Source organism: Amycolatopsis sp. NPDC005232 (assembly GCF_040607795.1).
Classification (GTDB): Bacteria; Actinomycetota; Actinomycetes; order Mycobacteriales; family Pseudonocardiaceae; genus Amycolatopsis.
Map to the genome: position 1 here is coordinate 1 of NZ_JBEXHL010000002.1, position 56,156 is coordinate 56,156.

Genomic DNA, 56,156 nt, shown 5'->3' on the forward strand with positions numbered 1-56,156 from the left:
AGAACGCGGCGCCCGAACAAAAGACGCCCCGGACACCGATCCCGACCGCCATCGGGAGGTGACGCCGGCGTCGTCGTTTTTTGCGCGACCGGTCCACTCGGGCCGCGGATCTGACCCGACGGTTCCACTCGCGCCGCTGGCTTGGCCCCAACCGGTCCCCTCACCCCGCCGACCGGGCGCGACCGGTCCACTCGCGAGCCCGACGTGACAGGCCGCCGTGCGGCAAGCTCGGCATCAGAAGTCCGCTCGCACCACCGAAGCGGCACGACGGGTCCCATCGCGGGCCCCCGGCTCAGCACCAGCCGTCCCGTCGCGACCCGCCAGCACACGACGGCCGGTCCAGCCGCGTCACCGACCTGACCCGCCCGGTCCACTCACCATGAACCCGGCGCGACCGGTCCCTTCGCACGGCAAAGTCCGGCTCGACGGGTCCAGTGGCGCGGCAGGTCCGGCACGACGGGTCCAGTGGCGCGACCGGTCCCTTCGCACGGCAAAGTCCGGCTCGACGGGTCCAGTGGCACGGCAGGTCCGGCACGACGGGTCCAGTGGCGCGGCAGGTCCGGCACGACGGGTCCAGTGGAGCGGTAATCCCGGCATGATCAGTCCTCTCCGCACCATCGAGCCGGCAGGACCGTTCACTGGCGCGGCAGCCCGGCGTGGAGAGCCCACTCGCGCCTCGGAACCGGCGTGACCGGTCCACTCGCGCCCGTCAGACAGCACTATCGGTCCACTCGCACAGCAAATTCGGCGCGACTGGTCCCACCGGCCGAGATGCACGACCGGTCCACTCGCGAAATCAGCCCGGCCCCAGCGGTCCACTCGCGCAGCCCAATCCGGCCCGAGCGGTCCACTCGCGCTGCCATCCCGGCTCCACCGGTCCACTCGCGCAGCCAACCCGAGCACGACTGGTCCCACCACTCAGCCAACCCGGCCCCACCGGTCCCCTCGCGCAGCCACCCCCTCAACCACCCCCGCACCACCAAACGCGCACCCCCTCCCCAAACCACACCAAAACCCCGCCACCGATGCGTAAGTTGGCCGAGTGCGCGACATCAACGGGTCACTGGCACGGCAATCCCTGCTGGTGGCCCTCGTCTGCCTGGTCTGCGACGTCTCCCTCTTCACCCTCCGCGGCCCCCTGCCCGAAGCCGGCTGGCGGGGCTGGGTGGTCCTCGCCGGCGCGGTCATCGTGGACGCAGCCCTGGCCGGAGCGGCCAGATACTCCGGCTGGGTAGCAGCCGGTCACGCCGCACTGTTCGTCGCCGCCCGCTGCTCCTCTGCACCTGCACCGGATTCGTGGTCGGCAACAACGCGGGCATCCTCGTCGCCGGGTATCGGGCCGGGGCGTGGTTGCGGGTGGGGCCCGCGGTGGTGGCGCTGGCGGCGATGCTGGCGGGCGTCGGCGCGGGGGAGCTGCTCGGCGGTGGCCGGGGCTCGAACCCGGCGCTCATCGCGATCAGCATGGCCGTCTCGGCGGTGCTGCCGTGGCTCGTCGGGCGGTACACGACCGCCCGCGGCGCGTACATAGCCGACCTCGAGCGCGAAGCCGAAGAGCGCCGAAGGCACGAAGCCGAAGCCGTCCGCAGGGCCGTCCTTGAGGAGCGCGAGACCATCGCCCGCGATCTGCACGACGTGATCTCCCACCACGTCAGCGCGATCGGCGTCCACGCCGGCGCCGCGCGGCTCGGGCTGGCCGAAGGAGACAGCCCGGTCCGGACCTCGCTCGGAGCCGTCGAGTCCGCGAGCCGCTCCGCGATGGCCGACCTGCGCCGCCTGCTGGATCTGCTGCACGCGCGCGGCGACGAAGCCGCGCAGCCCGGGCTGGACAACCTCGACGAGCTGCTCGACACCGTCCGCGCCGCGGGTCTGCCTGTGCGCCTCACAGTGCATGGCGACGTGCGAGAAGTCCCCGGCTCGCTCGACGTCGCCCTCTACCGCATCGCGCAGGAAGCGCTCACGAACGCGTTGCGCCACGGCACCGGGCCCGTCGAGCTGGAGCTGGACCACCGGCGCACGGAGATCGTCCTCACCGTCACCAACGAAACCGGCAGGCCCGCAACACCACGAGACGGCGCCCACCGCGGCCTCGCCGGCATCCGCCAGCGCGTGACGCTCTTCGGCGGCGAAGTCACGTACGGACAAAAAGACACCACTTGGCAGGTCAAGGCCGGCTTCCCCCTGGAGGTGGCGTGAGCACACAGCGCCGGCCTGCTCAAGCCGACCGGATGCGGGTGTCCCGCAAGACACAGGAGGTCGCATGATCCGCGTGTTGCTCGCCGACGACCACGCCATGTTCCGCTCCGGCATGCGCGCCCTCCTCGACACGCAGCCCGACTTCGAGTGCGTCGGCGAAGCGGCCGACGGACGTGAAGCCGTGGCGGAAACCCAGCGCCTCAAACCGGACGTCGCGGTCCTCGACGTCCGCATGCCCCGCCTCGACGGCCTCGCCGCCACCGAGGCCATCCTCGCCACCCCCGGCAACGACACCCGCGTTCTGGTCCTGACCACCTACGACGCCGACGAGTACGTCTACCGCGCCCTGCGCGCCGGCGCCAGCGGCTTCCTGCTCAAGAGCCTGGCCCCCGAAGAGCTCGTGGCCGCCATGCGCGTCGCGGCTAGGGGTGACGCGTTGATCGACCCGTCCGTCACGCGCCGGCTCGTGGCCGGCTTCGCCGCCAGCCTGGAGCCCCGCGCCGCCGAGCCGCCGGAGCTGGCTCGGCTCACATCCCGCGAACGCGAGGTGCTCCTTCTCATAGCCGACGCGCGCAGCAACGCGGAGATCGCACGCCAGCTTCACGTCGGCGAGGAGACTGTGAAGACGCACGTCTCGCGCGTGCTCGCGAAGCTCGGCCTGCGCGATCGCGTGCACGCCGTCGTCTACGCCTACCGCAACGACCTGGTCGCGAAAGAGGCCACCTAGGAGGAACCGTCGTGAAACGCTGGATCACGTTGGCCATCGGCGCGGTGCTGGTGCTGGTGGGGGCCGTCTGGGTCCTGCAGGGCGCCGGCGTCATCACCGGCAGCTTCATGACCGGTCAGAAGATGTGGTTCCTGATCGGACTGGTCGCGATCCTCGTCGGGGTCGTGGTCGTCGCCGCCACAGCTCGGCGGACCACGAAGAAGTAACTCAGGCGGGCATCAGCTCGAAGATGGGATAGCCCGGCGCGATCTCGCGCAGCTTCTCCTCCGGCGCCTTGGCGTCCACACCGTCGAAGAACACGCCGACCTCGAACTTCCAGCGCTTGAGGTACGCGCGCAGCAGCACGGGCTTCTCGTCGTCGGTCAGCTCGCGGTAGGTGAAGCCCTCCACGCGCTTGCCGACGCGCAGCTGCCCCTCGCCGGCCACGCGCAGGTTGCGCACCCACTGCGTCTCGCCGCGCGGCGCGACCAGGTAGCGGCCGCCCTCGAACGGCAGCAGGTTCACCGGCACCTCGCGGATCTCGCCGGTCTTGCGGCCACGCACCATCAGCACGCGGCTGCCCACCACGCTCACACCCCGCTTGGTCAGCCACTGCACGAAGTTGTTGAACGAGTTGGTGGCCTTGGCGGGCTTGATGTAGCGCTTCTCGGTGTTCATCTCACGACCTCCAGTTTTTCGAGAGCACTGCTCTCCGTTGAGATCAGTGAACACCACATCGCGCTCAGCGTCAAGAGCAGTGCTCTCCATTTTGTGCAACGCTCTCGAAGTGGCACACTGGTCCCCATGACCGCCACCAAGACCGCCCGCGAACGCGCCCGCGCCGAGCTGACGCGGGAGATCAAGGACGAAGCCCGCCGCCAGCTGGCCGAGGTCGGCGCGCACGGGTTGTCACTGCGCGCGGTCGCGCGTGAGCTGGGCATGGTGTCCTCGGCGCTCTACCGCTACTTCCCCAGCCGCGACCGGCTGCTCACCGAGCTGATCATCGACGCCTACGACGCCGTCGGCGAGGCCGCGGAGAAGGCCGACCCGGGCACCGGCGGCCCGCGCGAGCGCTGGCGCGCCGTCTGGCAGGCGACCCGCGCGTGGGCCAAGGCGCACCCGCACGAGTACGCGCTGATCTACGGCTCACCGATCCCCGGCTACCAGGCGCCGCAGGACACGATCGTGCCCGCCGCGCGCGTGGCGCAGGCGATGGCGAAGGTGCTGCTCGAGGCTGATCCGCACGAGCCGGCCGTCACGGCGCCGATGTCCGCCGAGCTGCGCGCGCAGGCCGAGGGGCTCGCCCGGGACCTGGGCACGAACGCGCCGGCCGAGGTCGTGACGCGGCTGATCGGCGCGTGGACGCAGCTGTTCGGCGCGATCAGTTTCGAGCTGTTCGGGCAGTACGTGGGCAGCGTCGACCCGTCCGACGCCTACTTCGAGCACCTCACCGGACAGATGGCCGACTTCGTGGGGCTGTGCAGCCGTGACGCTGTGAACTAGCCCTCCCAGGACGGTTCATCGACGGCGGAGAGACGGTACGTTCGCGCGTAACGACTTCGCGGGGAAGGTGGTTCGACGTGGCGGGATGGGCCGAGCGGGTCAGCAGGGTCCGAGTGGTCGGGACCGGCGTGATGGGGCGCGGCATCGCCCAGCTCGCCGCGACCGGCGGGGTCACGGTCGAGCTGGCCGACCTCGACCTCGACGCGGTGCGCTCGGCGCTCGACCACGTGCACAGCATGCTCGACAAGCTGGTCTCCAAAGGCCGCCTGTCCGAGGACGAGGGGCGCGCCGCCAAGGAGCGCCTGGTGATGGTGGACGCGCCGTCCGCGCCGGCCCAGAACGTCGACCTCGTGATCGAGGCCGTGCGCGAGGACCTCGAGGCCAAGCGCGTGCTGTTCGGCAAGCTCGAGCAGGTCTGCCGGCCCGACACGGTGTTCGCCACCAACACGAGCTCGCTGTCGGTCACGGAGATCGCCGCGGGCCTGAGTGATCCGACGCGCGTCGTCGGCCTGCACTTCTTCAACCCCGTGCCGCTGATGCGGCTGGTCGAGGTCGTCCCCGGCGTCCGCACGGTCGAGTGGCTGCCCGAAGAGGCGCTGAAACTGGTCCGCCGCTGGGGCCACGAACCCGTGCTCGCGAAGGACGCGCCGGGTTTCCTGGTCAACCACGCCGGGCGCGGCCTGAACACCGAGGCGCTGCAGATCCTGTCCGAGTCGGTCGCCGAGCCGGTGGACGTCGACCGCATCGCGCGCGACGTGCTGGGGCTCAAGCTCGGGCCGTTCGAGCTGCTCGATCTCACCGGCCTCGACGTCTCCCACGCCGTACTCGAAAGCATCTGGAGCGGCTTCCACTCCGAGCCGCGGCTGCGCCCGTCGTGGCTGACGCGCCCGCGCGTGGCGGCGGGGCTGTTCGGGCGCAAGAACGGCGAGGGCTTCTACCGCTACGTCGACGGCAAGCAGGAGGTCGCGCCTGAACCGGCTGCGCCGCCGGCCCCGGACAAGCCCGTGTTCACCGCCGAGGAACGCCTCGGCCGCCTGCTCAACGGAGCCGGCGTGCAGGTCGTCGCCGACGCGTACCCCGACGCCGTGCTGCTGGTGGCCTTGCGCGGCGAGTCCACTTTGGACGCCGCTGCCCGAGCCGGCCTGCCCGCATCGCGCGTCTGCGGCGTGGACGCCTTGAGCGGCTACCAAGGCCGCCTCACCCTGTCCGTCCACCCGGGACTCGACCCCGCCGCGGGCCGCGCCGCCTGGGGCGCTTTGGCCGCCACGGGCCAACCGGTGACCATCGTCCAGGACGGCCCCGCACCCGTCGCGCAACGCTTGCTGGCCTCGATCGTCAACACGGCGTGCTACATCGCAGCCCAGAACCTCGCCGACCCGGCCGACATCGACACCGCCGTCCGCCTCGGCCTCGGCTACCCGCGCGGCCCTCTGGAATGGGGCGACCTCGTCGGTGCGGACAAGGTGCTGCGCGTCCTCACCGGTCTGCACCAGTCCACAGGGGACCCGCGCTACCGGCCGAGCAGCTGGCTGATCGAACGCGTCGCGCTCGGCCTGCCGCTCACCTCGAAGGGCACGCGGCCCGCCGACCTGCTCTGAACCACAGGAACCACAGGAACCGCGGGAACCGGGGGTGCCGCCCCGACCGCGGCACCCCCGGTTCCGGCGCGGGTCAGTCGAAGCTGCAGCCCGGGTTCGGCGCGTCGTCCGAGAGCGGCGCGCCGTGGGGCAGGACGTAGAGGACTTCCAGCACCATCGGCGTGGTGCCTTCGTTGCGTCCTTCGTGGACGTGGTCGGCGCCGGCGGGTTCCATGATGCTGTCGCCCTTGTTGTAGACCCCGTCGACGGAACAGTCGGACTTGTAGTGGGTCAGCGTCCCGGAGAGGACCTTGCCGTAGAGGTTGCCTTCGTGGCTGTGCCAGCCGGTGGTGCCGGGGCTGGCGGGGCTGCCCGGGGCGATCGTGATCTTGCGGAGCACGTAGTCGGTGTTGCCGACCGTCCACTGTGCGATGACGGTCGCGCTGACGCCCCGGCCAGGGGTGGCGGACGCGACGGCGGGCGTGAACAACGCGGTGAGGGCGGCAACGCCGGCGACGGCGGCCAGGGCGAACTTGCGCATGGAAGACCTCTCTCGTGATCTTCCGCGAAGCTACCTCACGAACCCTTGTCTGAAAGTTCCTTACTTCCCGGCTTTGCGGGCAATTCCCACCCTTCGGAACGCCACAATGGACAGATCACCCACGCCGCTGCTCCCGGCGTGGGTGACCTCGACCACTCACCAGCGCCGGTCCACCGGGCCGCCAGTCGGCGTCCATACGATGTACCCGCCCTGGAAGTCGCTGCGATAGCCCGTGCCGTAGCGGTACTCGTCCGATGTCGGCAGTCCCAGGTACGACTTCTCCCACCCGAGCGCGGCCCAGCGCTTGCGGATCTCGCCCTTCACGTTGTGCGCGCCCGTCGCCGCGCTCCAGTAGATCGACGCGTTGCCGGTGAAGTGGTTGTAGCGCGCAGCTCCGTTCGGCGTCGCGGTTTCGTCCGTGGTCGGGTAGCCGAAGCCGCGCTCCCAGCCGTACGCCGCCCACTTCTGCTTGATCGCGCCACCGATCTCGTGCGCGCCGGTCGACGGCGTCCAATAGATCGAAGCACCACCGGTGAAGTGGTTGTACCGGCCGACGCCGTCCGGGGTCACCGATTCGTCGGTGGTCGGATAACCGAGGACGCGTTCCCAGCCGTACGCGGCCCACTTCTGCTTGATCGCCCCGTTGATCCAGTGCGCACCCGTGGCCACGGTGTAGTAGATCGAGCCGCCGCCGCTGAAGTGGTTGTAGCGGCCCACTCCGTCGGGCGTGCCGGCCTCGTCGTTGATCGGGTAGCCCATGGTCTTTTCCCAGCCCCGCGCCGCCCACTTCGCGCGGATCAGGCCCTGGATCGAATGCGCCCCCGTCGAAGGCGTCCAGTAGATCGACGCCGCCTGCGTACCCGGCGTGCCCTGCAGGTGGTTGAAGTGGCCGACGCCGTCAGGGGTCAGCGTCTCGTCGGTCACCGGCGGCCCGTAGGCCTGGTGCCCGCCGATCGCGAGGTACTCGGCGAGGATCTGACCACCGATCTCGCGCACGCCGGTGGCCGCTGTCCAGTACAGGCGCGCGTTGGCGTACGAGCGGTAGTGCACCGGGCCGTCGATCACCTCGGGACCGGTCGCCGCGCCGACGAGCGTGCGCAGCGCGGGTTCCGCGGCGTAGCGCTGGTCGATCGCGGTGGCGTAGTTCGCGGTCAGCGTGGTGTCGCTCACGCCGACGGTGATCGACCACGAAGCGGTGGCCGGCCCGTCCTGCCAGCCGGTGAACTTCGACGCGCCGTCGCTGCCCAGCGGTGCCGCCGTCACGTCGAAGGTCGCGCCCTCGGTGACCAGCGCACTGCTCACGCCGCCCTCGCTGGGGATGCTGAGCGCGGCCGGCTGCGTGCTCACGAGCGTGAGCCGGTGCTGGCGCGGCATGGCGACGTACGTCTTGCTCGCCTTCACGCCGGCGCTGTCGGTGACCGTCGCGGTGAACTCCATACGCGAGTCGGTGTGGTCGGTGAACGGCACGGAGAGCGACGGTCCGGTGGCACCGTCGTCGGGGTGCACGTGACACGCGCCGAGGTCGGGACAGTGCCGGATCAGCGACGTCCACGTGACGGGCAGGGTGCCGTCCTCTTCGTCGGTGGCCGTGGCCGTCAGCGAAACCGGCTCGCCGACGGCGAACGTCTTGTCCGGAGTGGACAGTTCCAGGTCCGGTGAATGGTTGCCCGGCGCGACCGCGACCGTCGTGGTCCCCTTGGCGCCCAAGGGGTCCTGGGCGGTGAGCGTGGCCGTGAACGACGCTCCCGCGCCGTACTGGTGGCTCGCCTTGACACCCGTCGCCGTGGTGCCGTCGCCGAAGTTCCAGGTGTAGGTGATCGCGTCGCCGTCGAAGTCGTAGGAACCACTGGCGTCGAAGGAAACCGTCCGCGTGTCGGGATCGGTCGACGACGTCGCCACCGCGACCGGCGCCGCGTTGTTCGTCGAGTAGCTCAGGCGGCGCAGGCGGCTGCCGTTGAGGTCGGCGAACACGATGTCACCGTTGGGTGCCGCGGAGATCCGTGTGACGCCGCCGATGTTCGCGAACGGCGGCGGGTTCACCGGCGCCTGCGTGAGGGCGCCCTGCGCGTTGTACTTGAGCGTCCACAGCTTCTGGCCCGCGTAGTCACCGAAGAAGTACGCGCCCTGGTACGCGGCCGGGTACGTCGTTCCATTGTAGACAACGCCACCGGTGATACTGTTGCCGTTCGTCGGCCCGGTGCCGTGCTGGTGTTCCCACAGCGGCGGCGTGTTCACGACGTGGGCGCAGCGCGCGTCGGTGCTGTAGCCGGGCGTCGGGTGGTTGCCCTCCCAGCACGGCCACGCGAGGTTCGCGCCGGGCTGCACCACGTCGATCTCTTCCCACAGGAACCAACCGACGTCGCCCACCACGGGCAGGCCGCTCTTCGGGTCGAGCGTGAAGCGGAACGGGTTGCGGAAGCCGCTCGCGAACACCTTGCTGCGCGTGGAATCCGGGGCCGAAGCCGCGTAGTACGGGTTGCTCGGCACACCCTTGCCGTCCGACGTGATGTGCAGGATCTTGCCGGACGGCGAGTCGAGGTCCAGCGCCGCGAAAGCGACCTCGTTGGTCTTGCCCGCGTCGCCGTTGTCGCCCACGGAGTACCAGAGCGTGCCGTCGGGTGCGGGGATCACGGTGTCGAGGCCGTGGATGTAGTACTGGCTGCCGGGCAGCTCGAAGATCACGTTCTCGCCGGCGAGCCCGGCGGGGTGACCCGAACCGTCAAGGGTCACGGTGAAGCGCGCAGCGCGCAGCACGTACTGGCCGCCGCCCGTGCTCACGGCGCGGTTGAGGTAGATCTGGTGCGAGGTCGCGTAGTCCGGGGCGAGCGCGACGCTCGTGAGCCCCATGTCGCCCTGCGTCTCGACCGGGAAGTTCGCGATCCGCACGGGGGCGCCCGAGCCGTCGGCCGGGACCCAGTTGACGGCACCGCTCTTGCCCAGCGCCAGCACGCTGTCGTCGGGCAGCCACGCGAAGTCGGTGAAGTCGTAGGGCGAGAGTCCGGTGGGCGTGTCCCGCAGCACGAAGCCGGCGGGCAAGGTCGGCGCGACGTCGTCGGCCACTGCTACCGACGCGGTGATCGGGACCAGCACCACGGCCAGCACGGCGGCCGTCAGCAGCGAGCGGAGCTTGTTCCAGGCCATTCGATGCCCCTTCGTGAGTGATCGGTTATCGCTCACGAAGAGGACGTTGTTACCACATCCGGGTGAATCGCGTTAAGTACCCGCACCGGACGACGGATATCACCCGGACCTGCGAACGCTGTGAAGATTCGAACACCTGAGCCCGCCCCGGATGGTTGATATTTGTCTACAAATAACCATCAAAGCGTTAGTTGAGTATAGAAAATTCACGCCTGCTCCACCACGACCCCACAACGAGGTGATGATCGTGAGGCGTTCCCGGTTCAAACTCGCGCACGCGGCACTGGCCGCCCTGACCGTCCTCGGTCTCGGCACCGGCCTGGCCCCGAGCGCGTCGGCCGAAACGTTCCCCGTCTCCAACTCCCAGCTCCCGCTCTCGCCCGGCTGCAGCTTCGTCGACACGACGGTGCCGAGTGAAGTGCTCAACCACCAGGTGGTTCCGCTGCCCGTCGGCTCGATCACGGCGCCGCCCGAGCTGACCATCCACGGCCGGCTGTGCCTGCCGGCGTCCGGCTCCGCGAAGACGGTGATGCTGGCACTGCACGGCATCACCTACACCAACCAGTACTGGGACTCCGGCTACCAGCCCGAGACCTACTCGTTCGTCCGGCAGATGACCGCGGCCGGCTACGGCGTGTTCGCCATCGACCGCCTCGGCTACGGCAAGAGCGCCCACCCGTCGGGCGCGCTGGTCACGCTCGACGTGCAGGCCGAGGTCGCGCACCAGGTGCTGCAACAGCTGCGTGCGGGCAAGATCGGCGGCTCGCCGTTCCAGCACGTGATCCTGGTCGGGCACTCCTACGGCACGGCGACGTCGTGGCTGGAGTCCTCGATCTACAACGACGCCGACGCCGTGATCGGCACCGGCTGGGGCTCGAGCATCCAGCTCGACCCGCTGGTCCGGTTCTTCAGCGGCTTCGCGCGCAACCCGGCGATGATCGACGCCAAGACGGCGTCCGCCGTCGGCCTCGACCCGACGGACTTCACGCCGCCGGCGGGCGGACGTAATCAGGACTTCCTCTACGTGTTGTCCAATGTCGATCAAGGAATGATCGATTACGACCAGAACGTGTTGCGCGACACCGTGACGCTCGGCGAGGGCTCGACGTTCATCAACCGCTACAACAAGCTCTCCCTCGGCGCCATCCCCAGCACCGGGCAGGAGCTGTCGCTGCCGCTGTCCACGTACACCGAGCAGATCCGGATCCCCATGTTCCTCGTGGACGGTGAGAAGGACCTGTTCTTCTGCGGCCCCGGCGCCGCGCGCTGCGCCTCGAGCCAGGCGCTGCAGAAGGAGGAGGCGCAGTACTTCGCGCCGGCCGCGTGCATCCGGGCCGCGGTGACGCCGGCCGCCGGGCACGATCTCAACCTGCAGCGCAACGCGCCGGACACGTACCGGACGATCCGGACGTGGGCGGACCAGGCCGTCGGGACGGACGGTTCGCAATCGGCCGCGTATCGCTCGAGCTGCCAGGCGTACTCCGGGACGAACGGCACGAGCGGTCCCGCCGTATTCGGGCCCTTGGCTGCGTGAGAACAAAAAGAAGTGGGGGCGCCGGTTCGACCGGCGCCCCCACTTCGCGTTTCACCCACCCGTCAGGGCACGACCTGCACGACGTCGCCGACGTGGAGGGTGTTGAAGAACTTGAGCGACGACGTCGCCGAGAGGTGCACGCAGCCGTGGGAGTACGTCTTCAGGCTGCCGGTGTGGAAGGCGTCGCCGGGGTAGAAGAAGACCGAGTTCGGCATGGGCGCGTTGTCGAACTCGCGGCTGTAGTGCATCTTCTCCTTCGACAGCACGCGGAACGAGCCCGTCGGCGTCGCGTAGCCCTTGCGGCCCGGCAGCATCGAGACGGGGCCGTAGATCACCTTGCCGTCCTGCAGCAGCCACGCCTTGTGCGCCGAGATGTCCACGCACGCGGCTGTGCCCGACGCGGCGGCGGCCTTGGCGCACGGCACGTTGGCCGTGGTCGTCGCCGGCTTCGGCTTGGTCGTGGTGGGCTTCGGTTTGGTGCTGGTCGGCTTGGTGCTCGTCGGCTTGGGCTTCGACGTGCTCGTGGCCGGCGAGCTGGTGGTGGCCGGGGCACTGCTCGTGGTCGCGGGCGCGCTGCTCGACGTGGCCACCGAGGTCGTCGGCGCGCCACCGCCGGCACCGGCCTCCACCGCGCCGCCTCCGGTCACGTTGGCGGGCGACGCACCGCCGCCGGAACACGCGGCGAGCACGAACGCACTGGCCACGGCCGCGATCCCCACCAGAAGCCTCTTCACGATCCGGTACCCCCAGGGTCGAACTCGTCAGTCGAACTTGTCACGGGGATAGACGACCGTCCCCCGGTGGTGGTTGCGGTCCCAAGGTCACGATTTCGCGCGGCTCCACCCCCGGGTGGACGCGAGGATCCACCCGGAACCCGCCCGTGAGCCGACGAAACGGCAGGTCGGAAGGACGAATCTGGGTGTCACCACCGACCAAGGAGCCCCCGATGAACCCGCTGACCATCCTCGCCTACCTCGCCATCGCGGCCCTCGTCCTCTACCGCGTGGTCTACAAGCAGCTGCGCGGCACGCTGCTGAGCCGGAAGTCGCTGGTCACGATGCCGCTCGTGCTCACCGCCATCGGCGTGTTCACCACGGCCCAGGCGCTGCCGAAGGCGAGCACCGGCGAACTCGCGCTGCTCGGCGCGGACATCGCGGTGCTGGTCGTGCTCGGCCTGGCCCGCAGCGCCAGCACCACGCTCACGGCGCGCGGCACCACGACGTTCCAGAAGGGTTCGGCGCTGACCCTCGTGCTGTGGCTCGCGACCATCGGCGCTCGCGTCGGCTTCGGCTTCCTCGGCGGCTACCTGGGCTTCGGCAGCGGCCTCACCTCGGCGTCGATCCTGCTGACGCTGGGCCTGAGCATCGGCGTCCAGAACGCGCTGACCTACTACCGCATCCAGCAGCGCGGCCTGCCGCTGGCCGAGCAGAGCCGGCCGGCGGTGCGGGCCTGACGCCTACACCGCGAAATCCTCCCGACCGCACCCGGGCCGGGAGGTTTCGTCATCCCCGGACCTGCGCCACCACGCGGGCGTACATCCTCGCGGGACTCGGCAACGCGTGCAGGAAACCCGGCAACGGCGGCAGATCACGGACGAACGGGCCCAGGCGCGCGTACAACGCGTCGGCGCCGGACGGGCGGTCCGCCGGGTCCTTCGCGAGGGTCGCCGCGAGCAGTGCGTTGAGCGCGGCGGGGACCCCCGGCACGGCGGCGGGCGCGTCCTTCACCTGCTTCTCGAACACGGCGTACGCGGTGGGACCGGTGAAGAGCTGGCGACCGGTGAGCATCTCGTGCAACGCGCAGCCCAGCGCGTACAGGTCGCTCCTCGGCTCCGCGAGGCCGCGCTGGATCTGCTCCGGCGCCATGTACGACGGCGTACCCAGCAGCTGTCCGGCGCGGGTGAAGCGGGCGACGTCGGCTTCACGCAGCACGGCGAGGCCGAAGTCCATCACCTTCACGCTGCCATCGGGGCACAGCATGAGGTTGGCGGGCTTGAGGTCGCGGTGGCAGACGGACCGGGCGTGGGCTGCCGCCAGCACGGCGGCCGTCTGCGCCGCGATCGCCGCGGCCCACGGCACCGGCAACGGGCCGTGCTCGGCGAGGAGATCGGCGACCGTGACGCCGTCGACGAACTGCATGACCTGGAACAACCGGTCGTCGTGGGTGCCGAAGTCGTACAACGTGGGGACGCCGGCGTGGTCGAGCGTCGCGAGGATGCGGGCTTCGCGGGCGAAGCGTTCTTCGAGCTCTTCATCGCGGCCAGGCAGGCGCAGCAGCTTGATGGCGACGCGCCGGTCGAGCCGCCGGTCGTGCCCGCGGTGCACCGCGCCCATCCCACCGCGGCCCAGCGGCAGCTCGTCGACCTCGTAGCGATCGGCGATGAGCATGGGTTCCCTTCAGGCGCCGGGCCGCAGCCGTCCTTCGGCGAGCGCCGCAAAGCCTAGCCGGACCAGGTCACGGCCGATTTCCGCCGTCTCCCGCAACGCCCGGTCGAACTCGGCGAGGGCGCGGAAGGCGGCGCCGTACGAGCGTTGCTCGGCGAGCGGGTAGCGCGGCACTCTGAGGCGCCTCGCGTCGATGCGGGTCGAGGCGCTGTGCACGGGGAAATCGGCCGCGCGCAGGCAGCCGGCGAGGAACTCGGCGTCGAGGCGGGCGGGATCGACGCGGTAGAGCGAAAGCGCGGGGCCGAGCCGCACGGGTGGTCCACTGTGGACTTTGACAGCGCCGGTGACGGACGCGATCACGTCGCCTTCGTGCGCGATCACGGCCGCGTCGTCTGGGGCCGCGTAGCCGGTGGGGGCGCGGCCGGCCAGGACGTCGTCGGGGGTCAGGACGGGTTCGTCGCCGTCGCCGGTCCGCGCGGGTGCGTGGTGGATCTCCAGCGCGCCTGCCTTCACCAGCTCACCGACGGTGGTGTGCGGCGGTTCCTCGCCCGTCGGCTGCAGCGACGGGAGCTCGAGGCCGACGCGGCCGAAAAGCCGTTGTGCGGCAAGGAAAGCCTCGCCGAGGTCTTCGCGGGCGGTGCGGCGCTGGGCGGGAGTGAGGTCGACGTCGTCGTCGAGGAGGTCGATGATGCGCTCGCCGGTGCCGTTGTCGAGGTGGTCGCGCCACAGGGCTTCGGCGTGCTCGACGGTCGTCTCGGCGATCAGCGCGGTGGCGGGCGCGCGGCTGCCGGGCTCGGGTCTCGTCAGGAGCCAGAGGTCGGCGCCGGGGGCGAGCGTGAGCACTGCGCGCAGGGCGCCGGCACGCAGGAGGTTGGCGCGGATGCGTTTGCCGCTGCGCCGGCCGGCGGCGGCGCCGGGCATGAGGATGGCGACGGTGCCGCCGGGTTTCACGCGCGCGAGGCAGTGCTGCACCCACGCGAGCTCCGACTCCCCGCGCGGCGGCAGCCCGTACTCCCAGCGCGGGTCGCCGACGAGCTCTTCGTGGCCCCACGCGCGTTCGTTGAACGGCGGGTCGCAGAGGACCACGTCGGCCTGCTGACCGGTGAAGGCGTCTTCACGGAGGGAGTCGCCGGCGTGGACTTCGGTGTCGGCGCCGTGGAGACGCAGGCGCAGGGCGGCGATGCGGGCAGTGGTGGGGTCGCTGTCCTGGCCCTGGGCGCGGGTGGCCTCGGCGGCGTCGGCGGCGATCAGCAGGGACCCGAAGCCGCACGCCGGGTCGAGCACGGTGGTCCCCTTCGCGCCGGCGAGGCGGACCATCAGGCTCGCGTACGAGGGGGGCGTCGGCGAGACGCGGCGGGCGTGGGCGTCGAAGTAGCGTTCGCAGAGCTGCTCGAACGTCCAGCTCGCGCCGTTCGTCGTGGCCACCTCGGTGAGGAGGGCGAGCAGCTCCGGGTCGTCCGTGGGACGTTCGGTGGCGTGGGCGAGGTACTCACCGGCGTCGGCGACGCGGGTGTCCAGCTCGAGGTCGTCGCCGAGGGCGCGCAGCCGTTGCCACGCCAGGTCGATCGGCGCGAGCTCCACAGGCCGGCCGCGGCTGGTCAACCAGGCCTGCACCTCGGGCAGCGAGAACAGCGGGCTGGACGCGGTGCCGCCGACCGGGCGCGGGAAGTCGTCGTGGCGCCGCCGCCAGTTGCTCACCGCGGCGCGGCGCACCCCCGCGAGCCGGGCGATGTCGGCGGCGCTGACCGTCGCGGTGTCGTCCATGACCAGCACGATAGCTGATGACCGGAGTTTCCAGCGTTTTGCTTGTTAACTCAGTCAACCAATGGTTTCATGGTGACATGGCCACCAACCAGACCCGGTTCACCCTGCGCTACGCCGCGGGCTCCGACACCGGGCGACGACGCTCGATCAACGAGGACTCCGTCTACGCCAGCGGACGCCTGCTCGCTGTGGCCGACGGTATCGGTGGTCAGCCGCACGGGGAAGTGGCCAGTGCCACCGCGGTCGGCGTGCTCGCGAGCCTGGACTCCGAGCTGCGCTCGCTCGACCTCACCTCGCTCGACCTCCAGAGCACCCTCGCCGACGGCGTCCGGCGCGTCGGCGAGCGCCTCGCCGAGGTCGCCGAGCAGGACCCCGCCACCCACGGCATGGGCACCACACTCACCACCCTGCTCTTCGACGGCGTCCACTTCGCCGCCGCCCACATCGGCGACTCCCGCGGCTACCTCCTGCGCGACGGCGAACTGCACCGCATCACGCGCGACCACACCCTCGTCCAGGCCCTCGTCGAAGACGGTCGTATCTCCCAGGCCGAAGCCATCGACCACCCGCGCCGCTCGCTGCTCATGAAGGCGCTGCAGAGCACCGGCTCGGGCGACCCGGACGTCTGGGAGTTCACCCCCCTCGCCGACGACCGCCTCCTGCTCTGCTCCGACGGCCTCACCGCCGGCGCCGGCGAACCCGCCATCGCCGAGACCCTGGCCGCCGGCACCCCCGGCGAAGCCGTCCCCGCCCTCATCACCCTCGCCAACGACGGCGGCGGCCCCGACAACATCACCATCGTCGTCGCCGACGTCGTCCCCGCCTGATCGCCACCCCCGGCCCACCTGCGGGACCGCACCACCCCATCCGGTACGCTTCTCCACGGAGGATTGGCCGAGCGGCCTAAGGCGCACGCTTGGAAAGCGTGTTGGGTTCACGCCCTCGCAGGTTCGAATCCTGTATCCTCCGCCGCGATAACAGGCGAAACGCCGGGCAGCTTTCACGAGCTCCCCGGCGTTTTGTCGTTCGCGGGCTCCGGCCGAAGCGCCACTCTTGTTGCGTAGCCACGATTCCTCACCGCGTGTGATCGGCCCGCGAAGAGGACCAAGCGGCACACCACTTCCGAAAACGCGAATTTCCTTTCATATACCCGTTTTCTCCCATGCCCGTCCGCCTGGAGGCCGTTGCCGAAGCGTTGCTGATCGACGCCCGCGCAGGCCGGGGGCTAGCCGAGGACCTCCGAAACCCACCTCGACCGCACCCGCTAGTCTCCTCCGCAGACTCGATCGTAGAAGTTCGGAGAGGTTCATCGGTGTCACGAATACCGGCCTGACCTGGGCGCGGCCACACGCGCGCGAGCCTCGAAAACCGCAGGTCACCATGGCTGGAACACGGTTCGGGGGTCCCGTCACCAACCGCTGCCCGCGAGGCCCCGGACGTCACCCACGTCCGGGGCCTTGTCGATTCTCCCCCAGTTCCTCACTTACCGAAGACACCTGATCACGCTAAGTTTGTACGTGGTCGTTCCAGCCCCGACGCACCGAGGAGTCCGCCCCCATGCCCGGAGTGGAAGAGATCCGCGCTGGCATCGCGCTCGCGAACGAGAAGGCGTCCGCGAGCATCGCCGCCCTGCAGCAGGCAGCGCAATCTCTCGAAGAAGCCCAGTTGTCGCTTTCCCAGGCGACGCAGGGCAGCAGTCAGCACGAGGTCAACCAGGCCCACGGTCTGCTGGCCGAAGCGCTGAACGGAATCACCGGGATGCAAAGCACCATCCAGGCCAGTATTTCGTCGGCCGACTCCTACTCGGCCCGGTTGTAGCTCCATGTCGGGACTCGCCGAGATCCACCAGTTGCTCACCGCCGCGATGGCGGGCCTCACCGACGGGCGCGCCCACGCCGAGCGGGCCAAGTCCCTGCTCGGGGACGCCCGCAGAGCGCTCGTCGACGCACAGGCGAAAGCCGATCCTTGGCTGCCGACGCAACTGGACCAGGCCGACGAGGGACTCGACCATCTCCTCACCCGCCTAGCCGCCGCCGACGATCTGGTGAGCGGATACCAGTCACGCCTGTAGGGACGACCTCGGTACTAATCCGGCCAAAAGTAGGCCGCCCCCTCTGAAAGAGGTGACCATTGCTACACAAGCCATGCGGCCGTGACTGTGGCCGGATTAGTACCGAACGGCACAGTATGAGCGACACCGATGGCCAGTAAATCCGCCGAGCAGCGCAACCGCGTTCAGACGGCGCTGGACCGGGTCCGGCACCAGATCGGGCTCGTGCTCGGTGCCGCCGCCGGCGCCCGCGAAGCCGCGGAGGCCGACGTGGCGCGGCTCGCTCTCGAACAGGAAATCGTGCGGGTCGGCATGAACCACGCCGACGCCGAGCAGCAGACGGAATGGGCGCGGCACCCGGCCGCGCACGAGGTTTTCGCTTCGCTCGGCGGCGTGCGCAACGCGTTCTACACCGACTGGAGTTCGGGCCCGGGCGCCCTGCGGGACCTGGTGACGGCCAACGCACCGGGTCCCGCGGGGCGGCCGCCGAGCGAATGGCTCGGCCGGGTGGGGACCAACCCCGGCATCACCGCGCCGGGGCTGTGGCGCGTGGGCTCGGCGACGGCGGCCGGCCGCGACATCTCGCGGACGTTCGACGTCGCCGTGCCCCTGCTCGACGAATCGCACCTGCAGATCACCTCGGCGCCCAAAACGCGTCCGGTGATCGACGGGATCGTGCAGAACCTGCTGATGCGGGTGCTCTCGACGTTCGAGCCCGGCGCCGTGAAGATCCACCTCTGGGACATCGGGCAGCTCACCGCGATCCTGCCCGACCTCTACCCGATCAGCCGCACCAGCGCGCTGTCGCTCTACGACCCGACGCGGCTGGAAGACCTCCTCGACGAGCTGGCCGGCCACATCCGCCGCATCCACGCCACCGGCATGCAGGCCGGGCACACGTCGTTGCGGGAGCTGCGGCGCGCCAGCAACCAGCGCGTGGAGCCGTACCGGATCGCGGTGCTCTACGGCAACGGCGAGACGCTGGAACCCGAGCTCGCGCGCGACCTCAAGCGCGTGGCCAGCGGCGCGTTGGCCGCCGGAATCTGCCTCATCCTCATCGACGTACCCACGGCCGTGAGCGCGTCGATCGAATCGCTGAGCCTGCTCGACGAGCGGCGCGCGATCAGCAGCATGACCGGCACCGACCTCGTCGTGGACCTCGATCCGCCGTTGCCTTCCGGACAGGTGATCCGGGCGGCCGGGCGGATCGCGGAAGCGTTGATCGCCAAGCAAGGCGGGCCGCGCTCGTTCGCCGACCTGCTGCCCACGGAGTTCGGCCAGGAGAGCTCGGCGCGGGAGCTGCGGGCGCCCGTCGGGTTCTACGAGGGCGAGGCCGTCGAGGTCGTGATCGGCGACGCGAGCCCGCACGTCCTGATCGGCGGGCCGAGCGGTTCCGGTAAGACGAACTTCCTGTATTCGCTGCTCGGCAGCCTCGCCGCGCGCTACACGCCGGACGAGCTGGCGCTGTACCTGCTGGACTTCAAGGAAGGCGTGTCGTTCGCGGGCCTCGCGCCCGGCCGCAAGGACGCGAGCTGGCTGCCGCACGCGAAGCTCGTGGGTGTCAACGTGAACACCGACCGCGAGTTCGGCCTGGCGCTGCTGCGCTTCCTCGCCGACGAGCTGCGCCGGCGTTCGGCCGCCGCCAAGGAACACGAGGTCACGAACCTGGCCGACCTGCGCGAGCAGGACCCGGGCGGGCACTGGCCGCGGATCGTCGCCGTGATCGACGAGTTCCAGTACCTGTTCGCCGGTCGCGACCAGGTCACGGCCACGGCCACGCAGCTGCTGGAGGACATCGCGCGGCGCGGGCGTTCGCAGGGAATCCACCTGGTGCTCGCGAGCCAGGACGTCGCGGGCATCGAGGCATTCTGGGGCAAGCCGGCGGTGTTCGAGCAGTGCACGCTGCGCATCGCGATGCCGAAGGCGCGGCGCGTGCTGGCGGAGACGAACAACGCGGCGGTGTCGGCGCCGAAGTGGCACGCCGTGATCAACCACGATTCCGGCGTGGCGCACGGCAACCTGCTGGCGCACATCCCGGACGCGAGCAGCCGCAACGTGTTCGTGGAGCTGCAGCACAAGCTGTGGGAGCTCTACTCAGGACGCTTCGCGCGCCCCCGCCTGTTCGACGGCGCGCACTCCCCAGTGCTGGAACAGTTCCCGGCGTACACGGAGCTCAAGCCGACCTCGCGCCCGCGCGCGCTGCTGGGCCAGTCGATCGATGTGACGGAGGCCGCGCAGGGCGTGGAGCTGCCCCGCGCGCCCGGCCGCAATATCGCGGTACTGGGCGGCGCGTCGGCGGAGGCACTGTCCATCATGGACTCCGCCGCGCGGTCGCTGGCGCGGCAGTACGAGATCGGCGAGGTCGAATTCGTGCTGTACTGCCCGATCGAGGCGTGCGCGCCGGCCGTCCTGGAGCTGACGGAACGACTGCGCGCCGAGGGCCACGTGACAGATCTGATCGACGACCTGACGGCTTTGCTGGCCTCCATTGTGGACGGAGAACTCGGCGGCCCGTCGCGGATCCTGCTGCTGTACGGAGTGGACGCCGCGTTGCCCACACTGGAGACCAAGGCCCCCGGCCAGCTCAAGAGCGGCCTCGACCACCTGCGCACGGTGCTCAAGACCGGCCCGGGCCACGGCGTGCACACCATCGGCTGGTGGCGCAGCATCGCGCGCCTCAAGGACACGCTCGGCTTCGGCGGCACCGACGACATCGGCACCTGGGCGGCGCTCGACGTGCAGGGCAACGAGCTCTCCCCGTTCGCCGCCGGCCAGGTCGTGCACTGGTCGCCACGCCAGGGCCGCGCGTTGTTCTTCGACCGCACCACGCACGGCGCCCCCGAAGTCATCATCCCCTTCCAGCGCCCCGAGCAGACGGGAGACCCAGCATGACGGATGACGCCAGCGCGGCCATGCGCTACAAGGAAATCGTCGGCCTGGCCCGCGGCTCCGCCGACAACCTGCGCGCCTGGGAGCTCGCCCGCGCCGACGAGATCGACCACCAGCTCGCCGACGCGCACGCCGCCGTCTCCGCCGCGAAGGAACGCGAGGAGAAGGCGGCCGAACGCGCTTCCCGCTGGTGGAAGATGGCCCTGCACAACGTCGCCCGGCTCGCCTTCCTCGAGCCGGCCGATGACCCGCAGCCGGTGTCGACGGCGCGGCCGCAGTACCTGGACCGGTATCTCGAGGAAGTGAAGCCGTCGTACCAAGAGCTGGTGCAGGCGGTGCTGGCGCTGGGGTGGCGAGCGAAACGCTGAGCTGTCAGATGACGTCGGTGTAGAGCACGACGGTGCCGCCCGCGGTACTGGCCGTGACGCCGCAGTCCAGCTTGTGGGCTGCGAGGTCCGGGGTGACTGCGAGCTGGGGGTTCGTGGCGCCGTCGATCGGGATGTAGAACTCGAAGCCGTTGGAGGGGTCGACCTTGTTGGAGTACCAGGCGTAGTCCACCTTGGCCGGTGTGCCGTTGGTCCATTTCGGAGCGTCACAGGTGAGCGTGTTGCCTGCGGCTTTGGTGCCGGCGATCGTGGGGTCCGCCTGAGTCATCGGCGCCAGCGGCGGCCTCGGCTGCGTCAGGAAGGAACGCAACGCGGCCGCGTCGGCGAACCCGTTGGCGGTCGGCTCGCCGCACTGCTTACCGGCGACCTCACCGGCGAAGCTGACGACGCCGACGAGCCGGCCGTCCTGAACCAGCGGACCACCGCTGTCGCCGGAACAGACCGTGGCCGCGGCCTGCGTACACAGCACCGACGGCCCGTCGATCACGTCCTGGCTCCCGAACGACTGCCCGCACGCCTGGTCGTCGATCACCTTGAGCTGCGCGTGCGCGAGCTGGTCACCGAGCGCGGGCAGCGGGTCCTTCGGGTCCGGTGTTTTGGTGAGCCCGTGCCCGTAGACGTCCACAGTGGTGCCCGGCTTCGGCGCCCTGTCGGCCACCGGCAACGTCGGAATGTCGAACACCGGACGCGCCAGCTTGATCAGCGCGACATCGTCGGCGGCACTGGCCTTCGAGTAGTCCTCCGGCGCCTTCGGCGACGGGATCAGCCGAAACCCCGGGTCGACCGACCACCCCTCGATCGGCACGATCCGCCCGGGATCCGTCGACAGCGTCCCACCCCCGAGGTGCACCTCGAAGTGCGTGGGGTCCACGTGGTCGAGGCAGTGCGCCGCCGTCACCACCCGGTCCGGCGCGATCAACGCGCCGCCGCAACTTTCCCGCTGCACCAAGGGCTCGTCACCCTTGAACACGACCGTCGCCATCCACGGCGCCGCGCCGTCGGCCGCGGGCTCCCCACCGGACACCGCCATGGCGGGCGCCGCCACCACCGTGCCGGCCACCAGAACAGCCGCGCCCACGGTCAAAATCCTGCGCATTCGGACCTCCTCATCGGTTGGTCCGAACGTACGAACCGCGCCGCTGCCGGGACAACATGCGGCGGGCTGATCACCGCGTACTCCTTTCGGCTACGGGTTGCTCGCCGATCGGCTACGCGTTCCAGACCACCGCGTCGGTCACCAGGTCCGAGGCCGCCGACACCCTCACGGTCAGCCGGAACGGGCGGCCCTTGGCGGTGATCCCGCAGACGATGCTGCCGGCGTGCAGCGAGTCGAGCTGGTTCGTGCCGTCGGCCGCGGCCAGCCGGCTGCAATCGTCGCGACCGGGCACGCCGTCGTCGATCCAGACGCGCATCCTGCTCTCGCCGGCGGTGAAGAGGTCGGAGCCGAAGTGGTCCGCGATGTCGTTCTCGTCGCCTTCCGCGGGCGGGTTGAGGTCGAGGTTGATGCTGCCGAACGTGACCGGGCCCGTGAAGTACGCGTCCGGTGTGTTGCTCGGCGAGGAACGCGGCGGCGCGTGGCCGTTCGAAACCGGCGCACCGCCGGCCGCACCGGCCGTCACCGTGACGGTCGCGGTTACCGGCGCCGGCTGCGCGGGCGTGCTCGGCGCACTGGCCCGCCCGACGAAGAACCCGGCCCCGGTCAACGCCGTGACCAGCGCGGCGATCGCGGTGATCCACTGGTGCCCGAGCGTGCCCCAGCCGGTTTTCTTGGCCTCGCCCTCGTCTGCCACCGCGCCCCCGTTCGCTTGCAAGGAGCCAATTCTAGCCACCCCGAACACACCGAAGGCCACCATTCGCGGAGAATGGTGGCCTTCGGTGCCGATCAAGAACTACTTACGCGGAGCGGTCCGCCCCAACAACTGGTCCAGATAGTCCAGCAGGTCGTAAGCCAGGTCCTCCAGCTTGTTCCCCGTCGACGGCCGGAACCGCACGATCTGCGGGTCGTGGTCGCTGGCCTGGTCGGCGAACTCGGCGTTGATGTGAACCACGTCGTAGTCCACGCCGCGAAGGGCCGGCGCGGCCAGGATGTGGTCCAGCACCTGCGACTGGCCCTCGAACACGTAGCTGTACCGCTCGGCGGCGGGCAACGTCGCGATGAGGTCCTTCAGGCCACCGGACGTCAGCTGGGCCAGCGCCGGCGAGAACTGGTAGTCGTTCAGGTCACCGGCGACCACCACGTTGGCGTTGCGGTCAGCCGAAAGCAGCTGCGAGACGAAACCCTTCAGCACGGTCGCCTGCTTCTGACGCTGCACCTCGGAGCTGCGCACCGGCGGCTGGAACCGGCCGTGCGTCGGCTGGTCGCCGCCCTTGGAGTTGAAGTGGTTGGCGATCACGAACACCGTGCGGCCCTGGAAGACGAACTCGCCGGCCAGCGGCTTGCGGCTGTCGGTCCACGCGTCGTTCGTCGGGTCGACGCGGCCCGGGGACTGCGTCAGGTGCACCTTGCCGTGGTCCTTCACGACACCCACCGAGGACAGCGCGCTGCCGCCCGGACGGTCCACGAAGGACACTCGCGCCGGGTTGAACAGGAAGCCCACGCGGATGTTGCCGCCCGGCTCGCCGCCGTCCTCGTCGTTGGTCGGGTCGATCTCGCGCCACTGGTAGTGCGGGCCACCCGCCGCGATGATCGCGTCGGTGAACTTCTTGAGCGTCACGTCGGCGGCGACCACACCGTCGTTGGTGGCGCCGTCGTTGTCCTGGATCTCCTCCAGGGTCACGACGTCCGGCGCGGCCAGGTTGTCGACGATGCCGTGCGCGAGCTGCGCGAACTTCGTGTCCGGGTCGGACGGCGCGAGGTTCTCGACGTTGTACGTCGCCACCGCGAGCTGGCCGGGACGCTGGCGCGCAGTGACCTCCTTCTGCAGGTGGTTGTCCTTCGCCGGACCCATCTGCGACGCGAAGAGCGTGTAGCCGCCGAAGCTGCTGTACTCCACCGGGCCCGATGTCGTCCCGGTGAGCACGTCACCGGTGTTGACCTTCGGGAACGGCTGCTGGTCGAACGGGATGATCGACTGGACCTTCAGCACACCGGTGTTGATCTTGTCGTAGCCCAAGTAGACCGTGCCGCCGCGCGGCGTCGGGTTCTGCTGCAGCTTCGTGGTCACGTAGAGCTCGTCGAAGTCGTTGCTCGGGCCGACCACGCGTGCGTCGGAGATGCTGACGATCTCGCTCTCGTGCGACTCCCAGAAGTCCAGCGCGTACTTCGCCGGCTCCAGCGGCAGCGCCTCGATGTTGCCGCCGGCGTTGGGCGCGAGCACGTCCGGGATCTGGTCGGGCGTGATCTTCGTGGGCGCGGGCAACGGGTTCCCGTGCGTGCCGACCGTCCACTGTGCACTGGAGAGCTCGGTGAGCGACTGGTAGTTCGACGTCGCCGGGGCGTCCGGGTAGAACTCCTTCACCGTGCCGGCCGCGGTCACCGCGTCGCCGACGGCGACGGCGGGCGTGGTCGAGCCGGTGAACACGAACAGGCCCTCGCTGGTGCGCGGGTCGCTGTCGGGGTTCGGGTCGGTCAGCCAGAAGCCGCGCGACGAACCGAAGGTGCGCACGGCCGTCACGATGCCCGTGACGTCGCTGACCTTCTTGTCCTTGAGCGGCGAGATCCGCGTGGTGCCCTGGATGTCGTGGATCTTCGCCGGGGTGCCCGGGTCGACGGGGCCGGTGTCGCCGCCGCCGGCCGTCTCGCCCTTGGAGTTGGTGGGGGTCGGGTCGCCGACGGTGAAGTCGGCGCTGTTGTTGTCCGTGTCGGCGAGCGACGCGGCGCGCGCGGCCGAGGTCGTGTTCGACAGGGCGGCGGTCGGCGTGCCCTCGCGGACCACGGCGTCACCGAAGCCGACGAGGTCCTTGACCTGCGGGTCGGCGGCGCAGTCGGCGGCGGTCTTGCAGGTCAGCGCGGTGGAGCCGTTGACAAGCGCGATCGTGCCGGCGGTCCCGGACATCGCGATGGTCCCGGTCGCGTCCGGGGCGGGCAGCGCGACGGTGCCGCCGGTGCCCTTCGACTCCTGGACGAGGTAACGGCCGCCCGCGGCGACCGAGCCGGCGAGCTTCGTGACCTGCCACGTGCTCGACGCACTGGCCGTGGCCGGCAGGTACTGCACGCTGTAGCCGTCGAGCGCGAGCGGCGCGCCACCGTGGTTCGCGAGCTCCACGAAGTCGTTGGTGAGCGTGGCGCCGGCGTTGCCACCGCCGCCGTAGACCTCGGCGACGACCGCGTCCGCGCTGGGTGTGGCGAGTGCGGCGGGAGCGCCGCTCACCACCAAGCCCGCGACGGCAGCGGCGGTCAGCACGCTCTTTCTTCGACCGGATATGGTCACCCTGAGTCCCCTTTGCATGAACGGTCGACGCATCGTCCCCCGAACAAGCGAAGGGTAGGAAGACTAAGAGGCAACGATTCGTAACGAGTTCGCGGAATTACCTCCGAGGGACGGGTTGACACAGTGATCTCTCTCGTACTCGGCGGAGACGTCAACGTGCAGGGCCGAAGCGAGCCGAAAACGGCATTCCGGGCGTTGGCTCCGTTGCTGAGCGGGGCCGACGTGCGGTTTGTCAACCTCGAGGGTCCGCTGTCGGGATCGATGGGTGACCACGGCGGTCTGGACATCCCGCACAAGTCGAATTGGCGCCATTCCGCGCCGGAAATGGTCGAGGCGCTCACCGCGGTCGGCATCGACGTGGTGTCGGTGGCCAACAACGTGACGTACCCGCCGCCGGCCATGCTCGCCAGCCTGTCGGTTCTGGAGAAGGCCGGCATCGCCTACTGCGGCGGTGGTGCGAACCTCACCGCCGCGCACACGCCGGCCGTGATCGAACGGGCCGATCGCCGCGTCGCCTTCCTCGCGTTCACGTCGTTGTGCTGGCCGGTCGGCCAGGAGGCGAAGGCCGATTCGGCAGGCGTCGCGGTGGCCGGCGCGTACACCTCTTACCAGCCGGATCCGCGGGTGCTCGACGTGCCGGGCCGGCCACCGATCGTCCACACCACCCCGGTGCCGGCGGACCTGGAACGCCTGGTCGCCGACGTCCACCGCGCCCGCGCGGCGGCCGACCACGTGGTCGTGTCGATGCACTGGGGACTGCCGGGCGACGAGCTCACCGAGTACCAGATCGTCTACGCCCACGCGATCATCGACGCGGGCGCCGACCTCGTGGTGGGCCACGGGCCGCACAGCATCCAGGCCGTCGAGGTCTACCGCGGCCGCCCGATCCTCTACAGCCTCGGCAACCTCGTGTTCGACTGGCCCGCGATGCGCGGCCGCCACGTCGACGGGCTGCTCGCCGGGTGCCTGCTCGGCGACCGGCCGCGGCTCGAGCTGATCCCCGTGCGCCGCGGCGAGGACAACGAGTGCGTGCCGCTGGCCGGCGAAGCGGCGGCGCAGGTGCTGCGGCACGTGGCCGAACTGTCGGCGCGCCGGTCCACAAAGGTGGCCGTGGGAACCGGGATCGGCACCGTTGAAGGGTTTCTCGCGCCGAAGCGCTGAGGGCGCCTCCCCAGGGTCGTCACCCGGACGGCCTATCTGCCTTAAATGCAGGTCAAGCTTTGGCGCGGTCGGTTTGCGACGGAGGTACCTTTACTCGCGAGCCCACGAGAATGTGGCCCAGACCACTTCCCGGGAGCTCACGGGTCGCACACCGCGGGGGGAGGCGACACGATCACATGGGGGTTGATCGTGTTCGGCTCGCGCGGTTTCGCGCCCCGCTGGGGTACGCCGCGGACGCGGGATCTTCAGTTTCTCCCGCGACCGCGGCGTCCGCGAAAAGTTTGCCCCGGGGGTTCGTGGGCGGTGCGGTTCGGCGGCTTGGCGGCCGCACCGCTCACGAACGGGCCTTGCCGATGAGCGTCTTCGCTCCGGCCACCGCCGCGCGTCCGGCGCCCTTCGCGCTGGCCGCGAGGAACGTCGTCCAGTCGAAGTAGTCGCGCCACAGCACGATCCGGCCGTTCTCGACCTCGAAGGTGCCGCACACCCAGAACTCCACCGCGAACGAGCCGCGGCGCAGCACATCGGTGCGTTCGGTGAGCACGACGTTGCCGTCGGCGGCGATGTGGTGCGTGCGCGCTTCGAACCCGGTACCGAACCGGGTCAGCATGCGCAGCTGCTTCTCCATTGCCGCGAGGCCGTGGGCGGCCGGGAGCGGCACGTTCTGGTAGGTGATGTCGACTGCGACGTGGTTCAGCGCCCGCTCGACGTCCATGTCCTCGAGAGCCTGCAGGAACGCGGTGACCACGGCCTTGGGTTCGCTCATACCACCAGGTTAAGCCCCGAACGGCCGGTCGCCCACAATGGCGACGCGTTCGGCCACCCGGTTGTGGGGGTGGTAGTCATTCACGGCGTAGTGCTGGGTGGCGCGGTTGTCCCAGAACGCCACGGCGCCACGGGTCCAGCGGAAGCGCACCTGGTACTCGGGCGTGTGGGCCTGGAGGAAGAGGTAACGGAGCAGGCGGTCGCTCTCCGGTTTGCCGAGGCCGACGACGTGGGTGGTGAAGGCCTGGTTCACGAACAGCGTCCGGCGGCCCGTCTCGGGGTGGACGCGGACGATCGGGTGCTCGACGGGCGGGAAGCGGTTCCGGTGGGCGGCCAGCAGGTCCGGGTCGGTGAAGCGTTCGAAGCCGGGCACGAAGTCGTGGACGGCGGTGAGTCCGTCGACGCGTTCGCGCACGTCGGCGGGCAGGTTGTCGTAGGCAGCGGCCATGTCGGCCCACATCGTGTCGCCGCCGACCGGCGGGACCTCCACCAGCCGGAGGACGGAGCCGAGCGCGGGTGCGGGACGCCAGGTGACGTCGGCGTGCCAGATGTTCTCGTAGCCCGGCATGCCCGCGGTGCGGGTGAAGCGGACGACTTCGTTGTTGTCGCCTTGCGGGATGAAGGGGTTGGTTTCCAACGCTCCCCAGTGGGAAGCGAACACGCGCTGTTGTTCCGACGTCATTTTCTGTTCGCGGAAGAACAGCACCTTCCACTCCAGCAACGCCCGGTTCAGCTCTTCGCGAACCCGGGGGGTCAATGACGCTCCGAGGCCGACACCCTCGATTTCGGCCCCGATCACCCGGCCGAGAGGACGGAGGGTGAACAGTTCGTAGGGGCGTTCTTCGACGCCTTCGGGCAGCCGACGCAGCACGCGCGGGCCTTCGAGGATGCCGTCGGCGGGGGTGGCCGACGAGCGCAGGAAGTCGATCGACATCAAGCCCTCTGGGTGGGCGAATCGGCTTGGTTGAGCGAAGTTCGGCCGATCGGAGTGCCTTGCCGCGTCGACCGGAGCGCGGCTGCGCCTGCGCCGGGCAGGCGACCGGGTCGGCTGCGCGGGCGGGTGGCTGGCATGGGCGCGATGGTCGTCAGCGCTGCCGAGCGGGGTCAAGGCTCTTCACGACGTGGAACTGTCCTACGCCCGGCCGAGTGACCACACAGGACGTGATGAGGTTAGATCTCCCCCTACAGGGTGACGAGGTGGGGGCCTGGCCACCTTGAACTGGTTTGTTCCGGGAAGGGGAGGTCGCCATGGCGAGCTCGACGAGTGAGCGGCTGCGCGCCGCGGCCGACGCGCTGGACAAGGCCGCGGCCGACGCCGACCAGGCAGCAGGCCGTTTCGCCGAGGCGCGCCTGGAGTCCACGCCGTTCGGCATCTCCGCGCCGGCGCGCGAGCTGGCCTCGCGCTGGGAGGCCGCGCTGGCCGCCCGCGACGTCGACGCCCGCGTGCTGGGCGACGCGACGTCCGACCTCGCCGGCCGGCTGCGCATGGCGGCGGGCGGGCACGCGGAGAAGATCCGCCCCGCGGTGGCGACGGCGCTGTTCACCTGATGCCCTTCCTGCACCCGGCCCTGGAGAAAGCCGCCGCAACCCTCGAGCCGCTGCGGAAGGCGGGCGCGCGCCTCGGCACCCCGGACCCCGTGGCCGCGCTGCAGCAGATCGACTGCTCACCTCCCGCCATCCGCGAGTCGGCCCGCACCCTGTCGACCGGCCGCGACGTCCTGGTCACCGCCCGCCTCGCCTTCGAAAGCGGCGCCCACCGCGCGGAACGGCGCTGGGGCGGCGAGCCCGCCGCCCTGTTCCGGACTCGCGCCGACGAGCTCGACGTGCACTACCGGCAGGCCGCCGAAGCCGCCGCCCGCACGGCCGCCGTCGGGCTGGACTTGGCCGATCTGCTCGACCGGCTCGCGGCTGAGACGGCCGCTCAGGTCACTTGCGTCGCGGGGTCAGCCGCGGCGTCCGCGGTGGCGGTACTGGCGGGGGACCGCTCGACCGAAGCGGTGCAACCGGTGATCGAGGCGTGCGCGGCGGTCGTGCGGGCCGTGGAAACCGGGGTGTCGACGATCATGGAGACGATCTCGTTCCTGGAGCCGTTCGGCACACCCGTTCTGCCGTTCGACTGAGTCCCCGGCTTCCTGCGCGCCGGCTCGCAAATCGGTACCCCGCAACCGAACGCCCGCCGACCGGCTGCGCCGACGACAGCTCGACCTGAGCACAACTACCGGATTTGTCTTTCAACGACGGCCATCCGCCACAGTGACCAACCCGCGGCAGGTGACCACCACCGGGGGTCCGGGGGCAACGCCCTCCGGGCGGGGCCTGGGGGTTGCACCCCCAGAAACACAGCGAGCGAGCTACCTCGACGCTTTCCGTCGACATAGCTCGCCCACTCGCGAGCGGTGGCGGTGGGATTTGAACCCACGGACGGGATTAACCGTCACACGATTTCGAGTCGTGCTCCTTCGGCCGCTCGGACACGCCACCGCCGAGAACAATACCGGAGGCCAAGGGCCCGGTGTCGGCGGGGTGGCGGCGGGTGGCGAAGTACGTCTCGAGCAGCTCAGCGCACTCCGCGGCCAGCACACCACCGTGGACTTCGGGGCGGTGGTTGAGCCGGCGGTCGCGCACGACGTCCCACAGGGAGGCCACGGCGCCGGTCTTGGGCTCCCACGCGCCGAACACCAGGCGGGCCACGCGGGCGAGCACGAGGGCACCCGCGCACATCGTGCATGGTTCCAACGTCACGGCGAGCGTGCAGCCCTCCAGGCGCCACCCGTCGCCGTGGACGCGGGCGGCCGCGCGCAGGGCGAGGATCTCCGCGTGGGCGGTGGGGTCGCCGAGCTCGACGCGGGCGTTGCGGGCCGCGGCGAGAGGCCTTCCGTCAGGGCCGAACACCACGGCGCCGATGGGCACATCGGCGCCTGGACCGCGCGCGGCTTCGAGCGCCGCCTGCACGGCTTCGGTGTCGGCCGGGCGTCTCAGAGCTCGTCCAGAAGTTTCGAGAACTCGGCCGCGAAGCCGCAGCGCTGGGCGATCATCTGGAGCTGCTCGTCGGGGTAGAGATCCACCTCTCCGACGATAACTTCAAGCTCGCCGCCCGGCAGTCCGAGATCGGCGAGGATGTCGAGGTCGCCTTCGGGCCAGACGGCGTCGTCGTCCTCGTCGGGAGGGTCGACGCGCAGGACGTCGAGCACGTCCGCGGCGATGTCGTAGTCGAGCGCCGCCGCGGCGTCCGACAGCAACAGCGACGGCCCCCGCGGGCTCGGCCGCACGATCACGAAGAACTCGTCGTCCACCGCCAGGAGCCCGAACGCCGCGCCGGTCGAGCGGAGTTTCCCCAGCTCGGTGATCGCCGCGTCGAGCTCCGTGAGCGCCGCGGGATCGAGCGCACTGCACCGCCACCGACCGTCTTCTCGGACCACTGCCATCGCGAAGCCCGTGACCGGCTCTTGCACCGCCATGCGCACACCGTATTCCGCCGCCGATGCGAGCGCACGCACGGTGCACCCGAAGCGTCCGTGGTGCCACTATCGAGCCATGACCGGACCCACCGACCTGCCGACTCTCCCGGACACCCGCCTCGACGGGCTGCTCGACGCCGCACGGGAGCTGCAGGACCGCACCGTCGCGTTGCGCCGCGCTCTGCACCGCCGGCCGGAGCAGGGGCTCCAGCTGCCGCAGACGCAGGAAGCTATCCGTTCGGCCCTGGCCGACCTGCCGCTTTCCGTGACCGAAGGCCGCTCCACGACGTCGCTCACCGCCGTGCTGCGCGGCGCGCGCCCGGGCCCGGCCGTGCTGCTGCGCGGGGACATGGACGCGTTGCCGCTGCACGAGGACACCGGCCTCGAGTTCTCGTCCGAGGTCGACGACTCCATGCACGCCTGCGGGCACGACACCCACGTCGCCATGCTCGCCTCCGCCGCCCGCCTGCTGGCCTCGCGCGTCGACTCGCTGGCCGGCTCCGTGGTCTTCATGTTCCAGCCCGGCGAGGAAGGCCACCACGGCGCGCGCTTCATGATCCACGAGGGTGTGCTCGACGCCGCCGGCCCGCGCGTCTCGCAGGCCTTCGGTCTCCACATGATGGCCAACACGCCCACCGGCGTCCTCCAGGTCCGCGGCGGCGCGATGATGGCGTCCGCCGACACCTTCCGCGTCGACGTCACCGGCCGCGGTGGCCACGGGTCCGCCCCGCAGGAAGCCATCGACCCCGTCCCCGCGGCGGCCGCGATGGTCGGCGCCCTGCAGACGATGGTCACCCGCCGCATCGGCGTCTTCGACCCCGCCGTGATCTCCGTGACCCGCATCGAGGCCGGCACGACCACGAACATCATCCCCGAGACGGCCGTGCTCGAAGGGACCATCCGCACCCTGTCGGAAGCCACGCGCGCCGTGGTCCGGACCGAGCTGCCCCGCGTCTGCGAGTCCATCGGGGCGGCCCACGGCTGCCGCGTCCTGGCCGACATCGAGCCGGGCTACCCACCGACCGTGAATGACGCCGGGGTGGCCGCCGACGTGCTGGCCCTTGGCGCGACGGTGCTCGGCGAGGAGAACGTCCAGGAGATCCCGCACCCGATCATGGGTGCGGAGGACTTTTCGTATGTGCTGCAGCGGGTTCCGGGCGCGTTCGCGTTCCTCGGGGCCTGCCCGCCGGGGCTTTCGCCTTCGGACGCGCCCGCGAACCACTCGAACCGGGTGATCTTCGACGAGGCCGCGATGCCGGCTGGGGTGGCGATGTATGCGGCGTTCGCGTTGAACGCTTTGCGGGGCTGAGGGGTCACGAGGGGACCATTCGCTGGGCGAACGGTCCCCTCGTGCCGGTTCATGTGCGCGAACGGTCCAGTCGCGTCTTCACGGCGGCGCGGGGGGACCACTCGCGGCCTCGAGACTGGCACGAAGCGACCATTCGCTCGGCTGCTGTGGCACGACAGGTCCCCTCGCCCGCGCTCGGTGCGCCGCGACCGGACCGCTCGCACTCAATCGACGGCACGAACGGTCCAGTCGCGCCTCAGCCAGCGCACGAGTGGCCCAGTCGCACCCGCCAGTTGGGCGCGAAAGGTCCCCTCGCGGCGCAACCCGCGCGCGAAAGGTCCAGTCGCACGGCCAGGCACTGCGAGAGGTCCAGTCACGCCGCCGAGCGCGCGAGAGGTCCAGTCATGCGCGAGCGCCGCACGAGAGGACCCTTCGCCCAGCGAACGGTCCCCCCGCACAGCCAGATCAAGCCGTCCTGCTCGGCTGCCCGTTCTCCAGGTGCCCGGCGAACCGCCGATGCCACTCCGCGTGCCCGACGAGCGACAGCCGCACCTCGTACCAGCCGGAATGGTCGGCCAGCGCATCAACGGAAAGCGTGTGCGAACCGTGCGCACCCACCACAAAGCCGGGGCGCCCCTTCACCGTCAACGTCGCCGGCCGAGACGTGGAATTCGTCACCTTCACCTGGAAAACCGGGTGCGCGGCCGAACCTGAAATGGAAGCCGCGACCTCCACGCCCGAAGTCGACGAATCCCCGGACGCCTCCACCACAAATCCATTAGGCCCATGAACCGCGATGTCATAAGAACCGGAAAACGCAATCTTCCCAACAGCAGAACCGCCACCGGAAACGTCGAACCGCTGCGAAACCCCACCGGCGTGATAAGCGTAAGAAGCCAACTGCAAACCAGCCGCCCCGTGGTTCGAGGCCTGCAAAGCCAGCGACCCCGCACCCACCGAAACAAAAGCCACCGGCTGGTAAGGCAACGCCCGCGCCGGAGCCGTTCCGCGCTCCTGTTCCGGCGTGGCCTGCTGCCCTGTCAGCGGGGGCGCCGGCTTGGGCAGCTTCGTCTGCGTCCGGTCCGCTTCGGCGCGCAACGCCGTCGTGTCCGGCAGCGTGGGGATGGAAACATCCCGACGCGAAAAGTCGAAGCAGCTCGTCAGGTCACCGCAGATCTCGCGGCGCCACGCCGAGATGTTGGGCTCGCGCACACCCGTCCACGTCTCCAGGAACCGCAGCACGGACGTGTGGTCGAAGACCTGCGAGTTCACGAACCCGCCGCGGCTCCACGGCGAGATCACCGTCATCGGCACGCGCGGCCCGAGGCCGATCGGCGCCAGTGCGCCCGTCCCGACGCCGCCGGGACCCGAGGGCTGGTTCACCGGCAGCAGCTCGCCCGGCGTTCCGGCCGGAGCGCACGGCGGCACCACGTGGTCGAAGAACCCGTCGTTCTCGTCGTAGTTGATCAAGACCACAGTGGACTCCCACAGCTTCGGGTTGTCCCACAACGCCTTCAGCACGCGCTGCGTGTATGCCGCGCCGTCGACCGGCCGCGCGGCCGGGTGTTCGCAGTACGCGTACGGCGCCACCACCCACGAAACCGCCGGCAACGTGCCCGCCTTGCAGTCCGCCACGAACTGCTGCAGCACATGGTCGACATTCTTGCCCTGCCCCGAATCCGCCTTCCACTGCGCGCGCAGGCTGGCCCGCTCGGCGAGCTGGCGCTTCTTCGGGTCCGCCGACGCCAGCGCGTCGTGGTACTGCTGGAACAGCCACAGTGGATTGTCGCCGTAGTCGCCGACGTACCCGTCCGCGCCGTCGCCAACCTCGTCGTTCGCGTAGACCTGCCAGGAGATCCCGGCGGCCTGCAGTCGCTCCGGGTAGGTCGTCCAGCGGTAGACCGGATTGTAGTCGTCCGGGTTCCAGGTCGCGGGGCCGCCGAGCTCGCCGTCCGGGTCGATCATGCCCGTCCAGTGGTAGAGGCGGTTGGGCGTGGTCGGGCCCTGCAACGAGCAGAAGTAGTTGTCGCACAGGGTGAACGCGCTCGCGAGCGCCCGGTGGAACGGTAGGTCGTCGCGGTTGAAGTAGCTCATGGTCATCTCGGTCTTCGCCGGGACCCACGCGTCGTAGGCGCCGTTGGCCCACGCCTGGTGCGTGGTGGCCCAGTCGTGCGCGAGGTCGCCGAGGTCCTGGCCGTCCACGAGAGCGGTGTCGACGTGGAACGGCAGCAGGTGGCCGCCGTCGGTGCGCTTCGCGTCAGGCTGGCGGAACACGTCACGCACCGCCGCGGTGTCGCCGAAGCCGCGGACGCCGGCCGCCGTGCCGTAGTAGTGGTCGAACGACCGGTTCTCCTGCATGAGCACCACCACGTGCTCGACGTCGTCGAGGCTGCCGCGCCGCCGGGGACCCGCGGCCGCCTCTGCGAACGCGCCGCCGAGACCCGCCGCCGCGCCTGCCATGCCGGCCGCCGCCGCGCCGCCGAGCACCGAGCGACGGCTCAGCCGCCCTTCCGCCTGCCCCATCCGTGCCTCCTCGTCCGGAATGTGCGTGACGGAGATCCACATCACGCGCGGCAAGCAGCCTTCCCCAGGGCACGGCGCACGACAAGCAGCCGAATGTGAACCGCGACTGAACACGGTGGCAATTACACAACAGTGTTGATTTAATAGCGGACATGACGACCGAAACCGAGCTCATGCAGGAGCTCCTCGAGCAGGAGAGCCGGCTGGTGTTCCCCCGGTTCGACAACGAGACCGCCCTCGCGCTCGGCCAGCACCTGCTCGCCGCGGCGCGCGAACGCGCCCTGCCCGTCACGATCTCCGTGCGCAGAAACGGACAGCGGTTGTTCCACGCCGCACTCCCGGGAACATCGGCCGACAACGACGCGTGGATCGACCGCAAGAGCCGCGTCGTCGACCGCTACGGGCACAGCTCGTTCCTCGTGGGCACCCAGTTCCGCGCGAAGGGCAGCAGCTTCGAGGCCGACTCGCGCCTCGACCCCGACCTGTACGCGGCCCACGGCGGCGTGTTCCCGGTGCTGGTCAAGGACGTCGGGCCGGTCGGCACGGTCGGCGTCTCGGGCCTGCCACAGGCCGACGACCACGCGTTCGTGGTCGAGCAGCTCGCCGCGTTCCTCGCCGGCTGAAAAACCCGGCACAAAAACTGGTAGCCCGCGCACAAGAAGTTGTCGATTCGGCGCCTCCCTCGTTCGACGGTTCACCACAGATCCGACGAACGAGGGAGGCGACCGATGGGCAAGCTGACCGTCACGGCGTTCCTGACTCTGGACGGCGTGGTGCGCGGACCGGGTCACGTCGACGCGCAGATGGGCGCGGCCCTGGCCCGCTGGCAGCGCCGCGCGTCGGCGTTCCTGCAGGTCAGGAACGTCGCCGACTACTGCCCGAGCGCCGGTGATCTGCCGAGGCACGTCGTCACCGGCAACCTCGCCGCCGAGATCCGCCGGTTGAAGGCCCACTACGACGGCGAACTGCAGCTCCACGCCAGCGGCAGCCTCGTGGCCGAGCTCGACGACCTCGTCGACGAGTACCGGCTGCTCGTCTTCCCCGTCGTCCTCGGCGAAGGCCACCCGCTCTTCCCCGCCGGTGCGCACCCGCTCGCACTGCGCCCGCTGTCGACGAGCGCGACGAGCACCGGCGTCGTGATCCAGGAGTACGCGGCCGCGGGCGCGCCGACGTTCGGGTCGATGGCATGACCACGCTCACCGCCACCACGTTCGTCTCCCTCGACGGAGTGGTGCAGGGCCCGGGCACGCCCACCGAAGACCCGCGCGGCGGTTTCGACCTCGGCGGCTGGCTCACGCCGTACTACGACGCGGTGATGGCCGAGTACACCGCCGACTGGTTCTCGCGTGCCGACGCGTTCCTGCTCGGGCGCCGCACGTACGAGATCTTCGCGGGCTACTGGCCCTCCGTCGGCGGCTCCGACCCGGTGGCGGGACCGCTCAATACGTTGCCGAAGTACGTCGCCTCGCGCACGCTCACACGTTCGTCGTGGCAGGGCACGGCGTTCCTGCGCGACGACGTCGTGCGGGCCGTGACCGAGCTCAAGGCCGAGCCCGGGCGGGAGCTGCAGGTGCACGGCAGCGGCGATCTGCTCCAGACGCTGATGGCCGCCGGCCTGGTCGACGAGCACCGCGTGTGGGTGTTCCCCGTGGTGTTGGGAAAGGGACAACGGCTGTTCCCGCCGGGAACACCGCGCCGCGCACTCGAGCTCGTCGAACACCGCACGACCGGCAAGGGTGTCTCCGTGCAGGTCTACCGGACCGCACGACCCGAAGATCAGGACGCTTGACCCACCACCCCATGCTACCCTCTGCGCCGTCACATCATATATCAGATCGGACACACCAGTGACGTTCGAAGTGCAGAAACGGCGGTTGGCGGGCGTCGTCGCGATCCCCGTGACGCCGTTCAACGGGAGCGGCGGGGTCGAGGCGGAGACGTACGGCCGGCTCGTCGAGCGGCTGGTGACCAGTGGCATCGAGGTGGTCACGCCCAACGGAAACACCGGCGAGTTCTACGCGCTCGACGAGCACGAGACGCGGCTGTGCCTCGAGGTCACCGTGAAGGCGGCGCGCGAGGCGAGTGTGCTGGCGGGCGTCGGGCACGACGTGCGCACGGCCGTGAAGGCGGCGCGGCACGCGCGCGACACCGGTGCGGACCTGGTGATGATCCACCAGCCGGTGCACCCGTACGTCTCGCGCGAGGGCTGGGTCGAGTACCACCGCGCGATCGCGTCGGCCGTGCCGGAGGTCGGCGTGGTGCTGTACGTGCGCAACCCCGAGATCGGCGGCGAAGAGCTTGCGTGCCTGGCCGACGCGGCGCCGAATGTGATCGGTGTGAAGTACGCGGTGTCAGATCCTGTGCGTTTTGCAACAGTTTCGCGTGACGCCGGTCTCGAACGGTTCGTCTGGATCGCGGGACTGGCCGAGCTTTCGGCGCCGGGCTATTTCGCCGTCGGCGCGCAGGGGTTCACATCGGGGCTGGTGAACGTCGCGCCGCGCATCTCGCTCGACCTGTTCGCGCGGCTGCGCGAGGGCGATTTCGCCGGTGCCATGCGGTTGTGGGAACTGATCCGGCCGTTCGAACAGATGCGCGCGGCCGAACGAAACGCCAACAACGTGAGCGTGGTCAAGGACGCGTTGTCGCAACTCGGCCTCTGCCGGCCCGACGTGCGGCCGCCGAGCCGCCGGCTGACCGCCGCCGAGCGTGAGCAGGTTTTCGATCTGCTGTCGTCGTGGGGACTTTCTTGAGGTTTCCCGACACCCGCGGGCAATTGCCTTTGTAAGCCGAGGATGAGAGGGTGTGGGCAGGCCGCGGTGCCACCGCGGCCTAGGCCCCAGCGCCCTTCTCCCGGACCGGGACCGGACCCGTCGTGGCCGGAATCCGTCTCTGGACAAGCGATTCGCCTGAACCAGAGCGGTGTCGCGATGACAACTTCGCCCACTTTCGACGCCACGGAACCCGCCACCGGAAGCGATTTCGCCGAACTTTCGCGGCTCGTCAAGGCAGCCGGTCTGCTCAAGCGACGCCGTACTGCCTACGGAATCCGCATCGGCCTCAACCTCGCCGCCTTCGCGGGCGGCTGGGTGGCGTTCGTGTTCCTCGGCGACTCCTGGTGGCAGCTGTTCCTCGCCGCCTTCTTCGCGATGATGTTCGCGCAGCTGGCTTTCATCGGCCACGACGCCGGCCACAAGCAGATCTTCTCCAGCCGCAAGGCCAACGACGCCACCGGACTCGTCCACGGTGGACTCACCGGGCTCAGCTACGGCTGGTGGATCGCCACGCACGCCCGCCACCACGCCAACCCGAACCACGAGGACGAGGACCCGGACGTCGACATCGCCGCGCTCGCGTTCTCGCGCGCGCAGAGCCACGAGAAGCGCGGCTTCCTGCGCTGGGTGGCGAAGTACCAGGCGTTCCTTTTCTTCCCGCTGCTGCTGCTCGAAGGCCTCAACCTGCACGTGTCGAGCATTCGCGCGGTGTGGGCCGGTGACATGCGCCGGCACAAGCTCGAGTCGGCGTTGCTGATCGGGCACCTGGTGGCGTACCTGGCCGCGGTGTTCATCGTGTTGTCACCGCTGACGGGTCTGGTGTTCATCGTCGTACACCAGTTCCTGTGGGGTTTGTACATGGGATGTTCGTTCGCTCCCAACCACAAGGGCATGGAAATGCTCGAGACCGGCCACAAGCTCGACTTCCTGCGCAAGCAGGTGCTGACGTCGCGCAACATCCGCGGCGGCGTCGTCGTCGACTTCGCCCTCGGCGGCCTCAACTACCAGATCGAGCACCACCTCTTCCCGAGCATGGCTCGCGGGAACCTCAAGCACGCGCAGGTGATCGTGCGCGAGTTCTGCGCCCGCCACGGGATTTCCTACGCCCAGTGCGGCTGGGCGCGCTCCTACGGCTACGTGCTCGAACACCTTCACTCCGTCGGCGCCCCCCTGCGCGAGCGCGCGCCGGAGCCGGCCACGTCATGACTTCCGCCGAACACGAGACCCCGGCGGAAGTTCGGCCCGAGACGTCCTGCCCCAGCTGCCCGCACCCACTCGAGGAGCACGACGTGATCGCCCGCCGGTACTGCGCGGCGACCGCCGCCGGCCAGGCCGCTGACCGCGGTTGTGTGTGCGGCGCCGCGAAAAAAGCCCAGCACCGAGGACGCTGACCAGCGTCAGTCGAGTGGCAGCGTTTGCGGGAAGTCGAACAGCTCGAACACCGCCGGGGCGAACGTTGTCACTTCAGCGACGTTCCCTCGCGCGATTCGCAACACGTTGAGCCCGAAGGCCCGGAACGCACCGTCGAGCCGGAGGTAGGTCGCGAGCGCCGGGAGGCCGTTGGCCCGCGTTGCCAGCACGTGGAACGCCACGGCGTCCGGACCGCGCAACGCGGGCGCCCAGCCTTCGAGCACAGTCTCTCGGCCCGCGTACCAAGTCGGCTCCGCGCCGACGTGCCCGCCGGCGCCCGGGCCGTGACTGCAGCGGACGTCTTCGCGCAACAACGAAGCGAACGCCTCTTCGTCGTGATCCACCAACGCCGCCATGTACCGCGCCACCACAGCGCGTTCCTCGTCGCTGCCCTCGGAAGACCACTCCGTCCGCCGCTGCGGCAGGTGCTCCTTCAGCGACGCCCGCCCCTGCAGCACGGCGGTGTTGATCGACGCCGGCGTCGTCTCGAGCGCCGCCGCCGTCTCGCGGGCCGACCAGCCGACCACGTCGCGCAGCACCACCGCCGCACGACGGCGTGGGGACAGGTGCTGGATCGCCGCGAGGAACGCCAGCTCCACCGTCTCGCGCGCGACCACCTCGCCGAGCACGTCGTCGGGCACCGGCTGCAGCCACGGCACCGCGACGTCCGGCCGCGGCGCCAGATCGGAACCGCCGGCCGTCGGCAAGTCCAGCACCGGCAGCTCACGCGGGTGCGCGGTGAGGTGATCCAGGCACGCGTTCGTCGCGATGCGATACAGCCACGCGCGCAGGCCGGCGCGGCCGTCGTAGGTGCCGCGGCCGCGCCACGCGCGCAACAGCGTCTCCTGCACCAGGTCCTCGGCCTCGTCGAAGGAACCGAGCAGCCGGTAGCAGTGCACCCGCAGCTCGTGGCGGTGCGTCTCGGTTTCGGTCGCGAAGTCCGTCATCTCTTCAACCATGTCCCATGAGACGGGACACGGCGGGAGAAATCGACTCTTCGCAGGTCAAACGGAATGTGGCCGAAGTTACTCGCGCGTTAAAAGCGTGTCAGCGCGGCCGGGCGGAGCGTCAGGGTGGTGTTCACGGCTGGGGTGAATCGAACACCACCGCAGTGTGCTGACGGTGTCCGAATTCGCACATCGTCCGGAGGTCACCGTGACACTCAGCGAGCTCCTCCCCAGCCTCGGTTGTGAGGCCGCCGACCATCTCGAGCCGGGGCTCTGGCCGCGCAGCACCTGCCTCGGCGAAGGCGGTGAGCTGATCTTCGCGGGTGCTCCGGTGAGCCACCTGGCCAACCGGTTCGGGACCCCGGCGTACCTCATCGACGAGGCCCAGGTGCGCGACACCGCGCGCGCCTACCGCCGTGCCCTGCCGGAGGCCGAAGTGGCCTTCGCGAGCAAGGCGCTGTGCACGCGCGCCGTGGTGCGCTGGATGGCGGAGGAAGGCCTCTCGCTGGACACGTGTTCGGCGGGCGAGCTCGCCGTCGCGCGGTCCGTCGGCTTCCCCGCCGAGCGGATCCTGTTGCACGGCAACGCGAAAACCCCCGAAGACCTCAAGGCCGCGCTGGAGTACGGTGTGCGCCGCATCGTGCTCGACTCGCTCGACGAGATCGAGCAGCTCGGCGCACTGGCCCACGGAGCGCAGCAGGTCATGATCCGCGTGACGCCCGGCGTCTCCGGCGACACCCACGCGGCGATCACCACCGGCACCGAGGGGCAGAAGTTCGGCTTCTCGCTGCGCCCGGATGTCCGCGACAACGTGGACCGCGCCGTCGCCGCCGTGCTCGCGCAGCCCGGGCTCAGGCTGGTGGGGCTGCACTGCCACATCGGCTCGCAGGTCGTGCGCGTCGACCGGTACGAGGAGGCCGCGCGACGCATGGTGGAGGTGCTGGTGCGCGTGCGCGACCAGTACGGCGTCACCCTGGGCGAGCTGGACCTCGGCGGCGGCCACGCCGTGCCCTACCTCGACCGCGAGGCGTCGTTCGATCTCGACGGCTACGCGCGTCGGCTCCGGGTCGCGCTGGCCTATGAATGCTCGTCGCACGACTTTCCCTTGCCCCGCTTGACGATCGAGCCCGGCCGCGCGATCGTCGGCCCCGCCGGGATCACGGTGTACCGGGTGTGCGCGGTGAAGCGCGGCAGTCGGACGTTCGTCGCCGTCGACGGCGGCATGAGCGACAACGCGCGCCCCGCCCTGTACGGCGCCCGCTACACCGCGCGCCTCGTCGGGCGGCACACGAAGGCCGCGCGCAAGCCGATGACCGTGGTCGGCCGCCACTGCGAGTCGGGTGACGTGCTGGCCGACGACGTCTGCCTGCCCGACGACGTGCACGCCGGCGATCTGCTGGCTGTGCCGTGCACCGGCGCGTACCACCACTCGCTGGCTTCGAACTACAACCTCGTGGGCCGCCCGCCGCTCATCGGCGTGCGTGACGGCTTCGCGAAGCTACTCGTGCCCCGCGAAACCGAGGAGGACCTGCTGCGCCGCTGCTGAAGCGAGCCGGTTGCTGACCTCAGCCCCAGGTCAGCAACCGGTAGTGCAGCCCCGTCGACGATTCCTGCCACTCGCCGGTGGAGTCCGGCGGCCGCCCGACCTCGGGCGCGAACGTGTCACCCTCGAAGTGCTCCTGGATCTCCGTGACCACGATCCGGTCCGCGAACGGCAGCGCTGCCCGGTACACGGCCTCGCCGCCCATCACCCACACGTCCCCGGACACCGCGGCGAACGCCTGCGCCAGGTCGGGGAACGTCTCGACGCCTTCCTGCGGCGTGCGCGAAAGTACGAGGTTGCGCCGGCCGGGCAACGGCCGGAATCGCGGCGGCAGCGACTCCCACGTCCGGCGGCCCATCAGCACGGTCGCGCCCGAGGTCAGCTCGCGAAAGTGCTTCAGGTCCTCCGGCAGGTGCCACGGCAGCGCGCCGTCGCGGCCGATAACACCGTTGGCCGACTGCGCCCATTCGACCCCGATCACACCGCCACCGGTGCCTTGATGCCGGGATGGGGGTCGTAACCGTCGACCGAGATGTGCTCGTAGGTGTAATCGAACAGGCTGTCGGCCGGCTTCAGGCTCAGCGTCGGGAACGACCGCGCGTCGCGCGCGAGCTGCGTGCGGACCTGGTCGACGTGGTTGTCGTAGACGTGGCAGTCGCCGCCGGTCCACACGAAGTCGCCGACGCGCAGGCCCACCTGCTCGGCGATCATGTGGGTGAGCAGGGCGTAGCTGGCGATGTTGAACGGCACGCCGAGAAACAGGTCCGCGCTGCGCTGGTAGAGCTGGCAGGACAGCTCGCCGTCGGCGACGTAGAACTGGAAGAACGCGTGGCACGGCGGCAGCGCCATGCGCGGGATGTCGGCGACGTTCCACGCGGACACGATCATGCGCCGCGAGTCGGGGTTCTCGCGCAGCGTCTTGAGCACTTCGCTGATCTGGTCGACGTGCCCGCCGTCCGGGGTCGGCCACGAGCGCCACTGGACGCCGTAGACCGGACCGAGGTCGCCCTCGGGGGAGGCCCACTCGTCCCAGATCGTGACGCCGTTGTCCTGCAGCCAGCTGACGTTGGAGTCGCCGCGCAGGAACCACAGCAGCTCGTAGGCGATCGAGCGGAAGTGGACCTTCTTCGTGGTGACCAGCGGGAAGCCGTCGGCCAGCCGGTAGCGCAGCTGGTGCCCGAAGATCGACCGCGTGCCGGTGCCGGTGCGGTCCTGCTTGCGGGCGCCCGTGTCGAGCACGTGGCGGAGCAGGTCTTCGTACTGTGTGTCCGGCATGCCCACCAGCCTAAATCAGACCTCGATGGCTTCGCCGTCACGCGCCACCGACCCGCGGGGCAGGCGTCGGCCGGCGAAGAACTCGCGGCACGCGCGGTGCACGGCGAGCATCAGCGGGAACCCGATCAGGATCGACACGACCCCGATCACGGCGACGCCGCCGATGCCGAACACGGTGGTCTCCCCCGCGTCCGGCTTCGCGTATTCGATGACCGCGAGCACCAGCACGGCCAGGAAGAACACCGCGCCGACGAACGGCAGCACCCCGCGCAGGAAGAAGTGGCGCAGGCTGGCCAGCAGGGTCTTGCGGAACACCCAGACGCACGCCAGTGCCGTCATCGTGTACTCGATCGCGATGGTCAGGCCGACGGCGTCGACCGAGTCCGAGAGGACGTTGTCGCTCCACACCGCGAGCAGCACGTAGAGCACGAGCGAGACGAGGCCGAACGCCCAGGTGGAGACCGACGGCGTCTGATACTTCGGGTGCACGCGGCCGAAAACCTTGGGCAGCGCGCCGTGGCTCGCCATCGACAGCGTGGTGCGCGCGGCGGGCATGATCGTCGCCTGGCTGGTGGCGGCGCCGCTGGTGAGCACGGAGACGACGAGCAGCAGGCCCATCACCTTGCCGAGCCCGGAGCCGCCGAACACCGCGCCGCCGAGGCCGGCCAGCACGTCTTCGGAGTTGGCCTCGTTGCCCAGGCCGATGCCGCTCTCCCCGACGCCGGCGAACGCGAGCGCGGCGACCGTGACGAGCAGGTAGTTGAGCACGAGCAGCACCGTCGAGAGCACGGCGGCGCGGCCGGGCGCGCGGCGCGGGTCGGCCGACTCCTCGTTGACCGACAGCGAGCTTTCCCAGCCCCAATAGATGAACACGGCCAGCAGCACCGCCGACACGGCCGTGCCGAGGCCGACCCCGTCGGGCCACAGCCAGCTCCACTGCGGGTGGCTTGCCTGCGGACCGGCGCTGCCCGCGTAGACGCGGACAAGGGCGACGACGGAGAAGATGATGAGCACGGCGAGCTCGATGCCCAGCAGGATCCACTGGGCGCGCGCGGACACCTCGATGCCGCGGTAACACAGGTAGCAAAGCGCGAGCAGCCACGCGCAGCCGGTGGCGGTGGTCACGGCGCGGTTGTCCGCGAGGCTGTCCGCGCCCAGCAGGAGCAGCGTGTAGCGGCCGGTGAGCGCCGACTGGCTGCTCATGACCAGCAGCTGCGCGACGGTGACCACCCAGCCCGTCATCCAGCCCGCGCGGCTTCCGAACGCGCGCGTCGCCCAGGTGAAGTTGGTGCCGCAGTCGGGTTCGGCGGTGTTGAGCTCGCGGAACGCGACAGCCACGAAGAGGACGGGGATGAACGACAGCAGGATGAACGCGGCGGCCTTGAAGCCGGCGCCCGCGAGCACGATGAAGCCGAGCGTCGCGGCGATCGAGTACGCCGGGGCCGTCGACGACATCCCGATGACCAGCGCCGACACCATGCCCAGCGCCCCTGTCCGGAGTCCTTTGGCCGGCACGGCCGGGGCGGGGTGTGCGCCGAGCGCGACGGCTTCGGACATGACCGGTCCTCCTTACGCGGGGGTGGGATTTTGGTCGGACCCGTTAGGCCTTCCGGGTGTTTCTCGTACTTTCGGGGCCCTTCTGGGCCGTTTCACAGCCGCCAGACGGTACCGAGAAGGTGCTCGAGCCCGGCACTCCGTGTGCGCCGTTGCACATCCGCGCGCCGAAAACATCACCTCGACAGCGCCTTGACCACTGATTCCGGCGTCGTCGTCGGCCGGGCCGGGGGATCACGTGAATCCCGAAACAAACTCCTGTTCGGGCGCGAGGGCAGATACGCTGCGCGCCTAAGGAATCACATGCCGAAACACAGGGAGGGACGGCATGGGTGACGGAAACCGTACGAAGGTCGAGGAGCTGCGCACGCCGAAGGCGTTGGACGGCACAGACAGAACCTTGATCGCCCTGCTCCAGAGCGACGGCCGCGCCTCGTTCACCGCACTGGCCAAAGCAGTCGGACTCTCCGAGGGCGCCGTGCGCCAGCGAGTCCAACGCCTGCTGCGCGACGACATGATGCAGATAGTCGCCGTGACGGCCCCCGAAAACGTCGACTTGACCCGCCAGGCCATGATCGGCATCACCGTAAGCGGCGACCCGCGCGAGGTCGCCAACCGCCTGTCGGACCTCGCCGACGTCCACCAGGTTGTCCTCTGCGCCGGCCGCTTCGACCTCCTGGCCTCCCTGATCTGCCGCGACGACGAGCACCTGCTGGCCGTCCTGGGAGACCAGGTGCGCCCCATCCCCGGGGTGACTTCCACGGAGCTGTTCGTGTACCTGAAGCTGGCCAAGCAGAACTACGCGTGGGGCAACCTGACTGTGTGAGGTTTTTCCCCGCGTTTCTCGGATGAGGCCGGGTCCCCGCCTCAGTTCCGAGCTTTTTTCCGCTGTGACTGGGTGTTTGAGGTGGGCTTCCGACTCCGGCCTCTTGCTTCCCGTCTGGGTGCGTGCGTTTTTCTCTTTATCCCCAGCCCTTCCCCGCTCACCACACAGCCCCGCCGTTCCAGGCAGGGGTTCCGGCAAAGTCGTTGTGGTGTTCGCACCGACCCGATGGGCACGCTGCGGCTGGCATGCATGGGACTGCTGTCGCGTTGGTGCGATGGGTCCCCCTCTCGCTCGCAAGCTGGTGCGAACGGTCCCCTCGTACCGGCTCGGTGGCGGGACCCATCGCGCGTGCATGCTGCGGCGCCGACGATCCGGTCGCGCCGATTCGCGACGCGAGCAGGCTCGGCGGCGGTCCCGTCGCGCTCGCTTGCGGCCCGAGCAGCTCGGGCGCGCCAGTTCGTGACCGCGAGCAGCCAGCGGCGGTGGCAGTGGCAGCGGTGGCAGTGGCAGTGGCACGAGTGGTCCCTCCGCGCCTGCCGGTGGCACAAGCGGTCCTGTCGCGGCGAAACCACTCTCGCGAGCTGTTCCGGCGTCCCGCTGCAGCCCCCTTCCGGCGGTCCCGCAGAGCCGGGCGCCCGCAAGGTCTCGCCGTGCCGCCCCGCCAACACCGAAGCCCCTCAAACAGCAGGCGAACGGTCCGGCCTGCGGGCACGGCTCGTCGCCCGGTCAGCCCTGCCGGTCGCGCTCCGGCTGCGGCGGGTTGGCGGGGATCGGATCGTCCTTGGGGAGACGGAGCGGGACGACGAACCACAACAAGCCGAACAGCAGGACCGTGAAGCCGCCCGCGGCGATGAGGGCGGCGGTGCCGTAGACGACCTTCGCGATGAGGGCGACCGTCAGTGTGACCGCCCCGGCGAGGCAGCCGAAGCCGACCAGCACGACGCGGTTGCCGACGCGCAGGATCTCGTCGCGGCGACCCGTGCGGAACAACAGGCGGTGCCACGCCGCCGGTGCGGTGAGCAGCGCCGTCGCGGCGACCGCCAGCAGCACCGCGAACATGTGCAGCATCTTCTCGAGCCCACTGGCCGCCTGGAACCGGTCGGTGAACACGACCGCCAGCAGGAACCCGAACAGGATCTGCACCCCGGCCTGCGCGACGCGCAGCTCCTGAAGCAGCTCGCCGACGTTGCGCTGCAGCTTCTGGTTGCGCGTCTCCCCGGTGTGCTCCACGTCGCGGTTGTCGATGACCTCGTCGGCCTCCACCGGCGGTGCACCGTCGGTGGTCGAACCGAGGCCGGCCCCACGGCGGAATTCGGCTCCTGCGGGGTCTGCGGAGGACGGGTTGGCTCGGCTCTGCTCGTCGGGATCAGTCATCGGATGGGCTCCAGGGTTGGCTTCCTGCCGAAACACTAAGCCCGACCGCCAGGCCCCGCCCTCCCCGAGAACCTGGCCGACCAGCCTGTGCAGGATTCACCCGACACTGCCCACGACGGGGGAACTGCTCACACGTTCGGGTGGCGCCCATGGCGTCGCAGTCCGCGCGCTGGCTAGAGAGTGACCATGCGAATCGCTCCCACACTCCTTTCCGCTGCTCTCGTCGCCGGCTTGGCCGGCCTCTCCGGCGCCACCGCCGAAGCGGCAACCCCGGTGCACTTCACCTCCGCGCACGGCACCTTCACCGGGTACGCCCCAGGCGCCCACGCCGTGACCTATCGCGCCGACCTCGTCCCGGGCGGCGCGCAGGCCCACGTGTTCGGCACGTCCGCACGGGCCACCGGCACCACCACCGTGCTCGTGGTCACCGGCCTGCTGCCGAACCACCAGTACGGCGCCCACGCCCACGCGAACGCGTGCGGCCCCACCGGCGACGACGCCGGCCCGCATTTCCAGCACACGCCGGACCCGGTGAAGCCATCGATCGACCCCGCCTACGCGAACTCGCGCAACGAGATCTGGCTCGACTTCACCACCGACCGCTTCGGCACGGGTCACGCCAAGTCCACTGTGGACTGGAAGTTCGGCTCACGACGCGCGCACTCCGTGGTGATCCACGAAACCCACACGCACACCGACCCCGGTCACGCCGGCACTGCGGGCGCCCGGCTGGCCTGCCTGGACGTCGGGTTCTGAACTAGAACCCCCAAGAGCGCTCCGGGACGATGCGGACGCGCACCGAGAACGACGCGTCGAACGCGGCCGCGTCGGCGTATCCGACGCCGGCGTAGGACGGCTCGTACTTGTCGAGGTAGCCCGGCGCTTCGGAGGGTTTGCCCTCGTCGACGTGGGCGAGGCCGTTGACGACGAGGATGCTTCCACCGTTTTCATCGCTGTTGAGGTGGAAGCTCACCTCCGGGCTGCCGGCGATGTGGCGGAGCTTGGCGGTGTCGGGCTGGCTGAACACCAGGATGTCGTCGCCGTCGAGGACGAACCACACCGGGCGTGGTGCGGGGCGTCCCCTCGGCGTGATGGTGGTCAGCCAGCCCACGGGCTCGCCGGCGCGCTTGATCAGGTTCGGGTCGGGTGTGTACGACATCTTCGATCTCCCCTCGGAAGTGGTGAGATCAAGAGAACCACAACCCACCGACAGTTTCCGCTAGCGCGAGGCGACCATCCGCGCATATCGGCTCCCTGCAAGCAAAAGAACGAGACCGGCGCCGAGAAATGCACCCACTCGGGCGAGCCCGTCGAGCGCCGCGAGGTCGAACAGCACCAGCTTCGCGACCGCGGCGGCGACCAACACCAGACCCACCACGCGAAGCGCGACGACAGCGATACCGCGGAGAAGCAGGACGAGGGCGGTGACCGTCCAGGAAACGGTGATCAACGCGTGGCCCAGCAGGAAACCGGATCGGCCGGCAACCGCCAGGAGCGCCGCGCACAGGACCAGGCCGGCTGCGCCGTAGAGGGCTGCGAGTCCGCCGGGAAGCCACGGCAAAAGCTTGCTGGGCTTGAGGATTTCGAGACGCACAGCGGCCCAGGTCAACGCGATCGCGGCACCCAGCATGAGCGCGGCCGCGGCGAGTGCGGCGAGCAGGTCCGCGGTCGTGTGCGGACTGGGGACGACGAGCAGCGCCGGCGTCACGTCCACGACGATCGCGACAAGCCCGCCGATCACCGCGAAAGCCAGCGAACCCCCTAGTGCGAAACGGTTCTTCGTGTATCGAGCGGCGAACGCGAGCGCCACGGCTTCGCCCAGCAACACCGCACTCCCGTCGAATTCCGTGACAGTGGCCTGCAATGCGGCAACCAGACCGGCGACACCCGCGACGGTCCCGGCTTGGCCACGCACGAGCGGCCATGTCGCGACAAGGACAACCGCTACCGCACCCGCCAACAGCGCGGCCTGCGTCTTCGGAAGCACCACCGCGGCGGCCAACACGGGCAGTGGCGCGACGGCGAGTACGGCCAGCAAAGCCGGATCGTTTTCCGTGCGGTGCAACATGATCAGCGAAATCGCAGCGCTCACGAAGCCGGCGGCCACCGCGACGCCGGTGTTCTGCGTGTGCAACACGGTGCCGATCAGCGACGCTGTCAAGGGTGGAATTGCCGAAGTGAGCGAAAGGGACCGCCACGACCGTCGCAACTGGACGGGCACCGTCGCGATCTGGATGATGAGCAAGAAGGTCACGAGTTCCGGCGTGAAGCCCTGGGTGATCACGGGTGCGCACACGCCGCACGCGACAACAACGGAACTGGCGAGCAGAGGGGAATCCCACATGACGGCGAGCAACAGCCCGCCCACCGCGGTCACGAGCCCGACGGCGAGGCCCGCGGGGATGGGCAGGAACTCGTACAGGGAGGTGGCGGCTATCGCGTCGAGGTAAAGCGTCGCGATCCCTGTCGCGGCAAGGGCGAACGCACCGGTGCGCGCGGCCGGCTTGCGATGCAGCCACGCCCCCGCGCCGACGAGCGCCGCACCGAACACGGCTCCCACGAGCACCCGCGGCAACGGCCCCAGCCACCCGCGCTGCACCGCGAGCACCAGCAGCAGCACGACACCCAGCAACGTCACGGCCCCACCGACCCACGCGAGCAATCGCGACCCGGCGCCCTCCTTGCCGAGCCGCTCGCTCAGCGTGGGCGACGGGGTGTAGGCCGGGAAGGGGTTGGTCTGGGGGTAAAGCTGCTGCGCGTACGGCTGGGGTGCGGGCGGCATCGGGTAGGCGTAAGGGCCCGGGTAGGGCTGGTAGGCGGGGCCGTACGGCGCGTACGGCTGAGGGCCGGCCTGGGGGTGCGTTGGCTGCGGAGCCGCCTGGGGCGGCTGGTGGTGGTCTGCTCCGGCTTGGTAGGTCGGCTGCGGAGCTGCCGGGGACGGCTGGTGCGGTCCGGCTTCGTAGGTCGGCTGCAGAGCTGCCTGAGGTGACTGGTCTGCTCCGGCTTGGTGCGTCGGCTGCTGAGCCGCCTGGGGTGAAGCCTGGTGCACGACAGTCTGAGCCTGCGGCTGCTCGCCGCCGGGCTGCTGCGGACTGGGCTGCGCTTGTGCGGCCGGCTGCGGGGTGGCCCGCGGCTGCGCAGCGGCCGACGAAGGGTGCGCGTGTCCGGGCTGGCTGGGGTCCTGGACCTCCAGGACCGCAGCGGGCTGCTGCGTCTCGGCGGGCGTCACCGGCCGGCCCGGCGGCACCGGCGGCTGAGAGGTGGGCTTGACCAGCGGGTTGACCGACCCACCCTGCTGAGCCGGGTCCGCGGTCGACGTGCCGGGCGCCCCTGCGACGCGGAGTTCGGTGCCGACGGCGGCGATGTGCCGGCCGAGGTCGTCGAGGGCGTCGGCGAGGCGGTGCAGCGTGGCGGCGTCCGTGGTCATGCGGTCAGGGTCGGGGATGGGTGGTGGTGATCGGATCCGTAGCACTACTCAACCCCGGACACGGGACGGTTGCGATCACTCCGGGCTAGTCTTCGCGCCGAAGGCCCGGCGACGAGGAGTGGCGTGAACGATCAGCTGCTGAACGACCTCGCCGAGCTGGCCGAGGTGCTCCGGCCGCACGAACCGGGCGCTGCGACGTTCCTCCGGACGCACCACGAACGGCTCGTGCACGCGAAGACCCCGCTCGAACGGCGGCGCGAGCTGAGGTCGTTGCTCGGCCTGTTCCGCGGCGCGGCAGGAAGCTTCAACGACCTCTCCTTCCACGACCACGGCGACCTTCTGCCCGAGAACGCACGCATGGAGGAACTGCGGGCCGCCGTCGCGCGGCAGGCTCGCGAGAAGCTGGACCACCGCTAAGGCGCGGCCGGCGGCCCCGCCTCAAACCTGCGGCGAGGTTCCGCGCAGGCCAACGCCCACTCCTCGGCTGGCAGGGAGAGGCCCTGCGCTCCGTGGCTGGAGCGAAGTCGCCGCACCGGTCGCCCCGATTGGCAGCCAAGTCCCGAACACAGGCCGCCACACTTCGCGGCCTACAGCGGGTTCTGCGGGGCTATCCGCAGCCCTCCCGAGCTTTGGATAGCGCCCGAGACCGAAGACCGGACCGTCAGCCGGCTTGAGCGATCACCTCGTCCATCGTCGCCATGATCGAGATGGTTTCGTCGAGCGGCATCAGTGGGCTCTCCAGCGCGCCGACCGCGAGGAGGCGGGCGACCTCGTCGGCCTGGTGGCGAAGGCCGCGTCCGGGGTCGGTGTGGGTGTGGCGGACGGCGGTGCCGCCGCGCGGGGTGACGGTGAAGGAGGCCGGAGCGTAGAAGGCGCCTTCGATGTCCAGGCGGGCGTCGGTGCCGACGATGGAGGCCGTGGTGGGTGAGGCGGCGCGGAGGGTGCAGTTGAGGACCGCGTGGGCGCCGCTGTCGTAGCCGAAGAGCATGGACGTCTGGGCGTCGACGCCGGTGAACGCCGGCGAAACGATCGAGGCCACGCGCGACGGCGTCCCGAGGATCATCGACGCGAACGAAACCGGGTAGACGCCCAGGTCGAGCAGCGCGCCGCCGCCGAGGGACGGGGCGAAGAGGCGGAAGCCGGCGTCCTCGGCGAACCACTGGCCGTGGTCGGCGGAGACGGTGACGATGTCGCCGAGCTCCGGGAGCAGGCTGCGGACGTGGTGGATGTGCGGCAGGAAGCGCGTCCACATCGCTTCCATCAGGAACAGTCCGCGTTCGCGGGCGAAGGAGACCAGCGAACGGGCCTCGTCGGCGTTCATGGTGAACGGCTTCTCCACCAGCACCGGTTTGCCGGCGGACAGCGCGAGCATGGCGTTGTCGTGGTGCATCGGGTGCGGGGTGGCGACGTAGACGACGTCGACGTCCGGGTCCTCCGCAAGCGCCTTGTAGCTGGCGTGGCGGGTGGGGATGCCGAGACGGTCGGCGAAAGCGTCGGCACTCTCCTGGCTGCGTGAGCCGACGGCGGCGACCACGCCGGAATCGGTGAGCTTCAGGTCCTCCGCGAAGGCACCGGCGATGCCGCCCGTACCCATGATTCCCCAGCGCAGCATGCGTCCTCCACGTTTTCGCCCGAAACTGTCGGACCCAAGACATACCATCGACCCACCCGAACGGAGGAGGCGCCATGACCACACTCGTCAACCGCCCGAAGACCGGCCTGCTCGTGATCGACGTGCAGAACGGCGTGGTCGACCACGCCCACGAGCGTGACAAGGTCGTCGCCAACATCGGCGTGCTCGTCGACAAAGCCCGCGCCGCCGACGTGGACGTGGTGTGGGTGCAGCACAACAGCGACCACATGCGGCGTGACAGCGAGAAGTGGCAGTACGTGCCGGAGCTCGTCCGGCGGGACTCGGAAGCGTTGGTCCAGAAGACCTACCCCGACTCGTTCGAGGAAACCGACCTCGAGTCGGTGCTGGCCGAGCGCGGGATCGGGCGCCTGTTCGTCTCGGGGGCGCAGACGGACGAGTGCATCCGCTCGACCCTCCACGGCGCCATCGCGCGCGGCTACGACGCCACCCTCGTCGGCGACGCGCACACCACCGAAGACCTCTCGGAGTACGGCGCGCCGACGCCCGACAAGGTCATCGCACACACGAACCTGTACTGGAGTTACCACGCGGCGCCCGGCCGGACGGCCGGCACGGTGCCCACCGAGGAGGTCGACTTCACAGCCTGACCTGCGCGAAGTCAGAACACCTCCGCTGCCGAGACCCTCGGCAGACCGGCGAGTGCCGGCTCCTCGCCCTCGACCGCGGCCAGCACGGCCGCCGCGGCGAGGCCGGCTCGACGGCACAGTTCCACAGCCGCTTCCGCCACGCCTGTGCAGCCGGGGCGCGCCAGGATTGGGACCACGTGGCCGGGCCGGGTGAGATCGGTCCACGTCGTGGTCGGGGCCGCGAGGGTGCGCGCGGTCAGCGCACGATCGTGGGCGGAGATGCCGGTGGTGGTGCCCTCGGCGGCGTCCACGGAGACGGCGAACGGCGGGCAGTCGGTGTCGTCGGAGGGGAGCAGCGGGATGCGCAGGGCGCGCAGCCGCTCGCGCGGAAGGGCGACGCAGGCGAAACCGCTGGTGTAGCGGATGAGGAAGGCCATCGACGCGGTGGTCACCAGCTCGGCCGAGAGGACCAGGCAGTCGTCGAGCAGCACCGGTTCGCCGCGGCCCAGGGCCGCGAGCGCTCCGACGTCCAGATCGGCGGCGAGGCTCATCAGCCCAGGTAGTCCGTGATCGCGACAAGGGTGTCGTCCGGATACTCCAGGAGCATGGCGTGGCCTCCGCGGGGCAGGACCCGCAGCGAAGCGTTCGGCAGCAGCGAAGCCATTTCCACGGACTGCGACACAGGCGTCAGGACGTCTTCGGCGCCGGCCAGCACGAGGGTTGGGGTCAGCGCCGAAGGCAGGTCCGGGCGGGAGTCGTAGCCGCGCAGGCCCGCGGCTTGCGCTTCGAAGCCCTCCAGCGACGTCGGGTACGGGTCGTCCGCAGCCAGTTTCGCCTGGGCAGCAAGGGTTTCGTGGTCCGACAACACCCGGGCGGTGAAGGCCCAGGCCATGCCGATCACGCCGACGGCCAGCGGGTCCACGTCGGCGCGGCGGAGGGCGAGGCCGGCGTCGAGCCAGGCCTGCTGGATGGGGGTGTACGACGGGAAACCGTTGAGCAGCACGGCTTTCGACAGGATCGAACCGTGGTGGATCAGCATCGACTGCAGCACCGACGCGCCCAATGACCAGCCGACGGCGGCGACCGGACCGAGGTCCAGGAACTGCACCAGCGCGGCCGCGTCGTCGGCCAGCGTGTCCACCGCGTACGGACCCGGGGGCACCGCGCTGCGGCCGACGCCCCGGTTGTCGAAGGTGATCACGGTGAACCGGCGGCTCAGTTCGGGCACAGCGCCCGCCCACGCGCTCGAGTTGGCGCCGAGGCCGGCGATGAGCAGCAGCGGCGGGCCTTCGCCCGCGGTGTCGTAGTGGAGGGTCACGCCGTTCACGGTCGCTGTCGCCAAGGGGCACCGTCCTCTCGAAGACACGAGCATCCGGCCGCGCCGGGTCGCGCGACAACGGGAGGATGTACACGAGCCGCACATCAGACGTGGGTGAACGCACACGCACTGCGCCATCCAGCGGCTTTTGGTCGACGGGGCCTCACATCTGTGGTCAAGATGTCAACAGGCACCGAGGAGACGAGATGGACACCAACGGCGGTGTGACCACCACGGAACGGGACCTGGCCAGGCTGCTGCACCTGCTCGCCGACGAAACCGGCGCGACGGGCGAGTTCGACCGGCTCGGCGAGGACCTGGCGGGCGAGGGTGATGGGGAGCTCGTCGCCCTCACGCTGACCAGGGCCGCGCGCATCCGCGGGCTGCTCGCCGACCGCAAGCGCCGCGAGCGGGAGATGCAGGCGCTGCTCGACACGGCCAGTGACCTCGCCTCGGTGCGCGAGGTCGACGCCGCGCTCGACGCGATCGTCGCCCGCGCGCGACGGCTACTCGGCACGGACGCCGCGTACATGGCACTCGTCGATCCGGAGACGGGCGACGCGTACATGCGCGTCACGCTCGGCACGATCACGCGGCCCATCGAATCGCTGCGGCAGCCGCCCGGGTATGGCGTCGGCGGCTGGGTCGCGCAGGAAGGCCGCCCGTTCGCCACCGCCAATTACCTGCGCGACGACCGGATCCGCCGCAAGCACTCCGTCGCGTCGGCCGTGGCGGAGGACGGGATCGTGAGCATCCTCGGCGTCCCGATGCGCGTGGGTGTGGAAGTGATCGGCGTTCTGTTCGGAGCCAACCGCGACGAGCGAACATTCGCACAATCCGAGATCGATCTGCTGGGCTCGCTGGCGGATCACGCAGCGATCGTGTTGGAAAACGCACGCCTCTTCGCGGCCACGAAGGCGACCGCCGAAGAGCTGACCGTCGCCAACGACCAACTCGCCCGCCACAACAAAGCCCTCGAACAGGCAGCGACGGCCCACGAACAGCTGATGGCAATGGTCCTGCGCCGCGCCGACCTGGCCGAACTGGTGGCCGCCGTCGCGGAGACACTCGACGGCGCGGTTCTGGCGGCCGAGCCCGACGGGACACCGCTGGCGAAGGCCGGTCCGGCGGAGTTGCTGGACCGGCTGCCGGACCTACCACCTGACGACCCCGGGCCCGCCAGCGCACGGGACCGACGACCAAGCGCACGAAGGATGCCTTCGCTCGCCACCCAACCCGACAGCACACCGGTGGTGGAGACCAGCGTGCCGGAGCCGGCCGCCCAGTCGCCTGGCGAGCCGGGAACCGACCGAGTCCGCGAGCGGGACCGCAACGCCCGGAAGGGGACCGCACTCGCCGCGGAAGACGATGGAATGCCCGTGGTGGAGGACGGCCTGACGGATCCACCTGCGCTGTCTGAGGAACCTGGCCGCGAGCAGGGCCGGCGCGCGATAGGGCGCGCCGACGAACTCGACCAGACAGGCGAGCCCGAGAAGGCCGGGCTGCCTGAGCCTCAGGCCAACGAGCCCGATGAGCTCGACAAGGCCGGGCCACCTGAGCGGGCGGCCGGCCCGCCCGGGCCCGGGCGGGTGCGGGACTTGGGTCGCCGCGCCTGGACGGTGCCCGTGCGGGCCGGCGGCGAGACGTTCGGGCACCTGGTGTTCGCCGGGCGAGTGGAGCCGTTGGACACCGACAAACGGATCCTCGAGCGGTCTGCGCAGACGGCGGCCCTGTTGTTGCTGGTCGAACGTCAGATGTCCGCAGCCGAACAGCAAGTGCGCGGGCAGGTGGTGGATGAGTTGCTTGCCGAACGTGAGCCGGATTGGGTGGCGTTGCGGAGGCGCGCGAAGGTGTCCGGCGCGATCGACTTTTCCGTGCGGCAGACGGTTCTCGTGTTGTCCGCGACAGGTACCACGAGGAGACGTCTGCTGAGGGCCGCCGCCGACTATGTGCGGGCGCACGGGGGTGTCGCGACCGAGCACGGTGGGCATGTCGTGTTGCTGGTCCCCTGCGCCGAAGCGACGGCAGCCGTGAGAGCGGCAAGAAAGCACCTCGAGCGCGCGACTGGCGGCACCGTCACCGCGGGTGTGGCGGGACCCGCCGCGACCGCGCCCGTCGTGCGGAGCCTGCATCGGGAAGCCGAGCGCTGCCACCGGTTGCTCGTCGCGCTCGGGCGCGCGGGCACCGCCGCCAGCCTGGCGGACCTCGGGGTGCTCGGCCTGGTGCTCGACGGCGCCTCGCGCGAACACGTCCGCCGGCTCGTCGAGGACAGCGCGGGCCCGATCCTGGCCTACGACACCGAACATGGCTCCCTGCTCGCCGAAACCCTCGACGGCTACTTCGCCGCCGGCGAGAACCCGCGCGCCGCCGCGCGCCGGCTGCAGGTGCACGCCAACACCGTCTACCAGCGCCTCGACCGCGTCGACCAAGTGCTCGGGCATCGCCGTTGGCGCGAGCCCGCGGGCGCGCTCACGCTGCGCATCGCCCTGCAACTCCGACGCGTAATCGACCAGATCCCGGTGGTGTCATGACAGCGGAAGCGCTCGCCAGGTCCACAGTAGACACTCCGGCCGAAGTCCTCGCCCACCTCACCTCCCTGCTCGCCGAAGAGGCGCCCGCCGCCGATTTCGAAGCCGTCGAGGCACACGTCCGGGCGCTTCCCGAAGGCGACCGGAAGAACCTGTTGCGGCAAGCGATCGCCGACGCCCGCACCGTCCGTGACATCCTCGCCCGCCGCGCGCAACGCGAACGCGAAACCCAAGCCCTGTACGAAACCGCGCGCGACCTGACCTCGCTGCGAGACGTCGACGAGGTGCTCAGCGCCATCGTCGAACGCGTCCGCCGCCTGCTGGCCACCGACTCCACCTACATCGCCCTCATCGACGACGACACCGGCGACGCCTACATGCGTGTCACCTCCGGCACGGTCACGGCGCCGATCCGCTCGGTGCGCCAACGGCCCGGCTCAGGCGTCGGCGGCCGCGTGATCGCGACCGGACGTCCGTTCGCCACCACCAATTACCTCACCGACCCGCGCATCCGCCGCGAGACGCAGGTGGCGAGCGCCGTCGGGGAAGATGGTGTGGTGAGCATCGCCGGTGTGCCGATGAAACTCGGACAACGGGTAATCGGTGCGTTGTTCGCAGCCGATCGTCACGAGCGAATATTCGATCAACACGACATCGCTTTGTTGACCTCGCTCGCGCACCACGCGTCGGTGGTGATCGACAACGCGCGGCTGTTCGGCCAGCTCGGCAGCAC

General features: G+C 70.2%; 52 protein-coding genes, 2 tRNA genes and 1 pseudogene (1 of these 55 running past the window's edge). 30 read left to right on the forward strand and 25 right to left on the reverse strand.

All coding sequences use genetic code 11. The annotated features are described in order from the left end of the window. Positions 1-1,296 precede the first annotated feature (1,296 nt). From ABZU76_RS03780 to ABZU76_RS03790, 3 genes are all read left to right on the forward strand, one after another. The gene (locus ABZU76_RS03780; protein WP_354864793.1) at positions 1,297-2,193 is read left to right on the forward strand and encodes a histidine kinase; all 897 of its coding nucleotides are present in this window, start codon (positions 1,297-1,299) and stop codon (positions 2,191-2,193) included. A 64-nt stretch (positions 2,194-2,257) separates the two neighbouring features. Beyond that, entirely contained in the window at positions 2,258-2,920 is a 663-nt protein-coding gene (locus ABZU76_RS03785) for a response regulator transcription factor (RefSeq protein WP_220244944.1), read from the forward strand. A gap of 11 nt (positions 2,921-2,931) precedes the next feature. Continuing rightward, the gene (locus tag ABZU76_RS03790) at positions 2,932-3,126 is read left to right on the forward strand and encodes a hypothetical protein (RefSeq protein ID WP_220244945.1); all 195 of its coding nucleotides are present in this window, start codon (positions 2,932-2,934) and stop codon (positions 3,124-3,126) included. A gap of 1 nt (position 3,127) precedes the next feature. Here the strand turns inward: ABZU76_RS03790 and ABZU76_RS03795 are convergent, their stop codons facing one another. After that, on the reverse strand, positions 3,128-3,577 hold the full coding sequence (locus ABZU76_RS03795; RefSeq protein ID WP_220244946.1) for a nitroreductase family deazaflavin-dependent oxidoreductase: 450 nt from the start codon (positions 3,575-3,577) through the stop codon (positions 3,128-3,130). 126 nt (positions 3,578-3,703) lie between these two features. On the opposite strand from ABZU76_RS03795, the gene ABZU76_RS03800 reads away from it, so the two are divergent. Both ABZU76_RS03800 and ABZU76_RS03805 read left to right on the forward strand, forming a co-directional pair. Beyond that, on the forward strand, positions 3,704-4,402 hold the full coding sequence (locus tag ABZU76_RS03800) for a TetR/AcrR family transcriptional regulator (protein WP_354864797.1): 699 nt from the start codon (positions 3,704-3,706) through the stop codon (positions 4,400-4,402). Between the two features lie 77 nt (positions 4,403-4,479). Continuing rightward, positions 4,480-6,000, forward strand: a complete 1,521-nt coding sequence (locus ABZU76_RS03805) for a 3-hydroxyacyl-CoA dehydrogenase (protein WP_354864799.1) — start codon at positions 4,480-4,482, stop codon at positions 5,998-6,000. 73 nt (positions 6,001-6,073) lie between these two features. Here the strand turns inward: ABZU76_RS03805 and ABZU76_RS03810 are convergent, their stop codons facing one another. Both ABZU76_RS03810 and ABZU76_RS03815 read right to left on the reverse strand, forming a co-directional pair. Next, a complete protein-coding gene (locus ABZU76_RS03810) occupies positions 6,074-6,520 on the reverse strand; it encodes a cupin domain-containing protein (RefSeq protein WP_354864801.1) in 447 nt (148 codons plus the stop codon). Between the two features lie 156 nt (positions 6,521-6,676). Further along, positions 6,677-9,661, reverse strand: coding sequence for a PQQ-dependent sugar dehydrogenase (locus tag ABZU76_RS03815; RefSeq protein ID WP_354864803.1), 2,985 nt, complete (start codon positions 9,659-9,661; stop codon positions 6,677-6,679). Positions 9,662-9,908: 247 nt separating this feature from the next. On the opposite strand from ABZU76_RS03815, the gene ABZU76_RS03820 reads away from it, so the two are divergent. Further along, a complete protein-coding gene (locus ABZU76_RS03820; protein WP_354864805.1) occupies positions 9,909-11,195 on the forward strand; it encodes an alpha/beta hydrolase in 1,287 nt (428 codons plus the stop codon). A 62-nt stretch (positions 11,196-11,257) separates the two neighbouring features. Here the strand turns inward: ABZU76_RS03820 and ABZU76_RS03825 are convergent, their stop codons facing one another. Continuing rightward, on the reverse strand, positions 11,258-11,929 hold the full coding sequence (locus tag ABZU76_RS03825) for a L,D-transpeptidase (RefSeq protein WP_354864807.1): 672 nt from the start codon (positions 11,927-11,929) through the stop codon (positions 11,258-11,260). Between the two features lie 212 nt (positions 11,930-12,141). Between ABZU76_RS03825 and ABZU76_RS03830 the strand changes: the two genes are divergently transcribed. Then, on the forward strand, positions 12,142-12,648 hold the full coding sequence (locus ABZU76_RS03830; RefSeq protein WP_354864809.1) for a hypothetical protein: 507 nt from the start codon (positions 12,142-12,144) through the stop codon (positions 12,646-12,648). A 49-nt stretch (positions 12,649-12,697) separates the two neighbouring features. Here ABZU76_RS03830 and ABZU76_RS03835 read toward each other — a convergent pair whose 3' ends face one another. Further along, positions 12,698-13,582: a serine/threonine-protein kinase gene (locus ABZU76_RS03835; protein ID WP_354864811.1), complete on the reverse strand. Its 885-nt coding sequence runs from the start codon at positions 13,580-13,582 to the stop codon at positions 12,698-12,700. 9 nt (positions 13,583-13,591) lie between these two features. Further along, positions 13,592-15,343, reverse strand: coding sequence for an N-6 DNA methylase (locus ABZU76_RS03840; RefSeq protein WP_354864813.1), 1,752 nt, complete (start codon positions 15,341-15,343; stop codon positions 13,592-13,594). A 77-nt stretch (positions 15,344-15,420) separates the two neighbouring features. On the opposite strand from ABZU76_RS03840, the gene ABZU76_RS03845 reads away from it, so the two are divergent. From ABZU76_RS03845 to ABZU76_RS03870, 6 genes are all read left to right on the forward strand, one after another. Next, positions 15,421-16,170, forward strand: coding sequence for a protein phosphatase 2C domain-containing protein (locus tag ABZU76_RS03845; protein WP_220244956.1), 750 nt, complete (start codon positions 15,421-15,423; stop codon positions 16,168-16,170). Positions 16,171-16,227: 57 nt separating this feature from the next. Further along, positions 16,228-16,312: transfer RNA gene (locus ABZU76_RS03850), tRNA-Ser, on the forward strand. 588 nt (positions 16,313-16,900) lie between these two features. Continuing rightward, positions 16,901-17,161, forward strand: coding sequence for a hypothetical protein (locus tag ABZU76_RS03855; protein ID WP_220244957.1), 261 nt, complete (start codon positions 16,901-16,903; stop codon positions 17,159-17,161). 4 nt (positions 17,162-17,165) lie between these two features. Next, positions 17,166-17,414: a hypothetical protein gene (locus tag ABZU76_RS03860; RefSeq protein WP_220244958.1), complete on the forward strand. Its 249-nt coding sequence runs from the start codon at positions 17,166-17,168 to the stop codon at positions 17,412-17,414. A 129-nt stretch (positions 17,415-17,543) separates the two neighbouring features. After that, entirely contained in the window at positions 17,544-20,285 is a 2,742-nt protein-coding gene (locus tag ABZU76_RS03865) for an FtsK/SpoIIIE domain-containing protein (protein ID WP_354864816.1), read from the forward strand. Continuing rightward, positions 20,282-20,650 (forward strand): hypothetical protein, encoded by a 369-nt coding sequence (locus tag ABZU76_RS03870; protein WP_354864818.1) that lies wholly within the window; start codon positions 20,282-20,284, stop codon positions 20,648-20,650. Before ABZU76_RS03865 ends, ABZU76_RS03870 begins: the two co-directional genes overlap by 4 nt. A 4-nt stretch (positions 20,651-20,654) precedes the next feature. On the opposite strand, the gene ABZU76_RS03875 is transcribed toward ABZU76_RS03870, so the two are convergent. The 3 genes from ABZU76_RS03875 to ABZU76_RS03885 form a co-directional block, all read right to left on the reverse strand. Continuing rightward, on the reverse strand, positions 20,655-21,764 hold the full coding sequence (locus ABZU76_RS03875) for a serine protease (RefSeq protein WP_354864820.1): 1,110 nt from the start codon (positions 21,762-21,764) through the stop codon (positions 20,655-20,657). A 112-nt stretch (positions 21,765-21,876) separates the two neighbouring features. After that, positions 21,877-22,479, reverse strand: coding sequence for a hypothetical protein (locus tag ABZU76_RS03880; protein WP_354864822.1), 603 nt, complete (start codon positions 22,477-22,479; stop codon positions 21,877-21,879). 78 nt (positions 22,480-22,557) lie between these two features. After that, entirely contained in the window at positions 22,558-25,056 is a 2,499-nt protein-coding gene (locus ABZU76_RS03885; protein WP_354864824.1) for an endonuclease/exonuclease/phosphatase family protein, read from the reverse strand. Between the two features lie 105 nt (positions 25,057-25,161). On the opposite strand from ABZU76_RS03885, the gene ABZU76_RS03890 reads away from it, so the two are divergent. Continuing rightward, entirely contained in the window at positions 25,162-26,199 is a 1,038-nt protein-coding gene (locus ABZU76_RS03890) for a CapA family protein (protein WP_354864826.1), read from the forward strand. Positions 26,200-26,533: 334 nt separating this feature from the next. Here the strand turns inward: ABZU76_RS03890 and ABZU76_RS03895 are convergent, their stop codons facing one another. Both ABZU76_RS03895 and ABZU76_RS03900 read right to left on the reverse strand, forming a co-directional pair. Then, positions 26,534-26,962 (reverse strand): limonene-1,2-epoxide hydrolase family protein, encoded by a 429-nt coding sequence (locus ABZU76_RS03895; RefSeq protein WP_354864828.1) that lies wholly within the window; start codon positions 26,960-26,962, stop codon positions 26,534-26,536. Between the two features lie 9 nt (positions 26,963-26,971). Then, complete coding sequence (locus ABZU76_RS03900; RefSeq protein ID WP_354864830.1) at positions 26,972-27,895, reverse strand: TauD/TfdA family dioxygenase; 924 nt, start codon at positions 27,893-27,895, stop codon at positions 26,972-26,974. Positions 27,896-28,209: 314 nt separating this feature from the next. On the opposite strand from ABZU76_RS03900, the gene ABZU76_RS03905 reads away from it, so the two are divergent. Together ABZU76_RS03905 and ABZU76_RS03910 are read left to right on the forward strand one after the other, a co-directional pair. After that, the gene (locus ABZU76_RS03905) at positions 28,210-28,509 is read left to right on the forward strand and encodes a hypothetical protein (RefSeq protein WP_220244967.1); all 300 of its coding nucleotides are present in this window, start codon (positions 28,210-28,212) and stop codon (positions 28,507-28,509) included. After that, positions 28,509-29,081 (forward strand): hypothetical protein, encoded by a 573-nt coding sequence (locus ABZU76_RS03910; RefSeq protein ID WP_354864832.1) that lies wholly within the window; start codon positions 28,509-28,511, stop codon positions 29,079-29,081. Before ABZU76_RS03905 ends, ABZU76_RS03910 begins: the two co-directional genes overlap by 1 nt. 274 nt (positions 29,082-29,355) lie before the next feature. Here the strand turns inward: ABZU76_RS03910 and ABZU76_RS03915 are convergent. The 3 genes and pseudogenes from ABZU76_RS03915 to ABZU76_RS03925 form a co-directional block, all read right to left on the reverse strand. Continuing rightward, a tRNA-Ser gene (locus ABZU76_RS03915) sits at positions 29,356-29,442 on the reverse strand. Between the two features lie 45 nt (positions 29,443-29,487). After that, a pseudogene (locus tag ABZU76_RS03920) lies at positions 29,488-29,913 on the reverse strand (nucleoside deaminase); the annotation flags it as partial. A 23-nt stretch (positions 29,914-29,936) separates the two neighbouring features. Next, positions 29,937-30,419 (reverse strand): tRNA adenosine deaminase-associated protein, encoded by a 483-nt coding sequence (locus ABZU76_RS03925; protein WP_354864834.1) that lies wholly within the window; start codon positions 30,417-30,419, stop codon positions 29,937-29,939. A 76-nt stretch (positions 30,420-30,495) separates the two neighbouring features. Between ABZU76_RS03925 and ABZU76_RS03930 the strand changes: the two genes are divergently transcribed. Beyond that, complete coding sequence (locus tag ABZU76_RS03930; RefSeq protein WP_354864836.1) at positions 30,496-31,728, forward strand: M20 family metallopeptidase; 1,233 nt, start codon at positions 30,496-30,498, stop codon at positions 31,726-31,728. Positions 31,729-32,172: 444 nt separating this feature from the next. On the opposite strand, the gene ABZU76_RS03935 is transcribed toward ABZU76_RS03930, so the two are convergent. After that, a complete protein-coding gene (locus tag ABZU76_RS03935; protein ID WP_354864838.1) occupies positions 32,173-34,230 on the reverse strand; it encodes a phosphocholine-specific phospholipase C in 2,058 nt (685 codons plus the stop codon). 152 nt (positions 34,231-34,382) lie between these two features. Between ABZU76_RS03935 and ABZU76_RS03940 the strand changes: the two genes are divergently transcribed. From ABZU76_RS03940 to ABZU76_RS03965, 6 genes are all read left to right on the forward strand, one after another. After that, positions 34,383-34,853 (forward strand): heme-degrading domain-containing protein, encoded by a 471-nt coding sequence (locus tag ABZU76_RS03940; protein WP_354864840.1) that lies wholly within the window; start codon positions 34,383-34,385, stop codon positions 34,851-34,853. Positions 34,854-34,958: 105 nt separating this feature from the next. Continuing rightward, positions 34,959-35,420: a dihydrofolate reductase family protein gene (locus ABZU76_RS03945; RefSeq protein ID WP_354864842.1), complete on the forward strand. Its 462-nt coding sequence runs from the start codon at positions 34,959-34,961 to the stop codon at positions 35,418-35,420. Further along, positions 35,417-36,019, forward strand: coding sequence for a dihydrofolate reductase family protein (locus tag ABZU76_RS03950; RefSeq protein ID WP_354864844.1), 603 nt, complete (start codon positions 35,417-35,419; stop codon positions 36,017-36,019). The genes ABZU76_RS03945 and ABZU76_RS03950 overlap by 4 nt, the downstream gene beginning before the upstream one ends. Positions 36,020-36,077: 58 nt before the next feature. Further along, on the forward strand, positions 36,078-36,980 hold the full coding sequence (locus tag ABZU76_RS03955; protein WP_354864846.1) for a dihydrodipicolinate synthase family protein: 903 nt from the start codon (positions 36,078-36,080) through the stop codon (positions 36,978-36,980). A 177-nt stretch (positions 36,981-37,157) separates the two neighbouring features. Beyond that, the gene (locus tag ABZU76_RS03960; RefSeq protein WP_354864848.1) at positions 37,158-38,207 is read left to right on the forward strand and encodes an acyl-CoA desaturase; all 1,050 of its coding nucleotides are present in this window, start codon (positions 37,158-37,160) and stop codon (positions 38,205-38,207) included. After that, positions 38,204-38,392, forward strand: coding sequence for an RGCVC family protein (locus ABZU76_RS03965; protein ID WP_354864850.1), 189 nt, complete (start codon positions 38,204-38,206; stop codon positions 38,390-38,392). Before ABZU76_RS03960 ends, ABZU76_RS03965 begins: the two co-directional genes overlap by 4 nt. Before the next feature lie 6 nt (positions 38,393-38,398). Here ABZU76_RS03965 and ABZU76_RS03970 read toward each other — a convergent pair whose 3' ends face one another. After that, complete coding sequence (locus tag ABZU76_RS03970) at positions 38,399-39,358, reverse strand: RNA polymerase subunit sigma-70 (RefSeq protein WP_354864852.1); 960 nt, start codon at positions 39,356-39,358, stop codon at positions 38,399-38,401. A 208-nt stretch (positions 39,359-39,566) separates the two neighbouring features. Between ABZU76_RS03970 and lysA the strand changes: the two genes are divergently transcribed. Further along, the gene (gene lysA, locus ABZU76_RS03975; RefSeq protein WP_354864854.1) at positions 39,567-40,904 is read left to right on the forward strand and encodes a diaminopimelate decarboxylase; all 1,338 of its coding nucleotides are present in this window, start codon (positions 39,567-39,569) and stop codon (positions 40,902-40,904) included. A 19-nt stretch (positions 40,905-40,923) separates the two neighbouring features. Here the strand turns inward: lysA and ABZU76_RS03980 are convergent, their stop codons facing one another. From ABZU76_RS03980 to ABZU76_RS03990, 3 genes are read right to left on the reverse strand one after another with little or no spacing between them, the layout of a single operon-like run. Next, complete coding sequence (locus tag ABZU76_RS03980) at positions 40,924-41,382, reverse strand: dihydrofolate reductase (protein WP_354864856.1); 459 nt, start codon at positions 41,380-41,382, stop codon at positions 40,924-40,926. Continuing rightward, positions 41,379-42,176, reverse strand: a complete 798-nt coding sequence (locus tag ABZU76_RS03985; RefSeq protein WP_354864858.1) for a thymidylate synthase — start codon at positions 42,174-42,176, stop codon at positions 41,379-41,381. The genes ABZU76_RS03980 and ABZU76_RS03985 overlap by 4 nt, the downstream gene beginning before the upstream one ends. Before the next feature lie 15 nt (positions 42,177-42,191). Next, entirely contained in the window at positions 42,192-43,733 is a 1,542-nt protein-coding gene (locus ABZU76_RS03990; protein ID WP_354864860.1) for an APC family permease, read from the reverse strand. Between the two features lie 325 nt (positions 43,734-44,058). On the opposite strand from ABZU76_RS03990, the gene ABZU76_RS03995 reads away from it, so the two are divergent. Next, on the forward strand, positions 44,059-44,556 hold the full coding sequence (locus ABZU76_RS03995) for an Lrp/AsnC family transcriptional regulator (RefSeq protein WP_354864862.1): 498 nt from the start codon (positions 44,059-44,061) through the stop codon (positions 44,554-44,556). A 726-nt stretch (positions 44,557-45,282) separates the two neighbouring features. Here the strand turns inward: ABZU76_RS03995 and ABZU76_RS04000 are convergent. Further along, positions 45,283-45,786 (reverse strand): DUF6328 family protein, encoded by a 504-nt coding sequence (locus ABZU76_RS04000; RefSeq protein WP_354865961.1) that lies wholly within the window; start codon positions 45,784-45,786, stop codon positions 45,283-45,285. A 330-nt stretch (positions 45,787-46,116) separates the two neighbouring features. On the opposite strand from ABZU76_RS04000, the gene ABZU76_RS04005 reads away from it, so the two are divergent. After that, positions 46,117-46,686, forward strand: coding sequence for a superoxide dismutase (locus ABZU76_RS04005; protein WP_354864864.1), 570 nt, complete (start codon positions 46,117-46,119; stop codon positions 46,684-46,686). Position 46,687: 1 nt separating this feature from the next. Here the strand turns inward: ABZU76_RS04005 and ABZU76_RS04010 are convergent, their stop codons facing one another. Next, the gene (locus ABZU76_RS04010; RefSeq protein WP_354864866.1) at positions 46,688-47,089 is read right to left on the reverse strand and encodes a pyridoxamine 5'-phosphate oxidase family protein; all 402 of its coding nucleotides are present in this window, start codon (positions 47,087-47,089) and stop codon (positions 46,688-46,690) included. A 60-nt stretch (positions 47,090-47,149) separates the two neighbouring features. Continuing rightward, entirely contained in the window at positions 47,150-49,357 is a 2,208-nt protein-coding gene (locus ABZU76_RS04015; RefSeq protein ID WP_354864868.1) for a DUF2339 domain-containing protein, read from the reverse strand. 123 nt (positions 49,358-49,480) lie between these two features. On the opposite strand from ABZU76_RS04015, the gene ABZU76_RS04020 reads away from it, so the two are divergent. Next, on the forward strand, positions 49,481-49,774 hold the full coding sequence (locus tag ABZU76_RS04020; protein WP_354864870.1) for a hypothetical protein: 294 nt from the start codon (positions 49,481-49,483) through the stop codon (positions 49,772-49,774). A 244-nt stretch (positions 49,775-50,018) separates the two neighbouring features. Here the strand turns inward: ABZU76_RS04020 and ABZU76_RS04025 are convergent, their stop codons facing one another. Next, positions 50,019-50,969: a Gfo/Idh/MocA family oxidoreductase gene (locus ABZU76_RS04025; protein WP_354864872.1), complete on the reverse strand. Its 951-nt coding sequence runs from the start codon at positions 50,967-50,969 to the stop codon at positions 50,019-50,021. Positions 50,970-51,043: 74 nt separating this feature from the next. Here ABZU76_RS04025 and ABZU76_RS04030 point away from each other — a divergent pair, with 74 nt between their 5' ends. Further along, on the forward strand, positions 51,044-51,598 hold the full coding sequence (locus ABZU76_RS04030) for an isochorismatase family protein (protein WP_354864874.1): 555 nt from the start codon (positions 51,044-51,046) through the stop codon (positions 51,596-51,598). Between the two features lie 11 nt (positions 51,599-51,609). Here ABZU76_RS04030 and ABZU76_RS04035 read toward each other — a convergent pair whose 3' ends face one another. Further along, positions 51,610-52,128 (reverse strand): 3,4-dihydroxy-2-butanone-4-phosphate synthase, encoded by a 519-nt coding sequence (locus ABZU76_RS04035; RefSeq protein WP_354864876.1) that lies wholly within the window; start codon positions 52,126-52,128, stop codon positions 51,610-51,612. Beyond that, complete coding sequence (locus tag ABZU76_RS04040; RefSeq protein WP_354864878.1) at positions 52,128-52,919, reverse strand: alpha/beta hydrolase; 792 nt, start codon at positions 52,917-52,919, stop codon at positions 52,128-52,130. The genes ABZU76_RS04035 and ABZU76_RS04040 overlap by 1 nt, the downstream gene beginning before the upstream one ends. A gap of 182 nt (positions 52,920-53,101) precedes the next feature. On the opposite strand from ABZU76_RS04040, the gene ABZU76_RS04045 reads away from it, so the two are divergent. After that, on the forward strand, positions 53,102-55,426 hold the full coding sequence (locus ABZU76_RS04045) for a GAF domain-containing protein (protein WP_354864880.1): 2,325 nt from the start codon (positions 53,102-53,104) through the stop codon (positions 55,424-55,426). Then, positions 55,423-56,156, forward strand: the 5' end (the start) of a protein-coding gene (locus ABZU76_RS04050; RefSeq protein ID WP_354864882.1) for a GAF domain-containing protein. It continues 1,171 nt past the right edge of the window; 734 of the gene's 1,905 nt are visible here — the first part of the coding sequence; its start codon is at positions 55,423-55,425; the stop codon falls past the right edge of the window. The genes ABZU76_RS04045 and ABZU76_RS04050 overlap by 4 nt, the downstream gene beginning before the upstream one ends.

Coding starts and splice junctions, on each gene's coding strand:
- ABZU76_RS03785 (WP_220244944.1), top strand. CDS start 2,258: ATGATCCGCGTGTTGCTCGCCGACGACCACGCCATGTTCCGCTCCGGC.
- ABZU76_RS03795 (WP_220244946.1), bottom strand. CDS start 3,577: ATGAACACCGAGAAGCGCTACATCAAGCCCGCCAAGGCCACCAACTCG.
- ABZU76_RS03800 (WP_354864797.1), top strand. CDS start 3,704: ATGACCGCCACCAAGACCGCCCGCGAACGCGCCCGCGCCGAGCTGACG.
- ABZU76_RS03810 (WP_354864801.1), bottom strand. CDS start 6,520: ATGCGCAAGTTCGCCCTGGCCGCCGTCGCCGGCGTTGCCGCCCTCACC.
- ABZU76_RS03815 (WP_354864803.1), bottom strand. CDS start 9,661: ATGGCCTGGAACAAGCTCCGCTCGCTGCTGACGGCCGCCGTGCTGGCC.
- ABZU76_RS03830 (WP_354864809.1), top strand. CDS start 12,142: ATGAACCCGCTGACCATCCTCGCCTACCTCGCCATCGCGGCCCTCGTC.
- ABZU76_RS03835 (WP_354864811.1), bottom strand. CDS start 13,582: ATGCTCATCGCCGATCGCTACGAGGTCGACGAGCTGCCGCTGGGCCGC.
- ABZU76_RS03840 (WP_354864813.1), bottom strand. CDS start 15,343: ATGGACGACACCGCGACGGTCAGCGCCGCCGACATCGCCCGGCTCGCG.
- ABZU76_RS03845 (WP_220244956.1), top strand. CDS start 15,421: ATGGCCACCAACCAGACCCGGTTCACCCTGCGCTACGCCGCGGGCTCC.
- ABZU76_RS03855 (WP_220244957.1), top strand. CDS start 16,901: ATGCCCGGAGTGGAAGAGATCCGCGCTGGCATCGCGCTCGCGAACGAG.
- ABZU76_RS03860 (WP_220244958.1), top strand. CDS start 17,166: ATGTCGGGACTCGCCGAGATCCACCAGTTGCTCACCGCCGCGATGGCG.
- ABZU76_RS03865 (WP_354864816.1), top strand. CDS start 17,544: ATGGCCAGTAAATCCGCCGAGCAGCGCAACCGCGTTCAGACGGCGCTG.
- ABZU76_RS03870 (WP_354864818.1), top strand. CDS start 20,282: ATGACGGATGACGCCAGCGCGGCCATGCGCTACAAGGAAATCGTCGGC.
- ABZU76_RS03875 (WP_354864820.1), bottom strand. CDS start 21,764: ATGCGCAGGATTTTGACCGTGGGCGCGGCTGTTCTGGTGGCCGGCACG.
- ABZU76_RS03885 (WP_354864824.1), bottom strand. CDS start 25,056: ATGCAAAGGGGACTCAGGGTGACCATATCCGGTCGAAGAAAGAGCGTG.
- ABZU76_RS03895 (WP_354864828.1), bottom strand. CDS start 26,962: ATGAGCGAACCCAAGGCCGTGGTCACCGCGTTCCTGCAGGCTCTCGAG.
- ABZU76_RS03900 (WP_354864830.1), bottom strand. CDS start 27,895: ATGTCGATCGACTTCCTGCGCTCGTCGGCCACCCCCGCCGACGGCATC.
- ABZU76_RS03905 (WP_220244967.1), top strand. CDS start 28,210: ATGGCGAGCTCGACGAGTGAGCGGCTGCGCGCCGCGGCCGACGCGCTG.
- ABZU76_RS03910 (WP_354864832.1), top strand. CDS start 28,509: ATGCCCTTCCTGCACCCGGCCCTGGAGAAAGCCGCCGCAACCCTCGAG.
- ABZU76_RS03925 (WP_354864834.1), bottom strand. CDS start 30,419: ATGGCGGTGCAAGAGCCGGTCACGGGCTTCGCGATGGCAGTGGTCCGA.
- ABZU76_RS03930 (WP_354864836.1), top strand. CDS start 30,496: ATGACCGGACCCACCGACCTGCCGACTCTCCCGGACACCCGCCTCGAC.
- ABZU76_RS03935 (WP_354864838.1), bottom strand. CDS start 34,230: ATGGGGCAGGCGGAAGGGCGGCTGAGCCGTCGCTCGGTGCTCGGCGGC.
- ABZU76_RS03940 (WP_354864840.1), top strand. CDS start 34,383: ATGACGACCGAAACCGAGCTCATGCAGGAGCTCCTCGAGCAGGAGAGC.
- ABZU76_RS03945 (WP_354864842.1), top strand. CDS start 34,959: ATGGGCAAGCTGACCGTCACGGCGTTCCTGACTCTGGACGGCGTGGTG.
- ABZU76_RS03950 (WP_354864844.1), top strand. CDS start 35,417: ATGACCACGCTCACCGCCACCACGTTCGTCTCCCTCGACGGAGTGGTG.
- ABZU76_RS03960 (WP_354864848.1), top strand. CDS start 37,158: ATGACAACTTCGCCCACTTTCGACGCCACGGAACCCGCCACCGGAAGC.
- ABZU76_RS03965 (WP_354864850.1), top strand. CDS start 38,204: ATGACTTCCGCCGAACACGAGACCCCGGCGGAAGTTCGGCCCGAGACG.
- ABZU76_RS03970 (WP_354864852.1), bottom strand. CDS start 39,358: ATGACGGACTTCGCGACCGAAACCGAGACGCACCGCCACGAGCTGCGG.
- ABZU76_RS03985 (WP_354864858.1), bottom strand. CDS start 42,176: ATGCCGGACACACAGTACGAAGACCTGCTCCGCCACGTGCTCGACACG.
- ABZU76_RS03990 (WP_354864860.1), bottom strand. CDS start 43,733: ATGTCCGAAGCCGTCGCGCTCGGCGCACACCCCGCCCCGGCCGTGCCG.
- ABZU76_RS03995 (WP_354864862.1), top strand. CDS start 44,059: ATGGGTGACGGAAACCGTACGAAGGTCGAGGAGCTGCGCACGCCGAAG.
- ABZU76_RS04005 (WP_354864864.1), top strand. CDS start 46,117: ATGCGAATCGCTCCCACACTCCTTTCCGCTGCTCTCGTCGCCGGCTTG.
- ABZU76_RS04010 (WP_354864866.1), bottom strand. CDS start 47,089: ATGTCGTACACACCCGACCCGAACCTGATCAAGCGCGCCGGCGAGCCC.
- ABZU76_RS04015 (WP_354864868.1), bottom strand. CDS start 49,357: ATGACCACGGACGCCGCCACGCTGCACCGCCTCGCCGACGCCCTCGAC.
- ABZU76_RS04025 (WP_354864872.1), bottom strand. CDS start 50,969: ATGCTGCGCTGGGGAATCATGGGTACGGGCGGCATCGCCGGTGCCTTC.
- ABZU76_RS04030 (WP_354864874.1), top strand. CDS start 51,044: ATGACCACACTCGTCAACCGCCCGAAGACCGGCCTGCTCGTGATCGAC.
- ABZU76_RS04035 (WP_354864876.1), bottom strand. CDS start 52,128: ATGAGCCTCGCCGCCGATCTGGACGTCGGAGCGCTCGCGGCCCTGGGC.
- ABZU76_RS04045 (WP_354864880.1), top strand. CDS start 53,102: ATGGACACCAACGGCGGTGTGACCACCACGGAACGGGACCTGGCCAGG.